Here is a 55,402-nt window from a genome sequence, read left to right as displayed (position 1 = left end):
GCTCGTTGGGTCCCGGATACTCCGTCGCCTTCTCGAGCCGGGCCCGCACGTATGGCCGGGGCGGTCGTCCCCCGGCAGTGGCCCGTGGCTGGACCGAAGACGAACGCCGGGGGACGCCACTCATCCAGCGTGTGGCGCGACGCGATCTGGCCCCAGCCCAACGACGCGCCGCCTCCCCGCACGCTCTCCAGGCAATACCCGCACCAGTGCTCCCGCAAACCAGAAAACGATGCAGACTCTATCGGTTCGTCGCCTGGTCGGGGAACGCCTCCTCTGCGGTGGCGTGGAGCGGGAGCACGCGGGCGACGTTGGTGCGCTCGAGGAGCTCGCGCACGGCTGGCCTGGCCTTCACGATCCGCAGGTCCCCGCCTGCCTGCCGTGCGGCCCGGCAGGCGGTGACGAGCGCGCCGAGGCCGGTGGAGTCCATGGTCGGGACCCCTGCGAGGTCCAGCACAATCCGCGGCTCGCCTTCGGCGACCGCGCGGTCGACGGCCTCGGCGAGCTGTCCCGCGCTGTTGAGGTTGACCCGGCCCGAGAGGGCGATCTCGCGGTAGCCGGGGCGATCGGCGCTGGTGATCTCCATGGTGCTCCCTCTCCGGTTCCGTGAACAATCAGGTTCGAAACCCTACTGCCCGCAGGGTGCCCCGCTCCAGAACCCACGGACTGATCTAGCCTCTGCCGAAGTGGTGTACGGTTGCCTGCTGTCACACCCGAGGTCGACCAGGAAGGGAGAATGCCGAGTGGGCGCCGACTACGACGAGCTCCGCCCCGATGTCAGGGAGTCCCAGGAGGACTCGCTCGAGGCGGCCAGGTCCGCCAACGCCCCGGATGCGCGCAGCGTCGTCCGCGACCTCGACGGCGACGACCTAGACGGAGGAGACGTACCGGGCGGGGAGATCCTCGACGCGGAGCTCACCGTCCGCCTCGTCCCGCAAGGGGAGGACGAGTTCGTCTGCCAGTCCTGCTACCTTGTCCGCCACCGCTCCCAGATCGCCCGGGTGCACGGCGGCGCTGAGTACTGCGCCGACTGCGAGGCCTGAAGCGCCCGCACGCGGATCAGGCCACGACCTCGAGCCCGGGCAGGCAGCCCTGCTGCGGGTACGCCTCGGCGCGGCTGGCTGCCGGCTTGCCGAGCAGGTCCTCGATCGAGGTCTGCCCTTCGAGGACCGGCTGCGCTTCGCTGGTCTCCATAGGTGTCAGACTAGGCGCCGGAGGCGAATGAGTGCGGGAGCCTCGCCGACCAAGGCCGGCTCAGACCAGCCCGGCGACGAGCACGGCGTCCGGCTGCGTCGCCTCTCCAGCATCCCTTCGGGCCCGAGCCGCGGTGCTCAGCCCGGAAACATGCCTGCCGGCGGGGCGGTGCATGGGAGGGGTTCGCCGGGGTTGGTCTTGGCCTTGGCGTACCGGAAGGGGCCGGTGTCGGCCATGAGGGCGGGCATGTGGTGGTCGGCGTGGTCGCGCCACCACACGCTCATGCCGAGGGCGGGGTCGAGGCGGAGTTGCTCCCAGGCGCGCCAGAGGGCTTCGAGGCGCATGATGGCCTCCTCGTGCCGCCACCATTCGGGGTCCCAGAACGGGGGGGTGCCGCGGTCGGAGAGGGTGCGGCGGTAGGCGCTGGCGAGGAATTCGCGCACGAACTCGTCAACGTTCCGGTAATAGGTAGTCGGCTCTGGCTCGGTGGCCTGCTCTTCGGTGGGGTCGGCGTCCCACGCCTCCTCGGCCATCAGCCCTCCCCGACGCTGCGTTTCGCCTCGGCCGCCACCGCTGCCGCGACGTCGCCCATGGCGGTCTCGAGGTTGTTCTGGCCGGCAGGGTTGTGGGCGAGGATGGAGGCCTTGACCGCTTGGGCGTGGGGGCCGGCCATCCAGGGCACGGTGCGCACGAGGGCCGGGCGGGCCCCGGAGGCGAAGACCAGGGCGCGGCCTTTGGGGAGGGCGGCGAGGTCGGCGACGTCGAGGGTGCGCTGGCGCTGGACCTGATAGGACACCGACTGCGACCCCGATCCTGATCCGGTGGTGGTGGAGGAGCGGATGCGCTCGTGCTCGCCGACGAGGCGGGAGAGGTCCTCGAGGAAGCCGGTCTCGGAGACGCCTCCCCCGTAGACCTTGACGTTGGCGGCGGAGAAGAGCTTCCGCCACCCGGACTCTCCCCAGACGTCCACGGCCTGGGACTTGGACTGCAGGATCGTCATCAGGATGATCCCGCGGGAGCCGTAGTGGCTGTACAGGTCGGGCAGGCGCTGCCAGCGGCACACGTTCGCTGCCTCGTCCAGGACCCCCATCAAAGGGGTGGCCAGGCGGCCGCCCGGGGAGGCGACGGCGAGCTCCTCGGCGGCCTCGACGACGGCGACCGTCAGCGCGGTCACGAGCGGGCCTGCGGAGCCGGAGCCTTCCTTGGAGAGGCTGTAGAGGGTGCCGGCGGAGCGGACGAACCGGGCCGGGTCGAAGGCGGGACGGCGGTCGTCGGGGCCGCCCCTGGTGACCCATTGGGTGACCTGGCGGTTGGTCAGGCATTCGGCCATCTGCTGGGCGGTGCCGTAGATGCCGCCGCGCTGCTTGTCGGGGGCGGCGATGACCCCGTCGACGGCGTCGGCGATGAGCTCGTGCCCGTGGCGGGCGAGGATCCTGACGGGCTCGTCCTCGGTGGGGCGGGTGAGCCACCGGTAGACCTCGGTGATCGGGCGGTTGCCGAGGGCGGCGGCGAGCAGCAGCCCGGCCAGGAGCTTCCGCCCGGCGGGGTCGAAGTAGGCGTCGGTCTTCGCGCCGGGGTCGCGGGAGCCGGCGGCGAAGTGCTCGGCGAGCTGGGCTGCCCTGACCTCGTCGGTGACGTAGGAGAGCGGGTCCCAGAACCAGGCCGGGTCCTCGGCGGCGATGCCCTGCGGGTCGAACACCCACACCGGCCCACGGGCCGCGCGCACGCCGCGGGTGGCGTCCAGGACGTCGCGCTTGTTGGAGGTGGCCAGGCAGGCCCCGGGGGCCTCGAGCATGGCCGGGATGACGTAGGAGGTGGACTTGCCGGTGCGGGGCCCGGCGACCATGACCATCATGTCCTCGAACGACCCGTACAGCGGCGCCCCGGTGAGCAGGTGCCGGCCCAGCGGGACCCCCACCACCGGCGCCGCGCCGCCGTCGGAAGCGCCGGGGTGGCCTGTGCCGGGATGTGCGGTGACGCCGAGACGCTTCGCGGTGGCGGCTGCGGCCTTCCTCGTCAGCGGGGCGATGTCCCGCCCGGTCCCCATGAAGCCCGCAAGGTCGTCGACCCGGCTCCTGCCACGCCGCCGGATATGGAGGCGGACGAGGACCCAGGCGGCCAGCAGCGCCTCAATGACCGCGAGGGCGATGAGGATCCCGGTCGTCGTCCCGGTCCACCCGACCCTGCTCTGGAGGAGGGCGCGGAGGCGGTCGGGGACGGCGGCCGGGAGGGCGCCGGCGGTCCCGTCGAGGAGGTGGGAGAGGGTGATGGCGGCCCAGAGGTCCGCGGCGGCCAGGCCCACCACCAGCATCGCCCCCACGAGGACCCAGGGCCCGGCGGGGGCGGGGTCCCTGACCCGGTTGTTCGCAGGGTTCGTCAGCCCGCCGGTCATCGGACCGCGCTCCTCTCCCCCGCCGCTGCCCCGGCGACCTCATGCTGGGGCTGGGGGTGGGGGTGTCGGCGGGAGCGCTCGTCGGTGACGTGGAGGCGCTTCTCGGCCTCGGTCAGGGTCATCTGCACCGGGATCCCGACCCGGCCGGGCACCTTGAGCAGGATCTTCCCGGCCCCCGGTGGCGGGAGCGGGTTCCCCTCGCCGTCGAGGCGCGGCTTCCAGTTCGGGGGCGCGTTGAAGCCGTTCACTATTGATTTCTCCTGCCCGTTCAGCGGCACCACGTTCGCATCCAGCCACCCCAGGTCGTCCATGGACAGCGCCATCAGGCCCAGCACCCCCGAGCGCTGGGCGAACCCGCGCGCGGTCTCCCGGTCCTGGGAGTTGGGCAGGGAGAAGGCGTCCTTGGGGGAATGGGTGATCTTCAGCTCGCTCACCCCCAGGCCCCTGTTCGTCCTGCCGATGCGGTCTGCGCGGTCGACGATGCCCTCGCAGGCGCGCATCGGGAACCAGAACTCGTCCTGCAACGCCAGGTACCCGCCCCAGCGGACCTTGGGCTCGTACGCCTCCCCCGCTGCGGCGGCTGCCTCGGCCTGGGCGCGCTCGTGCCGGGCGAGCTCCCAGTGGGCGTCGATGGCGCCGAATCCGATCGACCAGGTCGCCAGCATCGCCGCGGAGAGCAGGCGGCGGTTGGAGGCGGGGATGGCCGAGGTGTCGAAGCAGAACCCGCCGGGGTTGCCGACCTCGAGCCGCACGCTCGCCCGGCCCCCCACCAGCTGGGCGAGGTCGCCGTTCAGGACCGACCACACCGAGGCGCGCAGGTCGTTGTACTGCCGCCGGAACTCCGGGTCCTCCCCCTCCCCGCGGCCCATGAGGGCCTCCGGGGGCGGGGCGTCGAACGCGGCCAGCAGGTCCCCCATCCACGGCCGGTGGACCCGGTCGATGACCGAGCGCACCATCAGGGACAGGACGGTGTCCTGGACGTCGGTCAGGGGCCGGCCGCGGTTGACCTGGACGATGAGCGCGACGAGGTCCACGGCGGCGCGGACGGCCTGGGCGCGCAGGTCCTCTCCGACCTTCCCGCCGAGCTTGGCGGCGGCGTCGCCGAGGGCGCCGAGGTCCAGGGGGTTGATCCGGTCCCTGGACTTGGGGCCGATGCTGACCGTGGTCCCGCCGAGGGCGTTCACGGCGGCGACGTGCTCGCCCTTGAGCGGGTCGAACACGGCCGGGGCGATCCCGCGGGCGGCCATCCCGTACATGAGGCGCTGGGCGACGCTGGACTTGCCGTTGCCGTTGAGCCCGAACAGCATCATCGACGGGCTCGAGATCAGCCCGGCGTCGTACCAGGTCTTCATGTCCCCGGCCACGGCCGACCCGACCGCCATGTCCCGCCCCAGCGGGGTGCCCACGGCGGGGCGGGTGGTGCCGGCGGCGAAGGGGTAGATCCCGCACAGCTGCACGCTCGCCGCATACCAGAACGGCGGCTGCGGCACCGACCCCCACCGTCCCCCGCCCAGCCCCGTCATCCCCTTCGCCGTGACCCGGTGGGACTGCCTGGGCGTCCTGTGTCTGGTTGTCTTGGGCATCAGAGGACCCCTTCCATCCACAGCGGCTTCAGCGTGTGCTTCCACGGGAGCACCCCGAACGGCAGGGTCGTGTGGAAGGCGGCCGAGCCGGCGTGCTCGACGAACCGGTAGGAGAGGATCACCGAGTTCATCAGCGACTTCACCTGGGTCAGCGCATCCCGGTAGGCCTTCTCCGTCGGGGCGAACGTCACCGTCACCATCAGCGCGAACGCCGACAGGCGTGCCCCCTTGGCCAGCTGCTCCTCGGTCTTCTCCGCCACGTCCCGGGCGGCCCGGTCGAACCCGGTCGCCCGGCCGCGGCGGGTGTCGATGCGCCACTGGGCGTTCTTGACCATGGCATCGACCGTGCGCGCGCCCTGGCCCGGGTCCACCGGCCGGTAGATCAGGGCCACCCGCTTGCGCAGGAACTTCGCGTTCGGGGCGAAGACCCGCTGTCAAGCCCCGTGTTTGATGGAGTACTTTTTAGTTGGTTTTCGTGGGTTCTGGCTGTTGGGCTGGTGCGGCATGGGCCGCTTCGTATTCGGCGGGGGGGACGTGGCCGAGCTCGCCGTGGAGGCGCCGGTGGTTGTACCAGTCGACCCATTCGGCCACGGCGATCTCGAGGTGGTTGATGTCGCGCCAGGGGCCTCTGTTGCGGACCAGCTCGGCCTTGAACAGGGAGTTCAGGGCCTCGGCCATGGCATTGTCGTAGCTGTCCCCACGCGAGCCGACGGAGGCGACCGCGTCGGCCTCGGCGAGGCGCTCGGTGTAGCGGATGGCCCGGTACTGGACCCCGCGGTCGGAGTGGTGGACCAGACCGGCCAGGTCGGCCCCGTCCCTGGTGCGGGCCCAGATGCCCATCTGCAGGGCGTCGAGGGCTAGTTCGGTGTAGAGGCTGGTGGAGACCTGCCAGCCCACGATCCGGCGGGCGAAGACGTCCAGGACGAACGCCGCGTAGACCCAGCCGGCGAAGGTGCGCACATACGTTATGTCCGCGACCCAGAGCCGGTTCGGCGCCTCCGCGGTGAACCGGCGCTCGACCAGGTCGGCGGGGCGGGCCGTCTCGGGGGCCGGACGTGTCGTGCGCGGGCCCTTGGCGCGGCTGATCCCGCGCAGGCCCTCGGCGCGCATGAGCCGCTCGACGGTGCAGCGCGCCACCGGGATGCCCTCACGGTTCAGGGCAGCATGGACCTTGCGGACCCCGTAGACGCCGTAGTTCTCCTCATGCACGGTGCGGATCTTCTCGGCCAGCCCGGCATCCCTCAGCGCCCTCGCGGAGGGCTGGCGGGTGCGGTGGGCGTAGTAGGTGCTCGGGGCGATCTGCAGGACGCGGCAGATCGGCTCGACCCCGTGCTCGTCGCGGTGCTCCTCGACGAAGGCGCACATCACCTCGACGGGCGGTCGAGCTCCGCCGCGAAGAAAGCCGAGGCCTGCTTCAGGATCGTGTTCGCCCGGCGCAGCTCGCGGTTCTCCCGCTCGAGCTCGGCGATCCGGGCAGCGTCAGTGCTGGTCGTCCCCGGTCGCAGCCCCTCGTCGACCTCCGTCTCGCGCACCCACGTCCGCAGCGCCTCGGGATGGATCCCCAGCTGTTCCCCGATCCGCTTGTACGCCCCGACCCTGGTCGCGGGATCGGCGCGGGCCTCCAAGGCCATGCGCGTCGCGCGCTCCTTCAGTTCGGCCGGGTACTTCCGCGGTGCTGACATGAGAGAAATCCTTCCGGGTCATCGATCTCTCCATCAAACCCGGTGCGGATCACGCTCGAACGACCGCGCCGTGATGTGCGCCCCCGGGGGAACGGTCATCATCAGCGTCATCGACGCCGCCCCGTCGTGGAAGACCACCCGCCCGGCCGAGTCGTCGAAGAACCCCGGCCCCGCCTGCGAGAACGGGCGGGCGTTCCCATGGCCGGCGAGCCCGTCGAGGGCGAGCTCGGCGTCCCGGGTGGGCTGGTACGCCAGCTGCGCCGCCTGGGACAGCTCGGCCTCCACCAGGGGCTTGGCGTTGCCGGCCCCGGCGGCCTGCAGGGACGCGGACTGGTGCGGCATCCGCGCCGCGACCTCCGCCACCGCCGTCTCGAGGTCCCGGTCGCCGCCGAGCTCGGCGACGTCGTACACGAGCGTCGCGTACACGTTCACCGTCGCGGCCCGGGCCGGGAGGGTCCCGGCGGCGGCGCCGAGGACGTCCTTGGCGAAGGCCGGGGCGTCCGGGGCCACCGTGTCGCGCATCGCCTGGACCATGGCCGCGGAGGACTCCGAGGCGGAGTCGACCACGATGGTCGCCCCGGCCAGTCCGTCCTCCACGGAGTGCTCGCTGAGCCAGCCGCCGAAGTTCGCCACCTGGGCGTCCACGGTCGACGTCTCCTGCATCGCAGCCCCGTCCGGGGAGCAGCCGAACACCGCCGCGAGCTGGCCGACGCTCTTGTGGTGCAGGAGGGTGAACGGCCGGTCGATCCCGTCCCTTCCCGACACGGCGTCCACGTCCAGCAGGGCCCCGGGCAGCCGCTCGGCGAACTCGGCCGGGAGCGTGCCCATGGCCCCGGTGACGTAGAAGGCCTCCCCGCTGGCGCGCCGCCGCGCGAGGGAGAAGCCGTTCGTCGCCCGCTCGAGGAGGGTCAAGCCGCCGAAGCGGACGAAGCCCAGCAGCACGATCGCGGCCGTCAAACCGAGGACGCCCAGCATCCCTGCCGTGTTGCCCTTGACCACGAACAGCATCGCCAGGATCAGGCCCGCACCGGAGGCGATGACCCCGCCCAGGCTCAGGCCGAACAGCCCCGGGGAGCTGGGCTTGAGCCAGTTCCCGAACCGCTCCGGTGTCTCGTTCGTGCTCATCCCAGCCGTCCCCTCTCCTCCGCCCGCCGCGCAGGCCGACGCCCAGTCCTGTTCAATCCGGCAGTCCTTTCCGTGCCGGTGGCGGTCCGCCCGCGGACCGCATGGAATCCGGGGGTCATCCGCCGACCACCCCCGTCCCGTCGGAGTCCTGTGCGCCCTGCGCCACGGACCCTCCGAGCGAATTCACACCGGCCTTGAAGCCGTCCCCGGCACCACCGGCGGAGCCCGGCGCCCCACCGCTGGAAGCGGGCTCGCCGGCCTCCCCTGCCGCACCGGCTGCGCCGGAGGAGCCCTGCGCTCCCGACGCCCCTGTGGCGCCCCCGGTTTCACCGCCCGTGGAGCCGGCGCCCGTCCCGCCGGCGGGGGATCTGCCTTCGGTGGCGACCGTGGTGCCGCCTGCCGTGCCGATGTCTGCCGAGGCCGTCGTCGTCGCGGCGGTGCTGCCCCCGCCGGTCGCCACGGCGGCGCCCACCGCGACGCCGGCGGCGACCAGGGAACCGCCCGCGGCCAGGGCCGCCGAGCCTCCCGAGGCCGCCCCGAGTGCGCTGGTGGCCGGGGCGATCAGCCGCATCACGGCCGGCAGGGCCACGACGGCCAGCACGAGCAGGATCATGCCGTTGATGACCGCGCCGATGCCGTCGGATCCGCCCTTGAGCTTCCACGCGAACGCGTACACGATCGCCGCGATCGGCTTGTACACCAGGAACGCGACCATCCAGCCCGTGACCTTGGAGAACATCTGCTCCCCGCCCCGGATCATCGACGCCGCGGCCGTCACCGGCCACACCGCCACCAGCAGCGGCAGGACCGCGGCGCGGATGAGCATGATCACCCACTGGCACAGCGTCGCGATGAACCCGAAGATCCCCGCCAGGACCGCGATCCCCGGCGCCAGGGCGGCCACCGCCGCGCCCGAGGTGTACGACCAGGCACTGGAGTCCACGCCCGCCTGGTCGAGGATCCAGGCCGCGAACGAGTCGCCCGCCGGGATCAGGACCTGCACCAGGGCCGTTCCCATCGTCGTCAGGAACACCGTGAACAGCGACTGCGCGGCCTGCTTCGCCCGGTCCCCGCGCATGTGCAGCATCGTCCAGATGCAGGCGATCATGATCCCCACGATCGCCAGCACCACGCTGATCCCGCTCAGCGCGGACGTCAGCCACGTCGCTGAGACCCCGCCCAGGTCGACTCCGAGGCCGGCGCCCAGCCAGGAGGTCAGGAACGACTTGATGATGCCGTCCCACGCGCCCATCATCGCCTTGCCGAGGTCTTGGACCCCGGAGCTGACCGCCCCGGCTACCGCGTCGTTGGCGGCCTGCTTTGCGCAGTCGCCGTAGCTCAGCGGGTTCCACCCGATGCAGTCGGCCATCAGGACGCTCCCCAGGAGGTGAATGATCCAGCGGCTACGGTTGTCGGGGACCCGGCGAAGAAGTTCCCGTTGTCCAGCAGCTTCACCTTCCAATCGGCGTCCGCCCACCGCAGGGTTGTGGGCATGCCGATGTAGCCGTCAGAGCCACCAGGGGCTTTGAGGACCACGGTGATCTGGGCTTCATCCGAGGAGAACGAGTCGACCTTGTAACCGGCGAAAGCGAGCGGCGCCTGTGGAGTCCTTGGGGCGGATATCTGGGCCAGAATGGCCGTCTTCCCCGGAGAGTCGACGATGTACTGGTCGGTGACGCTTCTCAGATCGGGGCTCGTGCTGAACGAGGCGAGAATCGTCGTCATCGCCAGAGCGGCGCCGAGCGGGGAACGGGCGAAGCAGACACCGAGCCCGTCCCGGTGCTGGGTGGGGCCGTAGGTGTCCGAGACCGGCCATGTCCAGCCTTTGGAGGCCTCCCACCGCAGATCGCTGGGCGGGGCCGGCTTGTTCGAGGTTTCATCGGTCGGGGCGCTGCATCCGGCAGGTGCCGAGGGCGTGGTCTCGGGGACCGCCTGCCCGCTCCCTCCGGATGATTGGGGGGATGACTGGGTGGGCGTGACGGCGACGAGCACCGCCATGACCACGATGACGGCGGCGACGAGCCCGGCGGCCCAGAGGGTGAGCTTCTGGTTCGGCTTCTTCATGCGGGTCCTCTCACATCCCGATGAAGATCGGGGCGATGACACCGGCCAGGCCCAGGCCCATTGCCCCGGTGAGCCACCAGCCGGCCTTCTGCATGAACTGGTGGCCCTGCCCGTGCTGGTTGGAGAAGAAGAGGCCGATGAACAGGATCAGCAGGGCGATGACGGCCAGACCTCCGCCGATGCCCATGGCCCAGGCCCTGATGGTGTCGAGCCCGTCCTGGACACCGGGAGGGAGGGGCTTCGCCTCGGTCGGGGCGTACAGGGCGAGAGCGGTCAGAGCGGTCATGGGATGTCTCCTTCTCGGGTGGGCGGCAGGGCGGCGCGCAGGCGCGCCAGGTCCTTGGGGGGAATGTCGTCGGGGCCGGCCTGGGCAGGCCTCATGGCGAGCAGGGCGGGCACCCAGGGGGCATGCACGAGCGGCGCTGCGCCGGCGAGCACCCGCAGCTCGTTCCGGATGACCCTGTGCGGCCGCCCGGGGGCTGCCGGGACGATGAGCACGCACGCGACAGCGGCCGCGTGGGCGGCGAGGATGCGCTTGGCCGCGTCGATCCCGGCCACGCTCGCCCTGGCGACCAGCACGACAGGGGTGCCATCGTCTGGCATCTCGGGTCCGCCGTCGGTGCCGCCGAGGACGTGCGCCCAGGTCGTTGCCCCGGCTCCGCCGTGGGCGGCGACGAACACCGTCCGAAGACCCGCGGATGGCTCATCGCGGTCCGCCGCCGCGGTCTGCTCGGCGGGGAGGCGGGCGGCTGCGTCTGCTGCGGCGGTGAGCCAGGGGTTCGTGCGGTCCTGGACCGTGGTCTCCTCGGCCATCGTCCCTCCTCTGCTCATAGTCCGCGGGCGACCTGGGCCGCGGCGGCCAGCCAGGCCCGCCGGGTCGCGGGGCGGAGTGTCTCGTAGCCGATGTGGCCGTCGACGAGGGCCGGGTCGTGCGGGACCTGCACGACGGCGCGGGTGAGCCGGGCGTAGCCGTCGGCCATGTGCTGGAGGTCGGCCCTGGTGGCGGTGGGGTCGGCCTGGGTGATGACGGCCACGGCTTCGCGGGCGAGCTTCGCGGAGGCCTCGTCGCGCTCGGCGAGGGCCTCCAGGAGCAGGGCTCCGGCCTCGGCGTGGTCGGCGCGGGTCGTGGTGGCGACGACGATCTGGTCTGCGTGGTCGATCATCCTCAGCCACATCGGGTCGGACTCGTCGTTGCCGGAGTCGATGAGCACGAGGCGGTAGTACTTGGAGGCCACCGAGTGGATGGCATCGACGTCGGCGGGGGTGATGCGCTGCTCGTGGGCCAGTGCCACCGGCTTGGAGCGCAGCACGTCGAAGCGGTCGCGGCTCTGGTGGTGGACGAAGTGCGCCAGGTCGGCGGACTGGGCGGAGGCTGCCAGGAGCCGGTCGGTCTCGGGCAGGAGGTCGAGCAGGGTCGCCTCGTGCGGGCCCTGCTCGGTGCGCCAGCCCAGGGTGCCGCGGGTCTGGTTGTTGTCCCAGGCGAGCACGCCGGCCCCGCCGTAGCGGGCGAAGACCGCGGCGAGCATGATCGTCGATGGGGTCTTGCCGGCCCCGCCCTTGCCGTTGACGATCGCGATCGTGCGGGGCCCGGGCCAGTGCCGGCTCACGGCCTGCTCGTCGGCCCGCTCTGCGCGCTCGGCCTCGCTCGGGGCCATCCGGATCCCCGTCCGGGCCAGCACGCCGCGCAGGCCCCGGGTCGCGGGCTTCTCCGCCTGCTCCTGGCGCAGGAACGACTCCCGCGCCTTCCTCCGCGATCCGGCCGCGGCGGAATCCACCGGCGCACTGGCATCGGGCACCTCAGCGATCTCGGCTGGACCGGTGCCCTGGGCGCGGGCGGGTTCGGCGGATCCGTCCGGGGAGACGACGAGGACCGTGGATCCGCTCTCGTCCATCGTCGTCATCCTCACGGGACGTCCGAGCGCGGCCGCGACGGCGATCACCCGCTGCATCAGCGCCGCCCGCAGCGCCGGAAGGCTGGCCCCTGCCACGGCCTCGGTGCGGGCGTCGATCGTGAGCTCGCCCGTGCTGTCTGTGTTCAACACCGCCGTGATGACAGGTGTGTCCTCCACGAGGGCGTGGTCGATGGGCATGCGTTCTCCTTCTCTCTCCTGGCTCACTTCTTCCCGGGACGGCGATCCGGGCGACCTTCCACGGGCTCAAGGCCCCAGCCCTGACGAGCTGCACGTCGTACTCCCCCGCGTCGGTGGGGACGAGCACGTGGCAGCCGTAGCCGTCAGTCGCGTCGGCGACGATCCGGCCCGGGCCGGTCACCGCGCGGGCGGGGACCTGGGACGTGTCGGTGCCCGTGTACGCCTCGAGCGCGCCCGGAGTCAGCAGCGGGCGCAGGTCCCCGATCCACGCCTCCGCCCCCACCCCGGGGCGGGCGTACAGGGCCATCGCCCTCGCCGCTGCGCCCACGGCGTCGGCCTTGCTGGCCTCGTCCCAGAGGATGCCGAGCGCCGTCGGGGAGGACGCGCCGGGCGCCTGCGGCTCCCCGCCGGCGCTCAGCGTCGCCGTCCGCGTCTGCGTCGGGCTCGGGGAAGACCCGGTCGAGGCATGCCCCATCGAGGCGCACCCGGCGCAGCCGAGCACCACGGCGAAGGCCGCCAGCATCGGCTTCACAGTCTGTCCCTTCACTCGGTCGCCGGCCCGTTCGTTCCGGCAGTGGGCACGTACAGGAACAGGCTCGGGGCCGAGTCCTGGACCGTGCGGGTGTAGTAGGCGTGGTCATCGGGGGCTGGGCTGCCGTTGTAGCCCTCCTCGACGTAGCTCCCGTCGGGGTTGACGGCCTTGACGACCGCCACATGCCCCCACGTGCCGTCCGCTCCCCCGACGCCTGGGGCGTACCAGACGACAGCTCCGACCCGAGGGGCCTTCCCCGTCGGCCATCCCTTGGCCTGCCACCCGTCACGCCACGTCACCGCACTGCCCAGCAGCACCCCGTCCCCGCGGAAGCCGGCATTGGTGAGCCTGAACGGCGCCCCGGCGGAACCGAGCTCCTGGTTCACCCGCCACAGCGCGAAGTCCACACACTCCCGGGTGAACATCCCCAACGGCGAGACGGCACCGACCGGCCCGTGCCCCCAAGGCAGATCATCTCCCGAACCCGCGGCAGACCCGCAGGCCCCTGTCCCGCCGACCGAGACTGGGCTGAGCCCCTCCAGCGCGGCCACGACGGCGACCGCCGGCGACCAGAACGGCTCGTAGTGGAACGGGTCGGCATTGCCCTGGACCCGGTGGGCCGCGACCGAGGGCTCCAGCTGCTCCCACCCCTGGACCCGCAGAAGCGCCCTGAAGAAGTTCCCCGCCGACGTCCCCGGGCTCATCCGGTCCGCGTAGGAGCCCCACGCGCCGTTCGCCCGCTGCTGGAACAGCCCACGAGAGTCCGGGCCCGCACTGTCGCCATAGTCGACCACCCGCAGACCGGACTCCCCCATCGCCGTCATCACCCCGATCGCCAGCCCCCGCGCAGAGAGACCAAGCGCCCTCCCGGCCGAGATAATCGCCGTGGCGTTCTGCAGCTGCACACCCGAATAGCCGGCCACTGCCGAGGGGACACCCGAGGACGAACGAACGGAAGCGTTGGGGACAGCTGCGGCTGCGCAGCCGGCGGCAGCCGCCGAGGAAGAACCGGCTCCGGCGCCTGCGAAGAGCACCACGACGAGAAGCGGCACGGCCAGGATCACTGCGGCACCTAGCCACAAGTCGCCTCTAACCTCGCTCATCCAACCCCCGAACCATGTCAGGCCAGCTGCCGCATCCAGCGACCACCGGTGAGAAGCTAGGCTGTCACTGAAACAGTGTTTCAGTGACAGCCTAGCGGAGGTTTACAGATGTGTCACACGCTGTATGAGGTGCTTCGGGGATGAGGGATCAGGAGCCGGGCTTGCGGTGCTTGTCCAAGAGTCTGGCAAGCTCATTGAGGGCCTCGGGAGAGACCTCTCCGACGATGCGGGCAGCAATGCCTTGGACTTCGGCGGCCTTCATCGCCAACATCAGTTCCACCTTGGCTTGGAGGTCCGGGGGAAGCTGGGACTCCCGCTCGAGCAGGTAGCTCGCCGGTACGCCGAAAAAGTCGGCCAGTGCCTCGAGGAGCTGAGGGTCCCATTTGTTGTCCGCCGAGCCCGCCCGGAGCCGGTACCAGCGGACGCGTGTGAGACGGACGCCCCGCTCGGCCATTGCCTTCTCGATTTTGGGGAACAGCAGGGCACCGCCGCTTCGCTGCTCTTCGAGGTCGGTCAGAAGCTTCAGCTTCGATGCCAGCACTTCCCGGTCAGTCAGGGGTTGGCTGCTCAAACGACCTCCCCCCGGCGTGAGTCTTTTCCCTCGATCATATTGTCAGCAGTCCCAGAATCGACCCGATAACCAAGGGCCCCGCGATTGTTCCTGCGAACACCTGGTTGACACTGTGGTCGCCGAGGTGCACTCTCGACCATCCGATCAGGGGCGGGAGGGCCAGCAGCCAGAACAGGCCAGGCCCGAACATGAGGATGAGCACTGCGACGGCTCCGCTCAACGCGGTCGCATGGCCGGAAACCTTCCAGAACGGACTTACGGCCATCATGAAGACCATCCCGGCGACAAATGACAGCAGGACCGCGAAGACCAGAGCCGGAGCACCAAGCGCCGCGAGGATCACGACCCCCAGGATCGTGGAACCGAGGGTGGCCAGCAGAACAGGAAGGCGTTGACGTTTGTCCCCTACGTGGTGATCGCTCAGGCGGCCTCTCCTTGCCAGCAGGACCACGGCGAGCCAGGGCATCAGGCACATGAAAAGCGCTGCAATGGCACCTGACAGAATCCCCAGCCACCCCGTCGAGCTGTGAATGCCGGCGACGATCAGCAGGAAGCTGACTACCGCGGGCGGTTGGAAGACCTCGGTGCAGAAACGGGCCAGACTACGGGTGTGCTTCATCAGGCCTGACCTCCTTGGGTATCGCGATTGCCATCTGGTCATACGGGAAGCGCTGCTCCAGGTCCACCAGCAAGGCGAGCTGGGCTGCGGTCAGGGAAACAACGGAAGCCATTGTGCCGTCCCTGAGCTGAATCATGGTGTCGTACACCTCTCCTCTGGGATCGGCGGCCAGGAGGCCCGATACAAAAGCCGTGGCGGCTGACCGCCGGCAAGACGTCCGAGGGGTACAGATCGCCTTTGCCCGCGCATTCACCAGCCGAAGGGGCAGCTCTGCCCGTCGGACTAGAGTCGTCACCGGAGGGATGCATAGCCCGACAACAATGGCGGCGATGCCCGAGTAAAGAAGCGGCGAGAACAGCGGATAGAGACTCTGGGCGACAGCGGACTCACGCCCGAACCGAGGCACGACGGACATGTATACGAGTTCGACGAGCGAGGCCATCGAGATCAAGATGCCGCCAGCGGAGAACCACCAGAACCAACCCAGGGGCCGTGGGGCCGAGGTCCGGGCGAGCCGGATGATGTCGACCGCCAGCCAGAGGACCCCGGCCATGTAGACGTTGGCGTAGGCCCAGATGCCCGGTTCGTGCACGTATTCCGGGATGAACAGGCCAGTTGTCGGCCCGCGCGGGGACGCGGCGAAAAACACCGCCATGACGAGCATCTGCACCAGGAGTGGGATGGGATTGCGCCTCGTACTCGGACGGCTCAAGACGAGGCAGATCGCCCGGCGCAGGAACCACATCGAGACGAGGAAGAGTAGGTTTCGGATCAGGTGGAGCAGGTTCGTTCCGCCTAGCCATGAGTCCACCACACTCTCTGGGATTGCGAATCCAACAGTGAACAGTGCCACGAAGCCGAGCAGGGCTGAGACGAGAGCAGGACTGGGCATCCGCCGATCCTGGATCAGAGCTCCGACCCGGAGAAGCAGAACAAGGCCCAAAAGGACCGGGAAGGCCGTTCGCGCAAGCTCGATCATCCGAACACCGCACTGAACCGGGCCGCCTCTGAGTCGGGCCTATGGAGGATTCGGCCCAAGAGGAATGCGATGTCCTCTGCCGCCTGCTCGACCTTATTCGTCCTGGCAGCGTTGCCCAGGACTTCCAGGGTGCGAGCATACACGCGATCCCGGCCCCACAGATTCATCCCCGTCTGCTGACCAGCATTGCACCAGTAATGACCTAGCAGGATATGGCCGAACTCGTGGAAGATGCAGTGCGCCCGGTACACGTGCGGATCCCGTTTACGGTAGAAGATCAAGCCCTGATCGGGCTGGTCCACCCAGAGCGCGGTGAGGCTGCCCCAACCCTTCTCTTCGAGGCCCTCGAAGATCAGCGGTTTGCCGTAGATTTGAGCGACCCGCTCAGCGATCTCCTGAAGGCTTGAGCCGGATCCAAGATCAAGGGCAGCGACGATCTCTGCCGGAGACTCCGGCCGGAGCTCTTGGACCGGAGCGGTCATAGCTAACCTCCCATGCAGCAGTGGATCACTGTACCAGTGGTCGTCCGGTCTCCCGTCTTCGTCCTCCCCGGACGGACGTGAGGACATGCGGCGCATCCTGGGATAGGGTCGTACTGAAACACTGATTCAGTTAAATCGTCTTCTAGTGAAGATGGTCAAACATGAGGGGTGGCGACATGGCCCAGCGAGACAAGGACTATGCCGAAGGATTGCAAAGAGCTTCACACCGAACACTGATCGGACGCAGCCCTTACGAACGCAGTGTGGTTGACCACCTGACTCCGACAAGCGGCCTTGGGGCCTTTCTCAAGGGGGATTCGAAGGAACAGCAAAGGATTCCGGCCACGGGGCTTGGCTCTTGGCTGGGGAAGACATCGTTGCGACACGCCGACGACGCGTCCCACTTAACGCAATCCGATTGGGATTAGCTGGGTCTCAGCAACCACCAGGAGGAGGAAGCCATGGCACGTCCATACAAGGGCGATCGTCACGTCGTCACAGCAAAGATCCCTCGAGCCGATGCCGACAAGCTGCAGAAGGTCGTTGAACTGACTGCAGAGACACGATCTGACATCGTCGCACGCCTCCTCCACGAGCACCTTAAGTCAATTGACATCGATGCGTTGGAGCGTCACCAGGAGGCGCTGCCTATCGCGCGGGCCTCTTAAAGACTGAGGGCCCGCCTCTCGGCGGGCCCTCGTATAAGTCTCCCATCACCGCTTTGCTTTGGCCGGCGACCGGTGATGGATCCGAAACCCTCCCTCTCGGGTGGGTCCCTTTTGCATACCTCCCGGGAAGGAGTCTGCCCTCTTATGGTAGCCGACGCTGCCCTGTTGTCACCTACCCCCGCAACGCCCAAGCGGCGTGTCGAGCCCCACACACACGCACAGGCCTGGTTGTTGGCACCGTTGATCGCCGGTCAGCCGGCATATCGTTCGGGGCGCTGGACCCGTGGGAAGTTCGGGTACCCAGGCTCACCTATCGGGATTTCAGGAAGCCTACCGAAGGCGCCGGCGGCGGTGCTCGTTCACGGAGCGGACGGGTCAGTGGCGACCCTGTGCCTGGACTTGGACACCTCAAGCGCAGCCCAGCAGGTCGTTGACGGCGACACCGAGCGGCTGGGGGCGCTGCTGGCGTCCTGCGGGCTGCGCTGGGTGGAGGACGTCTCCCCCAGTGGGGGCCGGCACCTGTACGTGCCTCTGGCGGAGCGAATGGACGGTGCCGCGGCCCGGGAGCTGGTTGAGGCGCTGGCCCGGCTGGCCCCGAGCCTGGACGCGAGCCCGCACCGCAACTCCTCCACTGGGTGCATCCGCGTTCCGGGCTCGGTCCACAAGCGCGGAGGCCACCAGGAACTGGTGACACCGCTGTCGGTGGCGTACGAGGTGCTGCGTCGCCGCAACGCCCCTGACGCGATCGAGCGGCTGCGCCGGGCACTGGCCCCGGAGCTGCGCCGCAACCGCCAGGAGGCCGCCCGACGTGCCCGGGGCGACGTCGCGCGCCGCCAGCCTCAGGCCCACGGCGCACTCCCTGCCGCCGTGGCGCACCCAAGTGGCGGGTGGCAATCCCCGCTGCGGGCGATCGCCGAAACGGGTCTGTACGACACGGCACGCTACCGGTCGGCCTCAGAGGCCCGAATGGCGGTCCTGAACCACCTCGCCGCGTGCGGATGGACCCTTCCCCAGGTCTGCGGCGAGCTCACGGGCCAGTTCCCAGGCCTGGCGGCTCTGTATCAGTCCCGCTCCCAGCTCGAGCGGCTCCTGGAGCGCGAATGGGCCAAGGCGATCGAATTCACCGCCAACAGCGCAGGGAAGAGAGGTACCCGTAAAAGCGACACAAGCCACACTGAACCCACCGGGGGGGCAAAAGCTTCGGCCCCGTCGATCCACCAGCTGGTCAACGATTTGGAGAACGTCCTCTACGCGGTGCTCGATGCAAGGTTCCAATCCCTGGGCAGGGAGGGAATTGGGCTGAGGTTCCTGCTTCGTGGAGTGCTGGCGTACATGCGGACGATGGAGACCAATGTCCTGGACGTTGGCTGCCGGACCTTTGCTCTGGCCTTGGGTCAGCACCACGGCACGGTGGCGAGGCTCCTGCGCCGGCTCTCCGAGCTCTCCGACGGCATGGTCACCAAGATCGCCGACGCCCGCCACCGCAACGCCGACGTCTATCTGGTCGAACTCCCGGAGCAGCACAGCCAGACTGCCCGGGACCTGACCTGGCGCCAGGGCAAGATCCACGCCATCAGACCCGTCTTCCGTGCCCTCGGGCCCGCCGCAGCCCTGGCCTACGAGGCCATCGAACGCTCCCGCCACTCCCCCATCACCGCCGAGATCGTCCGCGACGCCCGCATCGCCCGTACCACCGCCGAGATCGCCCTGGCCGAGATGGCCGGCTACCAGATGATCTACCGCGACCAGGAGGGCCGTTGGCACGTCACAGCCACCACCAGCCTGGCCCAGCTCGCCCACCGACTCGGCGCCGACGCCGACGTCGCCGCCCAGATCACCCTCCACCGGCTCCAACGCGCGGTCTGGCACGCCTGGCTCGACCGCCACAACCCCTCTGGGCAGCTTGCCGAGGCCGACCTCTACGACCCCGAGACCGACGAGCACTGGGTCCCCCCAGATGATGCCGTTTCCACGGCTCTTTGGCACGTAGCCGCGTGACGAAGACAAGCGGATGCAAGCATGACGACGCAGCGAGACCACCAGCTCAGGAATGGAGGACTTGAGCATCGTCTCGTGACCTCTTGGCTTGTTCATCGCGCAGCGGGTTCACAGTGCCTGAAGACAGCTTGCACTTCGGAAATTGACGGTTTCCCGGGCATTACTGTCATTGCTTGCGTAGATGGCCGACCTCGACTCCCCTACTGCAACCGGCGGTCGTGTCGACATGAATCTGTGGCTGGAACGTTGGGCAGGAAGCGTTCCTGACCTGGCCCTAGCTCACGCTGTCTTGACTGTGCACAGAGCTGTCGAACGACATGATCGGTGAGATGGACAGCCGGGCACGGGAGACCGCGGCTGACTCCCTCCCTTTCCTCATCGGTGCAGTAAATGCTGTCATTGAGGGTAGTCCTGCCCTGCGGTGGTTACTGTCATTGCGGGTGATGCCCGTAAAGGGAGCAATGACTGCAAGACCGGTGGCGCCCCCGGCCGTGGCGCTGTTTGGCTTTGATTGAGGGCATCGGTGGCAATGACGGTAATGCTGGCGTCGGTCTCAATGAGGGCTTTGACAGTAGACGAGACGTCGCGTGTGGTTCCGCGGGTTCGAGCTAGGTTTGCTGGCTTTACTGTCATTGCCGGTGATGCTGCTAATCGGAGCAATGACTGCAAGACCGGTGGGCCCCCCGGCCGTGGCGCTGTTTGGCTTTGATTGAGCGCATCGGTGGCAATGACGGTAATGCTGGCGTCGGTCTCAATGAGGGCTTTGACAGTAGACGAGACGTCGCGTGTGGTTCCGCGGGTTCGAGCTAGGTTTGCTGGCTTTACTGTCATTGCCGGTGATGCTGCTAATCGGAGCAATGACTGCAACATCGGGCGTGCGGTGTCTTGGCCCCCGTCCTTGGTTGGCTTTGATTGAGGGCATCGGTGGCAATGACGGTAATGCTGGCGTCAGTCTCAATGAGGGCTTTGACAGTAGACGAGACGTCGCGTGTGGTTCCGCGGGGTTCGAGCTAGCTTTGCTGGCTTTACTGTCATTGAATGCAGTAAGGCGCTTGGCTGATCACTGTCTTTGCTGGTGATGCTGCTAATGGAGGCATTGACCGCGACACGGGCAAGGATGTCCGAACCTCAACGCCATCCTTGGCTAGGCTTGGGGTCAAAGACGGCAATGACAGCGACAGCCTCAATGGTTGCTTTGACAGTAAAGAAGGCTTTGCATGGAACATGCTATCGACCGCGCCGCTCTGGACAGGACGATCGCGCTGATCAACGGCAAGGGTGGAGTCTTGAAGACGACTCTTACCTCGAATGTGGGAGGCCTCCTGGCTGCCAGCGGATACCGGGTGCTGGTTGTGGACATGGATCCTCAAGGCAACCTCGGAATCGACCTTGGCTACGCAAGGACTCCCATCGACGACCAGGGAAGGGCCCTCGCTGCCGCTTTGATGTTTGGCTCGCCCATCGAGCCGTTAGAGACCCAGCGGGAGAACCTCTTCGTTGTTCCAGGTGGGGCGCATCTGGACAAGGCTGCAGCAGGACTGTTTGCTCAGGGACAGAAGGATCCGAGCGGCGCCAAGCTGTCGCTTGCGAGAGGCCTGTCTTCGATTGCGGCAGATTTTGAGATGATCCTCATCGACTGTCCGCCTGGCAACGAATCCCTTCAGATTGCCGCCCTTGGCGCAGCTGCTTGGGCGGTCGTGCCCACCCACACGGACAAAGCCAGCCGCGAGGGCTTGGTCAGCGTCGCAGAGCGTCTGGACACAGTTACAGACATCAACCCCGAGCTAGACCTTCTGGGTGTGGTCCTGACCGCCACTACAACGGGGGCGACTGCTGTGCGTCGTGACGCACGCGAGAAGATCGCCGAGGCATTCGGGACCGGAGAAGTGCTCTTTGATTCCAGTGTCCGTTTTGCTGAGGCGACTGCTACGGCGATGCGCGAGCGCGGTCTGCTCGCCCACGAGCTCGAAAAGTCCGTCAAGGACGGTCCCAAGTGGTACGAGGTAGTGCGGGGGGCTGCCTCGGCAATTGCCGGACCGCGTTCGGCCGGGGGAGTGGCCGAAGATCTTCACCGAGTCGCGCAGGAACTCGTCGCACGTTTGTCCACTGCCGAAACGCGGAAGGTTAGCGCATGAGCGAGAATCGGCCTGCCCTCAGCCTCCCGCCGAGGGACCCCAGCAAGGTGAGGAACCTGCTGCGCAGCAATCGCCCCACAATCGTCCCCGATCCGCCGGCCGCTGCCCCTGAAATCGAGGATGACCGTCGGTCCGTCGCCGGGCGCGAGGTCGATGAAGTGCGCGAGGAGGGCTCAGCACCCAAGAGCCGACGTGCTCAAGTCACCTTCTACATGGACGCGGAGTTCAGGGACCGGGCTCGGGCTGCGTATCGGGCCACAGCCGGGATCGAAGGCGATGACTCTTGGTCCGAGTTCATCGAACTTGCGGTCCTAAATGAGGTGACCCGCCGCGAGCGGCTCCACAACGCAGGCGAGAAGTACGAGGGGAGCTCTCGACGCCTCAAGGCCGGCCGGAAGATTGTCGACTGACGGCAAAGCGGTCAATGACAGTAATGCCTTCATAGAAGAGTGACTCAAGAGCATCATGTGTGTGGGGCCCAGCCTGACTAAGGGGCTGGGCCCCTTGCATGTCGCGTCGCCTCCAGTTATCCGAGCGATCTGACCTTCGACGACGAGACAGAGCGCCGCGCTCGGGCCTCGTGTGGTGAGGCTCGCTTCTTCGGATCAGCCGTAGAGGGCAGACAGAACAGAGCTTTTGTCAACCACCCGCCCTAGAATTGGGAACACATATATGAGTTGTGAGAAAAGCTATCAAACAGACATTCGGATTAGGGGTTGCCGCCAGTGGCCTTGGTGTTGAACCCCGCTCCGCGTGGACGCGCAGCCGCTGCATCTGCCGCTCGCACCGCAGGCCGTGCCAGCCGGATTCCCGAGCCCGGCCCAGGATTACTACGAGGGCCCGATCGACCTGACCGAGCAGCTCGTGAAGGACAAGGCGGCAACCTTCATCGTCCGGGTCGTGGGGGACTCGATGGAGGGAGCGGGGATCAGCGACGGTGACGAACTCCTCGTCGACAGGTCGCTGGAGCCCCGGCACGGGGACGTCATCGTCGCGGTGCTCGACGGCGAGCTGACCGTCAAACGACTCTGGCTCACCGCGCAGGGCGTGGTCCTGCACGCCGAGAACCAAAAGTACCCCGACATCCACATCGCCGAACTGGCTGATTTCCGAGTCTGGGGGGTCGCAACCTACGGGATCCATCACCTCCGGGATGGCCGTCGTGCCGGCTGAGCCGATGCACGAACTCGTCGCCCACGTGGACGTCAACTCGGCGTACGCGTCGTTCGAGCGGGTCTTCGACCCCTCCCTGGAAGGCCAGCCCCTTGTTGTCCTCTCGAACAACGACGGATGCGTCGTCACGGCATCGAAGGAGGCCAAGGCCCTCGGGGTGGAAGTGGGGGAGCCGTGGTTCAAACTCGCGCCCCTGGCGCCGACCATCGGGCTGATCGCCAAGAGCAGCAACTACGAGCTCTGCGGGGACCTGAGCCGACGGGTCATGGAGGTCATCGCCCGTTTCGGGCCCTGGTTGGAGGTCTACTTTCAGTTGCCTGAAACGTGTTGTTGCACCCTGACGGCCAAGTTGAGGCAGCAGACTTCGGGAGCAGTCCCGAGGAGGTCAAGGATGGCGGCCATTGAAATGCCTGGAGGCACTCTCAGAGTGCCTCCGAGATGTCGCTGTTGCTGCCCTCTGATCTCTGAGGTCGACCCTAGATCCAAGCTGGGTCGCCCCCGCACGCCCGTTTCGAGATCCGCCAGAGCGTCAGCTTCGTGCCGCAGGTCGTAGCCGAGCTCATCGCCCCGAGCGGGCGTTTGGACGGGCAAGCTCTTGGCTCTGTTGCCTCGTCCTCTTGGCTCTGTTGCCCCGTCGCCCGGAGCGCGGCCAGCATTGCCCCGTGCCGCGCACTAATTAAAGCCCAACCCGGTTCAATAGGGGCGGCGCAGCATGGGAGGCGCGCCTGACGAGCCGCGGAGAAAGTCGAAGTCGAAGCCCTCGTCGGCTTGGAGTACGTGGTCTATGTAGAGCCGGCGAAAACCTCGCGACGTCGTGTCCTCCGCTGGGCTCCATTCGCGCCGCCGCAGTTCGAGCTCGTCATCGGTCAACTCCACGTCGAGCCTTCGGTTTGCGACATCGAGATGGATGATGTCTCCGTTGCGGATCAAGGACAGTGGTCCACCCACTGCTGCTTCTGGAGTTATCTGGAGCACGACCGTGCCGAAGGCAGTGCCGCTCATTCTCCCGTCCGAGATGCGGATGATGTCGGTGACGCCTTGCTCGAGCAGCTTGCGCGGGATCTTGATGTTGCCAAGCTCTGGTGCCCCTGGGTAAGACCTCGGGCCGATGCCGCGCAGCACGAGGACCGAGTCTGCGTCGACTTCGAGTTCATCGCTGTCCAACCGGGCATCAAGATCTTCGATCGATTCGAAGACTACCGCCTTGCCGCGATGGTCGAGCAGGCGCGGATCCGCTGCCGTCGCTTTGATGATCGCGCCTCGGGGCGCGAGGTTGCCGCGCAGCACTGCCAGTGCCGGCGCGGTACTGAATGGCCGGTCGGGTGTTGCGATGATGTTGGGGTCCCAGATACGTGCCGACGCGATCTCTTCTCCGATCGTCCGGCCGGACACAGTGGGAGCGCTTGTGTCGAGGAGTTCTCCCATCGCCTTCATGAGCGCGGCCTGCCCGCCCGCGTTGTAGAAGTCCTCCATGAGGTACTCGCCTGACGGCTTGACGTTCGCCAGCAGCGGCACGTCTCGGCTGTGCTTTTCCATATCGTCGATGGTGAACGGCACCCCGAGCCTGCCGGCGATCGCGACGAGGTGGGCGGTTGTATTCGTCCCCCCGCCCATGGCGGCGTTCGTCCGGGCTCCGTTGTAGAAGGCGGCGGGCGTGAGGATGTCGGCGATGCCGATCCGGTCTCGGACCAGCTCGACGATCCGTCGTCCCGTGCGTTGGGCGGCGGCCTTCTTGCGGGCATCGACTGCAGGGATATTCGCGGTCCCCATCAGCGATAGCCCCATCGCCTCGAGCACTGCGCCCATTGTGCAGGCGGTACCCATGGTGTTGCAGGTGCCGACGCTCCGTGAAATCCCGTATTCGGCCTGGTCGAGGTCCGAGGCGTCGAGATCGCCCATCCGTGCTTGGTCGTTCAGGCGGTAGACATCGGTGCCCGAGGCGAGCACTTGGGCGCGCCAGTTGCCGCTGAGCATGGGTCCGGCATGGATCATCATGGTCGGCAGGCCGGTGCTCGCCGCTCCCATGACGTAGGCGGGCGCGGTGTTGTCGCATCCGGTCAGCAGGACCAGCCCATCGATGGGGTTGCTGCGGGCGAGTTCCTCGAGCTCCATGCTCATGAGGTTGCGGTACATCATGCCGCTCGGCCGCATGATCGAGTCTCCGATTGACATCGTGGGGAAGACGAGGGGGAATCCGCCGGACTCCAGGACCCCCCGCACCGCCCACTCGGCCAATTCGGTGAGCCCGGAGTTGCAAGGAACCAGATCGGATGCGGAGTTTGCGATGCCGATGACGGGGCGCCCGTCGAACATCTCGCCCAGATGGCCGCCGGCCTTGAGGTTCGCCCGATGGTTGAAGCCGGCAGTCCCCTCGCCCGCGAACCACACTCGGCTGCGGAGGCCGCATTCACCGCAGGCGCCTTTGGCTTCCTGCGCGATCGAATTCTCCTTCACAGCGGCATCATCCCAATTCCATTGGCGAGTTCAGGTGCCGGCGCCGTTTCTTGCGTGCCGCGGATGTATTGGCGTGAGTCATCGACCTCGTTCAGGCGGTACACGGTGTACTTCTTGATCTCGATGATGCGCCGCTCGCCGATTGCGTCGACGGCCCACAGGAGCTCCATCGGCCGGTGGAGCTCGATGACGTGTCCGTGGAACCGGACGACGCCTCCGAACTGGGCTTGGATCTCATCCCCACACCTGAGTTCTTCACACGAGTAGACCCTGGCTGTGCCGTGGGACATAGTGAGTCTCCTTACAAGAATGATGGAAAAGGCATTCGCCTTGAGCGGCGCCGCGACTTCGCGGCGGGCTGCAACGGCCTTGCTCCGGTCAGGACGTCGTGGTCCGCCGGATCGCCGGCGAGAAGGGGAAGCCCGGCGGGAGCCGTCGCGCCTGTCGGGTTGACGGCTCCCGCCGGCACTTCGGCCCTCGGTGCGCTCATCCCTCTGGAAGCCTTGCGATCGCCTCGGAAGCCCCTCCTTCCTGTGTTTGTCCCAGGAAGGAGGGGCCGGTTCTCCCCGGCGGGATCGTGGAGCTTCGGGATCGCCAAGGCTCGTCAGGCGTCCAACAACGAACCGCGATGGGCGGGCTAGGGTGTGCGCGCTATCCGCGAGCCGATTACGTAGACGATCTCCTCGGCACTCTCGATGACGTGCCGCCGTATCTCGTCTACGATCTCGGTTTCGTCGCCGTTTTCGATGACTGACACCAGGCGGGTGTGCAGTTCCTTGTCCCGGGCAGGATCATGCCGGGCCGCGTAGTCCGTCATGATCGCCATCTGGATGCGCGCTGCGATCAGCGGCCAGATGCGCGTGAGCAGGGGGCTGTCCGATGCCTCGTACATGACGCGGTGGAGCTCGAGATGGGCGAGGTCGGCCTCCACCTCGTCGCCGGCGTCCAGGGCCTCGATGTGGTCGTTCAGGGCCTGGCGAAGCGCCGCCAGTCCGTGCCCGTCTTCCTGCTTCGCTATGCGAAGGGCCGCCTGGGACTCCAGTGCGAACCGGATCTCGGCGACGTCGAGGATCTCCTCTGGACTGAGTTCGGCCACGCTCACGCCCTTGTAGGGAACCTGCACGAGGATGCCCTCGTGGATGAGCTGTCCCATCGCCTCGCGCAGGGTGGGGCGAGTGATGTTCAGGGCAGCGCACAGTTCGATCTCCTTGAGGCGCTGTCCCGGCACGAGCTCTCCCCTCAGGAACGCGCGTCTGAGGAGTTCCGTGGTCTCATTGCGCCGGGTCGTCGATTGCACCGCGGGCAGCTTGAGCCCTGTGCCGTTCGACCCCCGCGAGCCATTGGTACGGCCCCGATCGGCGCCAGTCATCTTTCCCAGCCTTTCTAGAGGGCGGACGGAACCGCGAGGGCGACTCCCGCGTCGCGCAGGAGCCCTGCGAGTGTCTCGGATTCGGCCTCGGTGAGATCGTGGAAGGGCGCCCGGACGGGACCTGTCTTGGCGCCGGTCAGCCTTGCTCCCGCCTTGACCGATGCGGCGTAGTTGAAGTGGTCGAGATATTCGCAGATGGGCCAGATCTTAGCCCACAGTGCCCGGCCCGCCGCCAGGTCCTGCTTGACGGCCAGCGTCTCCCATAGTTCGACCGCGAGGTCCGGGAAGATGTTGACCGCGCCCCATACGGCGCCCTTGGCTCCGCTGGCTAGCCCGAAGAAGGTCAGGGTGTCCCAGCCGTTGAACGTGGTGATGGCGTCGGAGTACTTCACGAGCAGCTCGGTGAGGCCCGGGCCGTCCCCGGAGGTGTCCTTGATGTACTTGACCCCGGGGATGTTGCCGAGGCTGGCCAGTTCGCTGGGGGAGAGCTGGACCCCGGAGACGCCGGGGAGGTTGTAGTACATGATCGGGAGCTGACCGGCCTCCCAGACTGCGGTGAGGAAGTCCTTGAGCTCGTCGAGGTTCGGTGCGTCGTAGAAGGGCGGGACCACGATCACGGCGTCGGCTCCTGCGCGTGCGGCGTGCTCGGTGAGCTCGATGGCTTCCTTGGTCGTGAGTCCGCTGGTTCCGGCGACGACGGGGACGCGGCCTGCGGCGGCCCTGACTGAGATCTCCACGGCCTCCTTTCGCTCCTCCACGGACATCGAGGCGAATTCGCCAGTGCTGCCGTTGACAACGAGCCCGTGCACGCCGGCCTCGATCTGCCGGTTGATGAGGTCGGTGAACGCCTCCGCGTCGATCTGGGTCCCGTCCTCGGTGAACGGCGTGATGAGTGCGACCATGAGGCCCTTGAGTTCATTTGACATGTGCTTTTTTCTTTCCTTTTTACTTTCAGCGGGATGGAAATCTGGCCGTTTCGGGCTTCAGCCGAAGCGCACGGCGTCGACGAACTGCCTCAGCTCTTCGACCTCGCACTGTTCGAAGGCCTCCTTGGGGGTGGCGTTGACCTTGACCTTGCCGTGGGAGAAGAACATGACGCGGTCCGCGGCCTTGGCGGCGAAGGCCATGTCATGGGTTACCAGGGCGATCGCGAGGCCCTCCTCGTCTTTCAGGCGAGTCAGGACGCCGAGCACCTCGGCGGCGACGGGCGGGTCGAGGGCTGAGGTGATCTCGTCGCACAGCAGGAGCTTCGGGCGCATCATGAGTGCGCGGGCGATGGCGACCCGCTGGCGCTGGCCGCCGGAGAGCTGCGACACCTGCGCGTCGCAGTAGGAGCCCATGCCGACCTCGCCCAGGGCGGTGATGGCCCGCTCTCTGGCCTCGGCCCTGCCCATGTTCAGCACCTTGCGGGGCGCGAGTGTCAGGTTCGACATCACGTCCATGTGGGGCCAGAGGGTGTAGCTCTGGAAGATCATCCCCACCTGGGACGCTCCCTGCTCCCACTCCGGGGTCCTCTCGCCGTTGCGGCGGACCAGCCGTCCGTTCAGGCACACGTCCCCGGCTTCGGGCTCGGTGAGGCCGGCCACGGCCCTGAGCAGAGTGGACTTGCCGGAACCGCTGCGGCCGATGATGACGACGACCTCGCCGGCGTCGATGTCAAAATCGACATCGTCCAGCACTGCCTCATCGCGGAAGGTCTTGCACAGCCCCCGGGCCGAGAGGAGATGGTTTTGGCCGGCGATCTGGGCCTGGCACTCGACTTCTTGTTCTTCCTTGGTCACGGTCATCGTCACACCTCTCGAATGGTCGAACCGTCGGATTGGACAAGGTCCTTCTTGGCCGCGGGCAGGGGCAGGGAGGGCAGGAGCGTCCTGCGCTTCAGGTCTGCGGCCTTGCCCTTGGGGCCCTCCATGCCCCGGCGCTCGAGGTGGCTGGTCAGCAGCGACACCGGGAAGGCGATGGCGAAGTAGATCACGGCCGTGGCGGTGAAGAGCTCCAGGGCCCGGTAGGACTGGGTGGCGATCGAGTTCGCCTGGAAGGTCAGGTCGGAGACCGCGATGGTGGAGACCAGGGCGGTGTCCTTGAACATCGAGATGTTCAGGGACAGGATCACCGGGATCTGCTGGCGCAGGGCCTGGGGAAGGATGATGTGCCTCAGCTGCTGGAGTTTGGAGAGGCGCAGCATCTGGGCTGCCTCGATCTGCTCGGCCGGGACCGCCTGGAAGCCGCTCCGGTAGGCCTCTGCCATGAAGGCCGTGAGGTTCGCGGTGAGTGCGATCGCTGCGGACACGAAGCCGGGGAGGGCGAGGCCGGTCAGGGCGGGCATGGCGTAGAAGATCCAGAACAGCTGGACCAGCATGGGCGTGCCGCGGAAGATCTCGATGTATCCCTGCGCAGCCCACCGCAGTGGCTCGACCTTGGCCATGCGGGCCAGCGCGAGCGGGACGGCGAGGATCATCGCGCAGACGATCACGACGACCGCGAGCTCGAGTGTTGTCACCAGTCCTTGGAGGAGCGCTGGCATGGAGTGCCAGATCAAGGACCAGTCGAAGTTGTATCCGTTCACAGGAATGACCCTTCTTGTTCGGCTACTTCTTGAGGTAGTCGCCGAGGTCGTTGCCGGGCCGGTAGTCGACCTTCTGGTAAGCGCGCGTCAGCTCGCCGTTGATCTGGGCGTTGTAGATCGCGAGGTTGACGAGCTGCATGGAGCGGGGGTCGGTGCTGTCTGGCATGCCGTACGCCGCACCGCCCTCGTAGATCGAAGGGCTCGGGAGGATGATCTTGTAGTCCGGGTGGGACGCGACCTGCGCCTGCGCCGTGCCGGAGTCGGTGAACTCGGCAGCGACACGATGGGCGTCGAGCGCCTGGAATGCGTTGGTCCAGTCGCCCACTTCCAGGACCGGGGTGCCGGTGGCCTTGATCGCGGCGTCCTCGGCGGAGCCGGATGCGCTGACGACCTGCTGCTTCGAGTCGATCAGCTGCTGCGACGAGGTCCACGGGGAGTCAGCCTTGACGACGTAGACGGCCGGGTACTCGTAGACCGAGTTGGTGAACTGGATCGCCTTGGCCCGCTCGAGGGTGGAGTTGAGGTTGGCGGCAACGTCGTATCGTCCTGCCTGCAGGCCGGCCACGATGTTGCCCCACGAGGCCGCAACCGGAGTCAGCTTGACCCCCAGCTGCTTGGCCAGGTCTTCAAGTGGGATCAGGTTCGGGCCGCCGAGGTTGCCGTTTGAGTCCTGGACGGTCATCGGCGCCGAGATGGCGACCCCGACCCTGAGCTCGCCCTGGCTCTGGACCTTCTTGATCCAAGATCCCTGGTCTGCGGTGGCGGCAGCGCTGCCTCCTCGCAGCATGCTGCCCAGGTATCCCGCAACCAGCGCGATCAGGAGGACCCCGATCACGGCGAGAGTGATTCTTCCTGACTTTGTCATGTTGGTTGTCCAATCGGACGGAGGTGCCAAGCACCTAGACTGTGGTCCGGATTGTAGATTGATTGACAATCCGTGGGTGATTTACAGATTATTCCGGTACACGCTGTGACGTCAACCACTTTCGGAAGACGGCAGCGGATCGAGACGAAACCCATCCCATCCCCGCCCTGACGGGGGACATCTCTAGGGAGGCCATGGATGTCTGAGGGCACCAACAACGGACTTCCATCGGCGGCAAGCGCGGCCGCAGATCATCGCAGGATCCCCGTCGTGGAGGCGATCGCGACGGTCTTCCGCCGTTTCGCCGACCTCGGCTCGGCCAGGCAGTGCTGCTCTCGCTGCGCGAAGACGGACTCCTGCTCCCACGCGGTCCCGCGCAGGCCCAGCGGATCACCTTGACGTGAGAGCGCGGGGCGCGAAGAGGTCATGGCGTGTCCTTCATCGTTGAGGGTGGGTGTGGGGGTTGGATGGGATGGCAGGGAAAGACTTTGCCTCAGCCGAGAGCGGCTGCGGCAAGCGGGGTGACCCGGTGGAGCCCGGCGAGGTCGCCTGAGAGGGCCTCCCCGGCGGCGATCGCCACGGCCCGCCGCCAGCTTGCGCGGCGGGCGGTTTCCCAGGGCGTCGGGAGGAGGCGTTCGCCGTCCGGCCCGACGAATCGGACTTCGGCCGGTGCGGCCGTATCCGGGCATGGCACGACGGCGGTGAGCCCGCCGTCGTCGGTCAGGATCCGCAGCCGCAGGCTGGCGGGGGCGGCATCGGTGACGAGCACGTCGAGGACCGCGGCCGTGAGGTCTGTGCCGGAGGGAACCTCGAGGACCGCCTCGGCGAGACGGGCCAGCTCGCGCAGGGGAGCGCCGTCGTCGTCGGTGCACTGCGGCGGCGAGGATGCCTGGATTGGCCGCGAAGTCCCACGCGAGCACGACGCGCGGCGCGGCCTTGCCCACGGCGGATCCGGCGCCGTCGTGCGTGGCAGGCGAGCTGACGACGACAGCGCTCGCCCCGCCGTCGAACGCTTCGGCGACGCTCTCGGCCCACCCGGGCGAGCCGGCGATGGCAGCGATCTGCGCGGGGCAGGGCTCGCCCCGATCACGCCGAGAGTGATTCTTCCTGACTTTGTCATGTTGGTTGTCCCATCGGGGAGGTGCCTTGCACCTAGACTGTGGTCGGGATTGTAGATTGATTGACAATCCGTGGGCGATTGACAGATTATTTCGGTACACGCTGTGACGTCAACCACTTTCGACAGACGGCCAGCGGATCGAGACGAAACCCATCCCAATCCCCGGCCTGACGGGGCACATCTCTAGGGAGGCCATGGATGTCTGAGGGCACCATCAACGGACTTCAATTCATCGGCGGCAAGCGTCGCCGCGGATCATCGCAGGATCCCCTCACGGTGATCGACCCCTCCAACGGCCGAGTGCTCGCCGAGGACGACAACGCCTCACCGGCCGAGGTCGACGAGGCGGTGGACTCGGCGAAGGCGGCCTTCACCGGATGGTCTCGCGCCACTCCCGCCGAACGCTCGGCCGCCCTGTGGGCTCTGGCCGGCGAGCTCGAGACGATCTCGGACGAACTCATCGCCACGGAGAGTGCCGAGGCAGGCAAGCCGGTGCGCCTGGCCACCGAGTTCGACATCCCCGGCTCGATCGACAACGTCAAGTACTACGCTGGCCTCGCCCGCAACCTCGAGGGCAAGGCCGCAGGCAACTACTCCGGCGAGCACATCTCGAGCATCCGGCGCGAACCCCTCGGAGTCATCGGCTCCATCGCCCCCTGGAACTACCCGCTCCAAGTCGCCATGTGGAAGGTGCTCCCCGCAATCGCGGCGGGCAACACCATCGTGCTCAAGCCCTCCGAGCTCACCCCCGGCACCACCCTCATGCTGGCCGAAGCGGCCCAGCGCGCCGGCATCCCGGACGGTGTCATCAACGTCGTGACCGGCACGGGTGAACACGTAGGAGACGCCCTGGTCGGCCACAAGGACGTCGCCATGGTCTCGTTCACAGGCTCGACGGCGGTTGGCCGCCGGGTCGCCGCCCGCGCCGCATCGGACGTCAAGCGCGTCCACCTCGAACTCGGCGGCAAGGCGCCCTTCGTCGTCTTCGACGACGCAGACCTCGCCGCCGCAGCCCGGGGGGCAATGGCCGCCTCACTGGTGAACACCGGCCAGGACTGCACCGCCGCCACACGCGCCTACGTCCAACGCCCGCTCTACGACGCCTTCGTCGAGGCAGTGGCGGAGCACATGCGCGAGGCGAAGCTCGGCCCCACGAGCGACCCGGCGACCGATCTCGGGCCGCTCATCTCGATGCGCCACCGCGAACGCGTGCAGGGCTTCGTCGAGCGGGCCCGCCGCGACGGGGCGAAGATCGTCGTCGGCGGAGCCATCGGCGACGGCGAGCTCTCTGCCGGCTCGTACTACCAGCCGACGCTGATCACCAACGCGGACCAGAAGTCCGAAATCGTCCAGAGCGAAGTCTTCGGCCCCGTGCTGACCGTGCTCCCGTTCGACGATGACGAGGAGGGCCTGGAGCTGGCGAACGACACGCCCTACGGCCTCTCGGCCTCGGCATGGACCTCGGACATCCACCGCGCCCAGACCGCCGCCGACCTCATCCAGGCTGGCTGCGTGTGGATCAACGACCACGTCAGCATCATCAGCGAGATGCCCCACGGCGGCTACAAGCTCTCTGGCTTCGGCAAGGACATGTCCACCTATTCCTTCGAGGAGTACACCCAGATCAAACACGTCATGTCCTCCACCGTCCGCGGGTCGCACCGCGCATGGAACGACGTCATCGTGGCTCCGAAGGGGCGGCAGTGAGAATCCTCCTGGTCGGCAGCACCGGAACCATCGGATCCGCCGTCCAACAGGCTCTCACCGAAAGGGGGCATGAGGTCCTCGGCGCCAGCCGCAGCAGCACCGAGCGGCCCGTCGAGATCAGCGACCCGGAGAGCATCGCCCGGCTGATCCAGAACACCGGTCCAGTCGAGGCCATCGCCTGCGCGGCGGGGCACGCCGCCTACGGCCGCGTCACCGAACTGACCGGGGACCAGTACCGCGCGAGCTTCGAGAGCAAATCCATGGGCCAGATCCGGCTCGTGCTCGAAGGCCTCGGTGTCCTGGCCCGGGGAGGGTCCTTCACGCTGATCTCAGGCGTGCTCGGAACCCACCCCGTCGTGACCAGCTCGGCCGCAGCCGCCGCCAACGGCGCGGTCGAAGCGTTCGCCCGGGCGGCCGCCCTCGAAATCGCACCCGCCCGGATCAACGTCGTGAGCCCGACCGTCCTCAGCGAATCCTGGGAGAAGGCCGGACACATGTTCCCCGGGGTGGAGCCGGTTCCAGCCCGACGGGTCGCCAATGCCTACGTCAGGTCCATCGAAGGCGCCGAGACCGGACAGGTCTACCAGCTCTTCTGAGCACCAATCGAAATGACCCCAGTGTGGCGTCGCGCGGGGCGCAAGCCTCGGCCCGCGCGACGCCACCGGAATCGTGAGAAGGCACATCAGTGAACGACCAATTCTTGCTCGAGGCCGGCGGCTTCCAGGGAACGTACCAGCGCATGTCAGAGCCCGAAGCAGCCCGCCTCGCCGCGGAACTGTGGTCCGTGGAAGGGGCAGCGACCCGACTGGCGACGGAGAAGGACGACACCTTCGTCCTGACCACAGCCGAGGGGACCCGCTACGTGCTGAAGGTTTCCAACCCCACCGAACTCCTCGGCGAGCTCGACTTCGAGGTCGAACTCCACCGCCATGTCTGGGAATCCCAGCGAGCCGTGGAAGTACCCGAGCTCCTCGTTTCCTCCGAAGGCATGGTCCTCGTCCCGCTCATCGACTCCGCAGGCCAGAGCAGGCGGGCCCGGATGATGACATTCATCGAGGGCATACCCCTGGACTCGACCGGATCGAGCCCCACGGAGCGCGAGCGCGTCGGAGAGGCACTCGCGCGAATGCGGCACGCGACAGCCAGCTTCGAGCATCCATTCGACGACCGCGTCTACGTCTGGGACGTGAAGAACCTGCCCCGTCTGGCCCCGCTTCTGGAGATTGTTGCCGACCCCGGCCAACGCCGCCTGCTCGAGCTCGGCCTCGAACGCTTCATGCGCATCGCCCCGCTCCTCGACGGGCTTCGGTCCCAAGTGCTCCACAACGACTTCAGCAAGTCCAACATCATCGTCGACCACTCCGACCCGCGATTCGTCCGGGCCATCATCGACTTCGGAGATTCGGTGCGCACCTCCATCGCCGTCGACGTCGCCACCGCGCTCCTGAACCAGCTCCCACGGGAATTCCCGGAGACGGACGACCTAGACCTTCTCGCCGAAGGAAAGGACCTGCTTCGCGGCTATCTGCGGGAAGCCGACCTGACCGAGGAAGAGCTGCGGATCATCCCGTTCCTCGTCCTCGGCCGCGTCGTGTCCCGGGCGCTGATCACACTGAACGGCGCCGCCGCCTCGCCGCACAATGCGGAATACATCCTCCGCAACACAGAGCAGGGATGGGCGCAGCTGCGATGGTTCCTGCGCCAGCCCGAAGAAGCCCTGTCCGCCGCACTGCTGCAGAACTGACCGCAGAAATGGGAAAGGAAGCAATCGATATGACCACCGTCAAGCCGCGGGGCAAGATGGTCAACGCGTTCAACCCCGACGCACCTTCCGAGCTCTCGGAACGAGAGCGCCAGATGGTAGAAGACCGACACCACGTCCTCGCCCCCTCCTACCGCCTCTTCTACCAGGAACCCGTCCACATCGTGCGGGGGCTGGGAACCCGCCTCTGGGACGGCGACGGCACCGAGTTCCTCGACGCCTACAACAACGTCGTGTCCGTCGGCCATGGCCGACCCGAGGTGATCGGAGCCGTGGAGAGGCAGATGCGCCAGCTCTGCACCCACACCCGCTACCTCCACGAAGGCATCCTGGGGTACGCCAACGACCTCCTCGGGACCCTGCGCGAGACCATGCCCGAGGCGCAGCTGATGTTCACCTGCACCGGCTCGGAGGCCAACGACCTCGCGGTGCGCATCGCGAAGTACCACACCGGCCATGAAGGAGTCATCGTCACCTCCGAGGCCTACCACGGCAACTCGGACCTGACAGCAGGCTTCTCCCCCTCGCTCGGAGACCGCTCACCGCTCGGCACCTGGGTCCGCCAGATCCCCGCCCCCGACTCGTACAGGATCCGGGCCGATGACATCGCGCCGATGATGCTCCAGCAGGTGCGCTCCCAGATCGAGGACCTCCAGCGCCGCGGCAACGGCCTGGCCGCCTTCATCGTCGACTCGATCTTCGCATCCGACGGGATCTTCGCCGACCCGACCGACTTCCTCAAGCCCGTCGCCGACCTCGTGCATGAGGCTGGCGGGCTGTTCATCGCCGACGAGGTCCAATGCGGCTTCGCCCGCACCGGCTCCCACATGTGGGGCCATGCCCGCCACCATGTGCAGCCCGACCTGATGACCATGGGCAAGCCGATGGGGAATGGATACCCCGTCGCGGGCGTGGCAGCCCGACCGGAGGTTGTCGCGGAGTTCGGCTACGACCAGCGCTACTTCAACACTTTTGGAGGGAACACCGTGGCCATGGCGGCCGCGCAGGCGACCCTCGACGTCATCCTCGGCGAGGAACTGCAGGCCAACTCCCAGCGCGTCGGCGCGCTCATCCAAGCAGGCCTGAACGACCTCGCAGCCGAGTACGAGCAACTGGGCGACGTCCGCGGATCCGGCCTGTACATCGCCGCAGAATGCGTCACAGACCCCGAAACGAAGGCCCCCGACGCCCAGACGGCCGCCGCAATCGTCAACGGCATGCGCAAGCGGCGCGTGCTCATCTCGGCAACCGGCCCGAACGCCAACGTGCTCAAGATCCGTCCGCCCCTGGTCTTCTCCGAGCAGGACGTCGACTGGCTGCTGAGCTGCCTCGAGCAGACACTCCGCGAGGACCTCCTGGCCCTCGTCGCCACCCGTTAGATCCCGAACCACGAGCCCTGCACCTCAAACGAGAGCCACACACCTCGACAAGGAGTATGCGATGCGCTGGAACAAGACGATCACCGTAGTCGACTGCCATGCCGAAGGAGAATCCGGCCGAGTCGTCGTCGGCGGGGTCCCCCATATCCCCGGCGAGACGGTCTTCGACAAGAGGCTGTACCTCCAGAACCGCCAGGACGACCTGCGCCGCATGATCCTGTTCGAACCGAGAGGGGCTGCCCACCACAACGCGAATGTCATCGTCGCATCGAACAACCCCGCCGCGCAGATGGGCTACATCATCCTCGAGTCCATGGAATACCCCGCCATGTCGGGTTCGAACACCATGTGCGTGGCCACCGTCCTCCTGGAAACAGGGATCCTTCCCATGTCCGAGCCCACCACGGAACTCGTCCTCGAGTCGCCCGCCGGACTCATCGCGGTGACCTGCGAGTGCAAGGACGGCAAAGTCGAACGCGTCCGCTTCGTCAACCAGCCGGCCTTCTGCTACCACCTCGGCAAAGAGGTCAACGTCCCGGGCATCGGCAACCTCACCGTCGACATCGTCTACGGCGGGATGACCTACGTCATGGTCGAGGCAGAGCAGCTCGGCTACGCCTTGGAGCCCTCAGAGGCACGCATCCTCTGCGAGGTGGGCCAGACCATCAAACGGGCCGCCGCCGAACAGATCGACGTCGTGCACCCGGAGAACCCCGACATCCCAGGGATCACCCAGATCGAGTTCACAGGCCCCCTCAGGCGCGAGGGCGACTCCCTGCGGGCCCGCAACACCGTGGTCGTATCACCTGGCCGCGTCGACCGATCACCGTGCGGGACAGGCACATCGGCCCGCCTCGCGCAGCTGCACGCCAAGGGACTGATCGAGCCCGGAGAGACCTTCATCCACGAATCCATCATCGGCACAACCTTCGAGAGTTCCATCGTCGACACCACCCACGTCGGCGATTATCCGGCCGTGATCCCGGCAGTTGCTGGACAGGCGTGGATCACCGGCATCTACCAGATGGGAATGGACCCCAGCGACCCGTTCCCGCGAGGCTTCACGCTGGCCGACACATGGCTGCGTCAAATCGACAATCTGGAACCGGTCAGGACGGCAGCAGAGTAGCAACCGTCAAGAGCGCGCGGAACGCCGCAACCTCAGGCGTTCCGCGCGCTGCCCCGATACCCCAGCCCGCAAGCATGCGACATCCCCAACCCCCTTGAGAGGGCGCCGCAGCGATCAATTACAGAGAGAGAACCACCGTGACTGAAACCCAAGACCTGACCGTGATCCCGCACTGGATCGGCGGCAAGGAGTACCCGTCCGCAGGCGAGCGGACGGCCCCCGTCTACGACCCCGCCCTCGGCGCGGAGACCAAGCGCGTCTCGCTCGCCTCGGCCCAGGACATCGAATCCGCGATCTCCTCGGCACAGAAGGCCTTCCCCACGTGGCGAGACCTTTCGATGGCCAAGCGGCAGAGGATCCTCTTCCGCATCCGGGAGCTGCTCAACGAGCGCAAGGGCGAGCTCGCCGAGATCATCACCTCCGAGCACGGCAAGGTCGTCTCCGACGCCCTCGGCGAGATCTCCCGCGGCCTGGAGGTCGTCGAGCTCGCCACCGGCTTCCCGCACCTGATCAAGGGCGAGCACTCCGAGAACGTCTCCACCGGCGTCGACGTCCACTCGCTCAAGGCCCCCCTCGGCGTCGTCGGGATCATCAGCCCGTTCAACTTCCCCGCCATGGTCCCGCTGTGGTTCCTGCCCATCGCGATCGCCGCCGGGAACACCGTCATCCTCAAGCCCAGCGAGAAGGACCCCTCCGCCGCGAACTGGCTCGCCGCCCTCTTCACCGAAGCGGGCCTCCCGGGCGGGGTCTTCAACGTCCTGCACGGGGACAAGGAGGCCGTCGACGGCCTCCTCGAGCACCCCGAGGTCAAGGCCATCTCCTTTGTCGGCTCCACCCCGATCGCCCGCTACATCTACGAGACCGCCGCTAAGAACGGCAAGCGCGTCCAGGCCCTCGGCGGGGCCAAGAACCACATGCTCGTCCTGCCCGACGCCGACCTCGACCTCACCGCCGACGCCGCCGTGAACGCAGGCTTCGGCTCCGCGGGCGAGCGCTGCATGGCCATTAGCGTCATCGTCGCCGTCGAGCCCGTCGCGGACGAGCTCATCGCCAAGATCCAAGAGCGCGTGGCGACTCTGAAGATCGGCGACGGCCGACGCAACTGCGACATGGGCCCCCTCGTCACCGCCCAGCACCGCGACAAGGTCGCCTCCTACATCGACATCGCGGAGGCCGACGGCGCGAAGGTGGTCATCGACGGCCGCGGGATCGAGGTCGACGGCGCGGCGGAGGGCTTCTGGCTCGGCCCGACACTCATCGACGACGTCCCGGTGACGTCGAAGGTGTACCAAGACGAGATCTTCGGCCCCGTGCTGTCCGTGGTCCGCGTGGGCAGCTATGAGGAGGGGCTGGAGCTGATCAACTCCGGCGCGTTCGGCAACGGCACCGCGATCTTCACCAACGACGGCGGCGCAGCCCGCCGCTTCCAGAACGAGGTCGAGGTCGGCATGATCGGGATCAACGTCCCGATCCCCGTCCCGGTCGCCTACTACTCCTTCGGCGGGTTTAAGGACTCGATCTTCGGCGGCACCAAGGCCTACGGGCTCCAGGGCTTCAACTTCTACACTCGCGAGAAGGCCGTCACCTCCCGCTGGCTCGACCCCAGCCATGGCGGCCTGAACCTGGGCTTCCCCCAGAACTGACTTTCCTCGCTTGGTGGAAAGGGCCCGGGACGTTCATTGAGGCTCCCGGGCCCTTTACAGAACGTGGCCGGGAACGGAGGCCAGGGCCAACGCGTGTCACAATATGGGCCTCACGAGCATGCCGGTCAGGGCCCAGGTCAGGAATCCTCGAGCGAGCCGAAGACCATGGGATCGAACGCTTGTTCTATCTTTTAAGGGTGAGCAAGCCGCGGCGTGATCGGGTATGGCCGCGGCCGCGAACTACGCGGCACGCGTGGCTCAGAGACAGCCTTGAGCCGGGGGATCCGCCGCGGCAAGTGTTGATCGTCGAGTGGAGGCGGCACAGCTACAAATGGACCGCGCGGATCATCTACTCCCTCGACATCGACGGTTCCGAGGGCCCCGCTGTGGTGGATCGTTGGGTTCCGGCGGAATCCCTGCGCCCGGCACGAACCGACCCCAACACGGCGTTCGGTCTGCGGTGACGGACCGAATGGGCTCATCCGATCGGAACCGCGCCCTCTCGGCCATCCGGCTTGATTTCTGATATTGACCGTTCGCGGTGGAGGGCCCTGCGGAGGGATTCCCGCTCTTCGACGAGATCGAGGAGCGCCGTCGCGTAGGCTTCCAGCCTTTTGGCGAGTTCCCGGTTCTCCGAGGCCAGCCTTGCGTTCCTGGCCTTCTCGGCATCAAGCAGGGATCGCACGCGGTCGACCTCGGGCTTGGTGCGGTTGAGCTCTCTGGCTCGGACCTGGAATTCCCGGTTGAGGTCAGGGTTGTCGTGGGTGAGCCGATGGCGCTTTACCCCGGCCACCTCGATGAGGCGGAGTCCTGTCAGCGGCCCTGGGACCCGGCCTTCGAGGAGGTCCTCCATTGCCTGTCGGAGAGCGGTCCGTGCCTGGAGTTCTGTCACTGCGGGTCCCCTTTCTCATGGTCCGTGATGATGTCTTCGAGGCTTGATCGGATTGCGCTGACCCGTTGGTGGCGGATTGCGGGCGCGAGGAGGTCGTCGGGCAGGCCCTCGAGCACGAGTTTGAGGTCGGCGATGTCGGAGTCAGTCCTGGCGATGTTCTGGCAGCTGCTTCGGCATCCGGCAAGATGCGGGGCTTCTGCATCTTTCCTGACGCACAGTGCCTTTAGCCGGTCGAAGACGCAGTGAACTCCTCGGCCGGGAAACACCTGCAGGACTGGGTCGTGGAGGAGCTTGTCCGCCTGCCGTCCTGTGCGGAGGACGCGTCCGGCGTACTTGGCCTGAGTCTCGCGGACGCGTCGTTCCAGCTCTCCTGCGGCGGGTCCGCTTACGGTGCCTTTGCTGTCGAGGTACTCTTCGAGGCCTTTGGCGCGATCGAGCCGCTCAAGCCACCGTTCGAAGGCGATCTCGTCGGGGAAGCCCGAGTCGTAGTCCCCGGCGTAGCCCTTGGTGATCCGGACGTTGACGTGGCCGTACTGGATCGCGGCCGCGACCAGCCCGCGGGGCCTGCGCACGATGTGCCAGGCCAGGGTCCTTCGGAACCGGCTGGGACTCAGACGTCCGTTCGTATCGTCGGGGATCCTGTCGGGACGCCCATAGCGGTGGCAGAAGGCGTTGACCCAGTCGACGAAGCGGACGACGTCCGTTCCGATCTGGGAGGATGTGCGTGCCGTCCCGGCCCTTGGCGCCGTTGCAGGGCCCTTGCGGCGAATCGGTTGCGGGCGGATGTTCTTCGGGAAGAGGAACGCATTGTCGTGGAGCTCTTCGAGGACCGTGACGGCGCGGGCCACGACCGGGTGCACGACCCAAGGCGTTTCGCGTTCTTCGCCCTCGGCGGCCTTGGTACCGCTTCCGTCCCTGGCGCCTTTCCACCGCGTTCCGGTGATCGTGAGGCGCCCTGTCAGCGCGTCGGAGGCTAGGCATCCGGCGCGCAGCGCGAGGACCTCGCCTGGCCTCATGCCTGAGAGGTAGGCGGTGACGATGTAGCAGGCGGTCATCAGCAGTTCGGCGTGGCGCACCGCGTCTTCAAACCGCATGTGGCCCGCGTGCCAGGGGACGCCGGCGACCTCCACGCGGCATCCGGCCAAGAGGTAGGCGTCATCGTCGATCGGAAGGCCTGACTCCTCCACGATCCGCTGATCGTAGAGGAAGTGGTTATGGCCGGTCGTGTCGGTGAGCCGTCCGAGGTACCCCCAGCGCACCTTCCTTGAGCCGTCTGGCTCGATGTGCCCGGGAAGGCCCAGACCGGCCTCGGCGAGTTCGCGCAGGGTCTGCCCGAGCCGCTCCCTGCGCTCATCCTTCATCACCGGCATGCGGCTGTCCGCCTCCCAGTGCCTGCGCTCTCTGACGACGAGGCGAAGGTACTCGCGGTAGTTCGCCACGACGTCAGTCGAGATCTCCTCGACGAAGCGGACAGCCCACCCGACGAGCGGGACCAGCGTCGCCTCCGCAATGCGAGGCGTGCGGTTGAACCAGTCGTTGAGCTCCTTCGTCCCCAGCAGGTCCCGGGCGGGGGCGTCGTTCCATGGCGGACTGTCCGGCATGGACAGGATCGGGTCCACGATGTCTCGGTGGGCCCAGAGCCTGCGCACTTCGGAGATGGCGTGCTGCTTCCTGCCGTAGGAGAGCCCACTGTCGCCCAGATCGGCCAGGAAGGCATCGAGGCGTTCAGCGTCGAGTTCGCCGAGCCCTCTCAGTCCCTCGTCGACGGCCCAGCCGACAAGGCGGTGCAGGGATGCCTTGGCGAAGCTGATAGTGCGCAATGACGGTCTGCCGCTCGCTTTGGCCGCGGTGAGGAGGCGAGGTTGGTCCTCGTTGATCAGCCTCCACAGGTAGTCCTTGAGGGCGTTGCGCCATGGTTCCTTGAAGACGCCGAAGTTGATGCTGGTCATGGCGCTGTGGTCTTCGAAGATCCCCGGGGTGAGGTCCCAGCGTTCGTCTCCGAACCTCGAGAGCGCAGCGGGGTCGGTGTCCGGGCGCAGCGGCCGGTTGGCCAGCACGGGGGTCTCCGGCCCAGGCGCCCTGTCATTGTTATCCAGGATCTCGGCGGTCATCTCAGGTCAAGGTCTCCATCCAGCAGGGCCCGGACCAGCCGGGCATCTTCTTCGGTAGCCTGCGCGGCCTGGTCTTCTGCGACAGCCTTCTGCAGGTCCATCAGGTCTTCGAGCTGGGCGGCGGCTGGCGCGTATTTCCTCTCCCATTCGTGCTCGTCCAGGCCGGGCCGGAGCTCGCGCAGCCCGATCAGGGTCAGGGCCTGGACCGGGATGTGCCGCGGCTCGGACCGCGAACAAGGGCACCCCAAGCACAGCAGGAACGACGCTTTGCACGGGGTGCCCGTGGGGGAATGCGGCGAATTGGTGTTGTCCATGCACGCGCCGGCCACCGTGTCGAGGTCCCCGGCCAGGAGCCCGCGGAGGGTCTCGGTGGTAAGTCCGAACCGTCTGGCCACAGCCTCGGGGTCGTGGAGCGCCTCCGTCCTGTCAGCCTCGGTGAGGACTCGGCGGGCGTTCTCGATGCGGATCCGGTCGACTTCTCCTTCAAGGGCCTCCTCCACGACCCCCTGATAGGAATCGAGCGTTGAGGCATCCCTCGCCAGATAGACCGATGCCAATGTCTGCGCCGACTGCGCCACCGGGCGCTGGTGCCTGTCCAGATACCAGCGCCTGATCCGGCCGGTGTCCACCCTCCGGCGTTCGCCGGATTGGTCTTCGAACCCCGGCAGCAGTATCCGGCACGCCTGAGCCGACATCCTCCGGTACCTCATCGTCGCCGCCCGGCCTCCGCTTGCCTTCGCATAGAACATGAAGAGTCCATCGTCCCCGGTGTGGCGCCGCAGGTCCTCACCGAGTTCGAGGGCGAGCTGGTAGACCCCGTGCGCAGTCGACAGGTCGTCCGCCCCCGAGCCGCTCGATTTTCCGATGAAGGCGAGATCCATCTCGGAGTGCTGCGGGCCCCTGCGGGCCTTGACGCCGCGCAGGAGGACGGCAGGCGTTTCAGCTGCGGCCGAAGCAGCAAGGTGATCCGCGGTCAGGCCGAGGACGGTCGAGAGGTTCAGCCCGGTGAGGCAGATCAGCAGGGCGACCAGGGCATGGGCATCTTCCCGGGTCGGATTCAGTTCCGCGAGCAGCGCCCCCGACCTCGGCACCGCCAGATTCCCGTCCTCAAGGCGGGGGAGGTCGCCGTGCTCGAAGATGTGGGCCAGGAGGGCTCGCTTCTCGTTTGCATCCGGGACGCGGTTGAGCTCGGGCGTGCCGTGGCGGGCGAGGAATTCCTCTGCCTCCGATCTGGCTGCGCGGATCCGAAGCGCTGCCTTCCTCACCACCTTCCTGGCAGCACGCCGAACCGCCGCGACCTCGCCATCCCCATAGGCTTCGACCTTTCCGGCTGCGATCACGGCAGGATTCGGCGCGTAGAGGGCGTCCCGGAATCCGCTGGGGAGTCCCTGCGATCCGCGTAGGACGAGCCTGAGCGAGTGGACCACCGAGACGTAGGCCCGGCCCGAAGTACTGGCAAGCCGTGCACGGTGGAGCGCCGACGGTGCCAGCTCCCCGAGGCTCTCAGGGACGGAGGGCCCGGTCATAAGGGCATTGGCGAACACCTTCAGGCTCGAGAACAGGGCCTGGGCCGACTGGGCCGTGCGCCGAGTCCCTCCCGGGCCCGTCGCACGGGCGAACCCGAGGGCAAGGTCGATGGTGATCAGCTCGGGCAGGCCGAGCCGGACGAAGCGGAAATCGCTGAACTCGCTCCCGTGCTCGGGGAAGAAGCGCACGACCGGAGCCCCATCCTCGAACCGAACCGTCTCCGGAGGCCCGTAGCCGGGCTCGGGAAGCGCGGCACGCTGGGCCACTAGGACTCCTCCGGGCCCAGGAAGCGCACCCGGGGATCGCCTCGGACCAGGTCGAATGCTGTACCCGTCTCGGGGTCGCTGGCATGGTGCGCGAGCAGGAACTGCACGTCCAGGCCGAGGAACGGCTCGAGGTAGATGCTCTTCGTCGTGGCGACGTCCCTGTGCCCGAGCATTGTCTGCACCAGCGACCAGGTGTCCCCGAACTGCTCGCGGAAGTCCTCGAACCGATCCTCCCTCGAACCCCGCTCCCAGACCAGCCTGCCCACGGCGTACCAGCGGAGGGCGAAGCTGTGCCGGAGCATGTGCGGATGGCACTTCAGGCGCTCGATGCCGCCCTTCTCCACCCGCGCGTTCGCGAGCCGGAACGTCGTGTACCAGGCCTTCTTCCCCCGCGGCAGCCCGTCCTCATTCAGCCACAGCGACAACGGCTCGAGGCCGCCGTCGGTCTCCTTGAACAGCTTCAGCCGGTCTTTCGGAGACAGGTCGCGGAGCCGGCTCCTGACCACCACGCCGGCGCGCGAGGCCCGGACCGAGCCGTCAGAGCCCACTTCGTCGACGACGAGCATGCCTGGAACCCGCTGATACAGGCCCTTGTCCTGCGCCGACCGAACGGACCCGGCCCGCTCGGTCTCCACGTAGTCCCAGATACCATCGAGAGCCGACCTCCCGATCCAGAACCTGCGCCCATGGCCGCCCTTGGCGCACCGGTCGGCCAGCCTGGCGGTGACGAACCCGCGCCCGTCCCCAGCTGGCGGGAGCTCCGGCACGACCAGCGACGCCAGCTCCTGAATTCGAAGTCCCGTGCTGTAGAGGCCGTCGACGAAGCCAGCATCGCGGCCCTGCATCCGCGGTCTCCATCTCGTCCGCTCCAAACCCTCGCGCGAAATCCCGTGCACACCAACGTCGCGCCACAGCCTGAACGCCCCCGGAGTCAGCCACTTCACGTCCGCTGAGCGCACCGACGTCGAGCTTGACCGCCGGTCACGGGTCCCAGAGCGGCCGTCCGAGGTCCGCCGTTCGGCCAGCGGCAACAGCCGCGCGGCTCCCAGACGATCGACCGCCCAGTCATGGAACGCGAGGATCCCGGCCCGATTGCCCTGCCACGTGGACCCGGCGACCCGACGGTCGTTGCTGAAGTCTGTGGTCCGCCAGAACCGGAAGTCGAACAGATCGCCCTCCACCGCGGAGTCCCACCCTTTGTTCCGGAGCGAGAGGAAGTTGATCCATGTGCACAGCGAGTACGCGTACTTCCGGTTCGTGCCCTCCGACAGATTCCTCATCCGCCCACTGGCAAAGAACGCGTTCACCGCCTCATGGGCGGCCCCGCTCCCGTGCAGGAGAAAGGGCCGGCCCGCGTCCAGACGAGGCCGACCAACGTCGGCGCGCTCGAGAAGCGGGTCATCAGGCCAGTTGTGCCCCTCCACAACGAAGTGGACCTTCCATGCCGCCCCTGAAGTGTGCATACCCCGACCGTATGAATGGCAACGCCGATCCTCCGGGCAACACGCTCAAACTGGCGAGAGAATCTATTCGATCGACGAGGCCTTCCTCGGCCTCGGCCCCCGCATGGCGGCTGGCGATCTCACAGCCCTCGGACGCGACATCCGCAACACTCTCTGGAAGCTCGTCGGTGTTCCCGTCTGTGTCGGCATTGCAACGACGAAGACCCTCGCCAAGCTGGCGAACAAGACGGCGAAGAAGATCCCCGTCTTCGACGGTGTCTGCATCTGGGAGCAGACCAGTCCCCGCTGGCGGTCGAAGCTCCTTGCCCAGCTGCCCGTCGCCGAGGTCTGGGGCATCGCAGGACGGCTCGAGAAGCGCCTGGCCGCCCTCGGTATCCTCTCGATCGCGGACCTCGCGGCCGCGGACCCGGTGATGATCAGGGACCGGTTCAACGTGGTCGTCATGCGCACCGTCCTCGAGCTGAAGGGCGTCCCGTGCATCCCCTTCGAGGAAGCCCGCCAGGGCAAGGAGCAGCTGATCTTCTCCCGCTCCTTCTCCGCCCCCGTCACCACCCGAACCGAGATGCGCCAAGTCCTCACGGCGTATGCCCAACAAGGCGCAGCCCGGCTCGAGCGCCACCATCAGGCCGCCAAGCTGATTACCGCCTTCGCAGGCACCAGCCACTACGCCCAAGAGCACTCGTTCCCCACAGTCCTCGTGCCCCTGCCTGCCCCGACCACGGACCCGGTCGTCCTCGCAAAGGCGGCCCAGCGGCTCCTTCCGCACCTCGAGGAAGGAACCCGGTACGCCAGGGCCGGGATCATGCTCACAGACCTCCGCCCCGCGACTGGCCAGCAGGCTCTGGAGCCCTTCCGTTACCGGCACGAGGAACAAGGCATCGCCACCCTCGTCGAGCAGGTCCACCGCAAGGTCGGCAAGGACCTCCTCGGTCTTGGCCACGCCGGTATCCGCCCACGACCCCACTGGCGTATGAAGCGCGAGATGCTCTCACCCCGCGCAACCACCCACTGGGACGAACTCGCCTCCGTCAGGGCCGACTGACAAGGGCCTATCCCACCGCCATCTCTAAGGCGGGAACTGTGGTGTTGTCCGGGCACCTGCGCCCGAGACAGAGGGCTGCTGCTGTCGGCCGGTGTCCATCGCCATCGGGCCGCCGAAATTTCCCGACCCCCTGCGCCCGATCCTACTCAGCGCTTACGGTGGGGTATGCCCGCCGGCTACGCGCGCGCCCTGGGCGGGGCGTTCGACCTCGCTCTGGCCAAGGCCGTGTCCGTGGTCCCGGCCCGGCCCGGGCTGCAGCTGGAGCCCAAGGTCGACGGCTTCCGCGCGGCGATCGTCGTCGAGGATGGGGGAGTGCGGGTTTGGTCCCGCAACGGAACCGACCTCACACCGAGGTTTCCCGAGCTCGAGCAGGCCGCGCGGGCCCTTATACCCGAGGGCTGTGTGGTCGACGGTGAGATCGTGATGTGGAACGAGGGGCGGCTGGACTTCGACGCGATGCAGCGCCGCATGGGCCCGGGCCCGGCTCTGGCACGCCGGCTGGCTGCCGAGCAGCCGGCCAGCTTCGTCGCCTTCGACATCCTCGCGGTGCTCGGCCGCGACGTGCGGCCGCGGCCGCTGTCAGAACGGCGCCGTCTGCTCGAGGAGCTCGCGGCCGGGTTCGACCCGCCGCTGCAGCTGTGCCCCGCCACGTTCGACCGCGCCGCAGCCCAGCAATGGTGGGAGGACCCGGGCCGGGCCGGCTTCGAGGGCATCGTCGCCAAGCCCGAGGGACCCTACCTGCCCGGACGCATCTGGTGAGTTATCTGCACCTTGTGCCGCGCGCCGCCGTCGCTCCTTGACTCGCATTCGCTAGGCATGGGAAGCAGGACGATCTGAGTCCCCTAGGCCGAAGGTGGGTGCCGGAGTGCAGGAGCGCAGTCTGAGCAAGGATGTCCGCGGAGGTCTGATCAGCGGCGAGGTGGAACTCGCGCGCGTTGGGTGCGTCGAGGTTGGGCCGGGCCCTCATGAGCCCTTCACGCTGTGGGACCCGGGGGGTGCGGTTGTCGAGCCAGTAGCCGCTTGGATCCGGTATCTGGCCGTTGGGGATTACAGCGTGCGCACCCTGCGCTCCTATTGCTTCGCCGCGCTGACGTGGTTCCGTGTGCTATGGATGCTTGATGTGCCGTGGAGCCGGGCGAGCGAGGCTGAGACGGCGGCGATGGTCGGGTGGCTGCGGGTAGCGCCCAACCCGCAGCGGCGGCGCGCAAAAGGCATGCCCGGAGGGGTCAACATCAAGACCGGGAAGCCGAATCTCCGGGCCGGGTACGGGCCGGCGACGGTCAACCTCACGCTCGCTGCCGTCCACGGGTTCTACGGTTTCCACGCCCAGTGGGCGCACGGCCCCGTCGTGAATCCGGTCCCGGCCTCTCCGCAGCGTCGCCGCGCGCTCGCGCACCGAAGCGCGGTCGAGCCGAAGCAACGCCACCGGCGGGGTCCCTACAGGCAGCGCGCCGCGCAGAGGTCGCCGCGTTCCATCTCGGACCGACTGTGGGATGAGCTATTCGAGAGGATGGGCAATGACCGGGATCGCGCCCTTCTGGCATGCTTCGTGAGTTCGGGTGCCCGGGCCGAAGAGCTCCTCGGAGCCCAGGTCGAGGATGTCGACTGGGCCAATCAGCGCCTCTCGGTAGTCTCGAAGGGAAGCAGGGAGAGGCGCTGGGTTCCGCTCTCGCCAGAGGCCAAGGCATGGTTGGTCCGCTATCTGGGCTCGCTCGACGTCTCCTCGAGCGGTCCGCTGTGGCGCACGCTCAGAGGCGCCGAGCGTCCGCTGACCTACTCCGCGGCCAGGCGTGTCCTCCAGCGCGCGAACGCGGCCCTTGGAACGAACTGGTCCCTGCACGATCTGAGGCATACGGCGTCCGTGCGCATGGTCAACAGCGGCGTGCTCACGCTGCCCGAGGTGCAGGTCGTGCTCGGGCACGCGGATCTCCGCACGACGAGCCGCTACACAATGCCGCGCGAAGAGGAGATGATCGCCAAGCTGCATGACTTCTACGCCCGTCCGGCGCAGCCCGCACGGCGGTTCGCGTCCGGGTACTCGGCAGAGGACGTCATGGCTGTCTTCGGAGCCGAGACGGGGGAGCGCGACGGTGAGTAGGGCATCAGTCTCGACCACGGCTCTCTGGAGCCGGCGTGCTGCTCCCTCAGGGCCGGACAATGCGGCGCCTGAGCGGGCGCCCAAGGCATGGGGGAAGGACGACATCGTCGAGCCCCTGGCAGCGGCAGCGAATCTTCCCGCTCCTATGGGCGACCTGAGCCGGGCGACTGTGGACCAGCTGCTCGATACCGCCTGCTCGGTGCTCCCAAGGTCGCCTATCCAGCTCGACAAGCGGCGCCGCTCGATCCGGCGTCTGGCTGAGCATCTGTCTGGGTTCGAGGGCGGGACATGGCAGGCGCGGTGGGAGGCCAGCGGGTGGGAGACCTCCGAGGAGCCGCTGGCCTCGATGAATCCCGCACCGACGGCGAGCTGGAGGATGACCAGTGGGCTGAGCTGGCTGGTCGCGATGCGTGCGGTGGTCCCCTCGGTTCGAACGCTCCGCCGCGACGTCGTGTCCGGGTGGCTTGAGAAAACGGAGCTCAGAGTACGCTAAGGCGGTTTTTGGTGGTCCTGTTGGCGTACTCTGCTGCCCGTTTTCGAGGGCCGGTTCAGGTTTGTCGGTGGCGGAGTTGGCGGTATCTGCCGGGTTTGACCTGGTTCCGCCAGGTGTAGTTGCCGGTGAGGTTGATGTGCTCCCAGCCCAGCGGTGAGAGGTACTGGAATAGCTCGGGGTCGAGGTCTGGGGTCTTCTCTCGGAGGGTGTCGATGGCTCGTTCGAGGTAGACGGTGTTCCAGTGGACGATGGCCGCGGTGAGCAGGTTCAGGCCGGAGGCGCGGTAGCGCTGGTGTTCGAAGGAGCGGTCGCGGATCTCGCCGAGGCGGTTGAAGAAGACGGCGCGGGCGAGGGCGTTTCGGGCCTCGCCCTTGTTCAGCCCTGCGGTGGTCCTGCGGCGGAGGTCCGGGTCGGAGAGCCAGTCAAGGACGAAGAGGGTTCGTTCGAGGCGGCCGAGCTCTCGCAGGGCGCGTGCGAGGCCGTTCTGGCGGGGGTAGGCGCCGAGCTTGCGGAGCATGAGGGAGGCGGTGACGGTGCCGGTCTTGATCGAGGCGGCGAGGCGGAGGATCTCGTGCCAGTGGTCGCGGATGTGCTGGGTGTCGATCTTCCCGCCGATGAGGGGCTCGAGCTCTGGGCGTGCGCGGGTGTCCTTGGGGGTGTAGAGGCGGGTGTCTGCCAGATCGCGGATTCTGGGGGCGAAGCGGTAGCCGAGGAGGTGGGTGAGGGCGAAGACATGGTCGGTGGTCGCCGTGGGTGTCGACGTAGTTGGCCTCGATCTCGGCGTCGGTGCCGTGCCGCAGCAGGCCCTCGATCATCGCCGCGACCTCGGAGCTGGAGCAGGACTTCAGCTGGGAGTAGATGCACACGTTCCGGCGTTCCACGTGCCAGTAGATCATCACCCCGGCCTCGCGACGCCGGACGCCACCCGTCTGGCCAGCTACTTTGCCCCTGGGGACACCTTCGGGAGTCCCAGGCCTTGATCACGACCGACCCCGCCTCGTTCGTGGCGCGATAAGCCTCTTCTCTCGGTTTCTGAGTCCCTCGCAGGACCGGGGTCCTCGGACGCCGCGGCCGGGCGGTGCGGCTGGGCTACCGGTGTTGGGCGGCGAGGGGGCATTGGAAGATGGAGCCGTGTCCGTGGCCGACGGCGTTGAGGTACCGGACGATGATCGCGTAGGAGGCCGGCAGGGTCGTGGCGGTGTAGGGGATGCCCTGCCGGGCGCAGTGGGCTCGGACGAGGGCCTCGGCGTGCCGCAGGGCCGGGCGGGGCATGGTGGGGAAGAGGTGGTGCTCGATCTGGCGGTTCAGGCCGCCCATGAACACGTCCATGGCCCACCCTCCTGTGATGTTGCGGGAGGCGAGGACCTGGCGTGTGAGGAAGTCGGCCTTGGAGGAGGCGGCGAAGACCTTCATGCCCTTGTGGTTGGGGGCGAACGTGGCGCCCATGTAGAGGCCGAAGACGCCCTGCTGGATCCCGACGAAGGCCGCGGCGATCCCGGGGGGCAGCAGCCAGAACGCCAGGGCAGGCACGGCGCACACCCGGGCGGCGAGGATGGAGATCTCCACCGCCCTGCGCTGGACCGGGGCGCGGCGGAACAGGAACCTGAACGAGTCCACCTGCAGGGCAAGGCCCAGGAACGGCAGGACCGGGAAGAGCAGGTAGCCCTGGTGCCGGGTGGGGAACCTGAGCCAGCGGGGCCGGGCCGCCGCGACGGCGTCGTGGAACGCGATGGTCCCGGGCCTGATGTCCGGGTCCTGGCCGATGACGTTGGGGTTGGAGTGGTGCCTGGAGTGCTTCTGCTGCCACATCGCGTAGCTGATGCCGGTGAGCCCGTTGCCGAGGATCCTGGCTGACCACTCGTTCACGCTCCACGAGGCGAAGACCTGCCGGTGCGCGGCCTCGTGGGCCAGGAACGCGAACTGGGTCATCAGGACCCCGAGCCCGACCGCGACCAGCACCTGGAACCACGAGGCCCCGATGATCGCGAACCCCGTCCACGCCCCGCCCCAGGCCAGCATCAGGATCACGAAGACGGTGATGTAGTAGCCGCGCCGCCGCTCCATCAGGCCCCGGGCCCGGACCTCCTTCTGCAGCGCCAGGTAGCTGTTGACCACCCGGTTCGGGCGGGCCGGGCGCTCGCTAGCCGAACTGGAAAGGCCCATCGTTCCCCCTGGAGAATCCGAGGCCCGGCAGCCGTGTTCCGGGGCCGGTCCCTCCCTCCCAGCATAGGCCCCATCGGTTGCGGGCAGAGGCGCCGACGAGCCGGATCCCGCCCCGCCTGGCACCCTTGGGCGCCCTTCTGCTTCCGGGGCCTTTTCCCCTGATGGGGTGGAGAATGGGAGAAGGAACCGTCCGGGCGCCACAAGGGCGCCCTTGGACGGTTCCGCAGATTAAGGAGGGGATCCTTATGGGCCCCATCGCTCTGACCGTCCTGATCGTCGTCGTCGTGGTGCTGCTGATCGCGGCGAGGATGTCGATCCGCATTGTGCGCCAGTTCGAGCAGGGCGTGCTGTTCAGGCTCGGGCGGGTCGTGGGGGTGAGGATGCCCGGATTCCAGCTGATCGTCCCGGTGGTGGACCGCCTGCCGCTGGTGAGCCTGCGGATCGTGACGATGCCGATCCAGTCCCAGGGCATCATCACCCAGGACAACGTCAGCGTCGACGTCTCCGCCGTCGCCTACTACCGGGTCGTGGACGCGGTGAAGTCCGTCGTGGCGATCGAGAACGTCGAAGCAGCGATCAACCAGATCGCCCAGACCACCCTCCGCAAGGTCGTCGGCCGGCACACCCTGGACCAGACCCTCTCGGAGACGGAGCGGATCAACGGGGACATCCGCCAGATCCTGGACGTCCTCACCGCCGACTGGGGAGTCGAAGTCACCCTCGTGGAGCTGAAGGACATCCAGCTGCCCGAGACGATGAAGCGCGCAATGGCCCGCCAGGCCGAGGCCGAGCGGGAGAAGAGGGCGAAGATCATCGCCGCCGAGGGCGAGGCGATCTCCGCCGCCGCCCTGGGCGACGCGTCGGACACCATGATGGCCCACCCGCTGGCCCTGCAGCTGCGGAACCTGCAGAGCCTGGTGGAGATCGGCGTGGACAAGAACACCACGGTCGTCTTCCCCGCCCCGCTGATGAGCACCATCGGAGAGCTCTCCGCTTTCCTGGCCCGGGAGGGCCAGTCCGCAGCGTCCGCAGCGTCCGTCAACGGCAAGGCCCCGGTCAAGGCAGCCTGACCCGCAACGCCTCAGGCAAGCCCTGGGCGCGCTATGGTCGGGTGATGGTGGCAGCTGCCGCGGAACGCGCCCTCACGTCGTACCACTGGCTCGGGATCCCGATCGCCCTGGCCGGAGCTATCCTGCTGTCCCTGGGGACCCTGTTCCAGCACCGGGGGGTCGACGACAGTGCCGGAAAGCCCGGACCCGGCCGCGGCGGGGGCATGGGAGGCGGGCGGCTGCGGCGGCTTGTCCGTCGGCCGGCCTGGCTGGCCGGGACCGGGATGCTCGCGGGTGCGGTGGTCCTGCAGCTGACGGCCCTGCGCTTCTCCCCGCTGATCGTGGTCCAGCCCATCGGTGCGTTCGCCCTGGTCGTGACCACCCTGGCCACCGCACGGACGGACCGGGCCGCGCCCGGGCGGCGCACTGTGGTCTCGGTCCTCCTGTGCGTGGCCGGCGTCGCCGCGTTCGTGGCCGTGGCCGCCGTCTCGGCCCAGGACGCGCCGATCAGCGACCGCCACCTGGCGGCCATCCTGATCCTGCTCGGGGCCGTCCTGGCCCTCCTGGGCGCCGGGTTCGCCCTCTTGCACCGCAGATGGAACGCGGCCGCCTACACCGTCGCTGCCGGGGTGCAGTTCGGTTTCGTCGCGGCACTGGCCAAGACCGTCATCGCCAGGATCCTCCAGGGCGACTTCGAATGGCTCTCCCTGACCTGCGTGGCCGGCCTCGGGGCCGCGGCCGGCTTCGGCGCCTACCTCGTCCAGAACGCCCACACGAGGGGCAGCTCGGAACTCGTCGTGGCCGGGCTGACCGTGGTGGACCCGCTGGTCGCGGTCACCATCGGCATCGCCGTCCTCGGCGAGGCGGACACGGCACCCCCGCAGGCCTTCGCCGGGTTCGTCCTCGCCGGGGCCGTGGCGGTGGCCGGGGTGATCTCCCTGGCCACCGTCCACGCCAGAGGGGTCCACGCACCGTCGCCGCGCCCGCCGGCCCCGGGGCCTTGACCCTGGCCCGGAGCGGCGGCGCAGGCTCCGAAGGGATTCCTTCGCATACCCTGCCGCCCAGCCGGGCTCAGGCGTAGCCTGAAACCGAGGGACCGGGGTCCCAGGAGCCGCAGACCGGCTCGAGTCCCGACCCTTCCGGAAGGTTGGACATCATGGCCTCTGTGCCGCTCACCCCCCAGAAGCCCCAGGCAGGGCAGGAAGGCCCGCGGACGCCTGGACCCGCACCACAGGGCGTCCCAGCGGGCGGATCCGCCCCGGCCCCCTCCACGGCCCGGGCGGGGAGGCCCCGGACGACCAGGGCCGGCATGGTGTGGGGCGCCGTCGTCGTGGCCCTGCTGGCGCTGGTGCTGCTGATCGTCTTCATCCTGCAGAACCAGCAGCCCGCCCGGGTCCTGTTCCTCGGGCTGGACGGCACCGTCGCCCTGGGCATCGCGCTGCTCATCGCCGCGGTCGGCGGAGGCGTCCTCGTCGCCGCAGCCGGTGCCGCGCGGATCATCCAGCTCAGGACCCACGCCCGCAGGGCCCGCAGGGCCGGCTCCAAGCCGTAGCCCACCCCGGCGCCACAACCCAGACCAGGAAGAGCCATGAATACCATCCCAGAGCACGCCGAAGCCCTCCTCCCCGCCGCCCCGGGAGACCTTTCGGGGCCGGGGGACCCGCTGCGGGTGACCGGGGTCGTCCTGAGCGCCCTGCCCTCGGACACCCTGACCCCCGAGGGCCCCCAGCGGTACACCGTCACAGCGTCCCTCTCCCGGCGCCCGGACCCCCTGGAGGTCGAGTCCATCCACTCCGACGCCACCCGGCGGCACCTGGAGCAGGCAGGCTTCGGCCAGGCCGGCCTGCGCCTGGCGGACCGGAGGCTGCTGATCTCCGGCACCAGCCTCCAGGAGCTCCGGAACGGCCTGGCAGCCGTGGTCGGGACCATCGTGCGCACCGCCACCCTGGCGGCCCTGGCGCAGAAGGAGCTCGCCCGCCAGTCGCGGGCGGACCTGGACGAGGCCGAGCGCGAGCGGATCCTGCGGGTGGCCGAGGCAGCCGCGGCCATCGACTTCGGCCCCTGAGGAGGCAACCATGACCGAAGACCCCAGCGGGAAGGGCCCGCAGCAGCCCGGATCCGACCAGACCCCACCCCAGCCTGCGCCCGACCGGGCCCCCGAGGCCGAGACCGAGGACGAGGACGAGGCCTGGGACAACGAGGGCGGGCACGCCCCCTCCGCCCCCCGCCAGGGCGGGACCCCGGCCGCGCGGGAGCGCACCCCTGGACGATGACGGCCATGGCGGGGCAGCGCCGTTCGAGAGGATCCTGCTGATCTACAACCCGGCGAGCCCGGCCGCGGCCGTCATGGCCCAGGAGCTGAGCGCCGAGCTGGGGGCCCGCCTGCCCGGTGTGCCGCTGGGCCTGCATCCCACCGCCTTCCCCGGCCACGGGCGGGCCCTGGCCCGGGCAGCCGAAGGCCGGCCGCTGCTGGTCTCGATCAGCGGCGACGGCGGGTACAACGAGGTCGTCAACGGCGCCATGGACGCCGGCGCGACGGCGGTCTGCGCGGTCATGGGCGCCGGCAACGCCAACGACCACCGGCGCAGCACCCGGACCCTGCCCCTCGCCGAGGCGATCGTCCGAGGCGAGGTGCGCCGCATGGACCTGCTCCGCCTCACCGTCGGGGAAGGCCCCAGGGCGTGGTCCCGCTACTCCCACTCCTATGTCGGGTTCGGGCTCACCCCGCTGATGGCCATCGGCATCGAGGCAGGCATCAAGGGACGCTTCACCGAACTCGTCTCCGTCGCCGGGTCCCTCCGGGGTCTCGCGCCCATCGAGGTCACTCGGGCGGACGGGGCCAGGGCGGTCCTGGACAGCCTGATCCTGGCCAACATCCCCCGGATCGCCAAGTACGGCCGGCTCAGCGGAGCTGGCTACCCGGACGACGGGATGTTCGAAGTCGTCATCCTGCCCCACGCCGCCAGGTGGCGCATTGGGCTCATGGCCTTCCGGGCCGTCACCGTCGGGCTCGGAGCCCGGCAGAGCGTGCCCAGCTACAGCTTCACCAGCACCGAGGCGATCCCCCTGCAGATCGACGGGGAGGTCATGGACGTCGGAGCCGGCACGCCCGTCCTCGTAGAATCAGCGCACCAGGCCCTGGCGACCCTGGGCTAGCCAGCGCTGCCTTGCACGCTCCGCCCGCGCCGGTGTCCGTCGCCATCGACGGCATCGCCGCCGGTGCCTCCCTCATCGTGCCGGCGGCACGGCGGCACTCGCTGCGGCCACCGGCTCCGGGTGCCTGCTGAGCAGGCGAGGCGGAGGAGGAGCTCCACTGGCTGCCCGTCAGTGGATGAGGCCGGAGACGAGGTTGATGGTGGTGGCCAGCACGATCGCGCCCAGGAGGTACGACAGCAGGGCCTGCCTCAGCACGGTCCCGCGGATGGCATCGGTGTTCAGGTCGGTGTCCGAGACCTGGAAGGTCATCCCGACAGTGAAGGAGAGGTAGGCGAAGTCCAGGTACCGGGGAGGCCTGTCCTCGTTGAAGTCCACCCCTGCCCTGTCCCGGTAGTAGATCGAGGCGTACCGGAGCGCGAACAGGGTGTGCACGAGGAGCCAGGGCAGGGCGATGCTGCCCAGGGCCAGGGCCACGATGGCGTCCTTGGCGTGCCCCTGGGCGCCGGAGGCCTCCAGCAGGATCAGGGCGACCCCGGCGAAGCTGGCCAGGGCCGCGGCCAGGACCAGGGCGTCGGAGAACCCCCGGCCGGGGTCCTCCCGGCGCGCGTGCGCCGCCGTGGCCCCGGCGTCGAGCCGGCCGATGACTGCCCACACCCACACCAGGTAGGTCGCCGAGGCGGCCGCCCAGCCCAGCGCGGGCGCGTACGCCCAGTTCACCCAGGCGCCCACCAGCACCGCCGCGGCCAGCCCGACCGCGAGCA

The 55,402-nt window shown here is 68.0% G+C and carries 57 protein-coding genes, 2 pseudogenes and 1 other annotated feature (2 of these 60 cut by a window edge); of the genes and pseudogenes, 24 read left to right on the top strand and 35 right to left on the bottom strand.

Annotated features, from left to right (window positions below; all coding sequences use genetic code 11):
- Positions 1-182: the start of a hypothetical protein gene (locus L0M17_RS21340; RefSeq protein WP_241056650.1), read on the bottom strand. The gene continues 226 nt to the left of window position 1, outside the view; only the first 182 of its 408 coding nucleotides appear in the window; it begins with the start codon at positions 180-182; its stop codon lies beyond the left edge, outside the window.
- Positions 183-238: 56 nt separating this feature from the next.
- Positions 239-583: an STAS domain-containing protein gene (locus L0M17_RS21335; RefSeq protein WP_241056649.1), complete on the bottom strand. Its 345-nt coding sequence runs from the start codon at positions 581-583 to the stop codon at positions 239-241.
- Between the two features lie 157 nt (positions 584-740).
- Between L0M17_RS21335 and L0M17_RS21330 the strand changes: the two genes are divergently transcribed.
- The gene (locus tag L0M17_RS21330) at positions 741-1,040 is read left to right on the top strand and encodes a DUF4193 family protein (RefSeq protein WP_241056648.1); all 300 of its coding nucleotides are present in this window, start codon (positions 741-743) and stop codon (positions 1,038-1,040) included.
- Positions 1,041-1,056: 16 nt separating this feature from the next.
- On the opposite strand, the gene L0M17_RS22485 is transcribed toward L0M17_RS21330, so the two are convergent.
- From L0M17_RS22485 to L0M17_RS21250, 17 genes and pseudogenes are all read right to left on the bottom strand, one after another.
- Positions 1,057-1,191, bottom strand: a complete 135-nt coding sequence (locus L0M17_RS22485; protein WP_255733256.1) for a hypothetical protein — start codon at positions 1,189-1,191, stop codon at positions 1,057-1,059.
- Positions 1,192-1,328: 137 nt separating this feature from the next.
- The gene (locus L0M17_RS21325; RefSeq protein WP_241056647.1) at positions 1,329-1,724 is read right to left on the bottom strand and encodes a DUF4913 domain-containing protein; all 396 of its coding nucleotides are present in this window, start codon (positions 1,722-1,724) and stop codon (positions 1,329-1,331) included.
- Complete coding sequence (locus tag L0M17_RS21320; RefSeq protein WP_241056646.1) at positions 1,724-3,583, bottom strand: type IV secretory system conjugative DNA transfer family protein; 1,860 nt, start codon at positions 3,581-3,583, stop codon at positions 1,724-1,726. Before L0M17_RS21320 ends, L0M17_RS21325 begins: the two co-directional genes overlap by 1 nt.
- Positions 3,580-5,166, bottom strand: coding sequence for a putative type IV secretion/conjugal transfer ATPase (locus tag L0M17_RS21315; protein ID WP_241056645.1), 1,587 nt, complete (start codon positions 5,164-5,166; stop codon positions 3,580-3,582). Before L0M17_RS21315 ends, L0M17_RS21320 begins: the two co-directional genes overlap by 4 nt.
- Positions 5,166-5,588: pseudogene (locus tag L0M17_RS21310) on the bottom strand (SCO6880 family protein); the annotation flags it as partial. The gene L0M17_RS21315 and the pseudogene L0M17_RS21310, both read right to left, overlap by 1 nt.
- A 40-nt stretch (positions 5,589-5,628) precedes the next feature.
- A protein-coding gene (locus L0M17_RS21305) for an IS3 family transposase (protein ID WP_241053928.1) occupies positions 5,629-6,848 on the bottom strand; the annotation gives its coding sequence in 2 pieces (ribosomal slippage) (positions 5,629-6,569 and positions 6,569-6,848; 1,221 coding nt in all).
- Positions 6,457-6,570 (bottom strand) — a sequence feature (AL1L pseudoknot). (Overlaps the previous gene by 114 nt.)
- A gap of 33 nt (positions 6,849-6,881) precedes the next feature.
- Positions 6,882-7,973: an SCO6880 family protein gene (locus L0M17_RS21300; protein ID WP_241056643.1), complete on the bottom strand. Its 1,092-nt coding sequence runs from the start codon at positions 7,971-7,973 to the stop codon at positions 6,882-6,884.
- Positions 7,974-8,088: 115 nt separating this feature from the next.
- Positions 8,089-9,342 carry a TrbL/VirB6 family protein gene (locus L0M17_RS21295; protein WP_241056642.1) on the bottom strand — a complete coding sequence of 418 codons (1,254 nt, stop codon included), beginning with the start codon at positions 9,340-9,342 and terminating at the stop codon, positions 8,089-8,091.
- Complete coding sequence (locus L0M17_RS21290) at positions 9,342-10,037, bottom strand: DUF8175 domain-containg protein (protein WP_241056641.1); 696 nt, start codon at positions 10,035-10,037, stop codon at positions 9,342-9,344. Before L0M17_RS21290 ends, L0M17_RS21295 begins: the two co-directional genes overlap by 1 nt.
- Before the next feature lie 10 nt (positions 10,038-10,047).
- Positions 10,048-10,323 (bottom strand): hypothetical protein, encoded by a 276-nt coding sequence (locus tag L0M17_RS21285; protein WP_241056640.1) that lies wholly within the window; start codon positions 10,321-10,323, stop codon positions 10,048-10,050.
- Positions 10,320-10,850, bottom strand: a complete 531-nt coding sequence (locus L0M17_RS21280) for a hypothetical protein (protein ID WP_241056638.1) — start codon at positions 10,848-10,850, stop codon at positions 10,320-10,322. The genes L0M17_RS21285 and L0M17_RS21280 overlap by 4 nt, the downstream gene beginning before the upstream one ends.
- A 14-nt stretch (positions 10,851-10,864) precedes the next feature.
- Positions 10,865-12,127 carry an AAA family ATPase gene (locus L0M17_RS21275; protein ID WP_241056637.1) on the bottom strand — a complete coding sequence of 421 codons (1,263 nt, stop codon included), beginning with the start codon at positions 12,125-12,127 and terminating at the stop codon, positions 10,865-10,867.
- A gap of 543 nt (positions 12,128-12,670) precedes the next feature.
- On the bottom strand, positions 12,671-13,762 hold the full coding sequence (locus L0M17_RS21270; protein WP_241056636.1) for a CHAP domain-containing protein: 1,092 nt from the start codon (positions 13,760-13,762) through the stop codon (positions 12,671-12,673).
- A gap of 148 nt (positions 13,763-13,910) precedes the next feature.
- The gene (locus tag L0M17_RS21265; protein WP_241056635.1) at positions 13,911-14,333 is read right to left on the bottom strand and encodes a helix-turn-helix domain-containing protein; all 423 of its coding nucleotides are present in this window, start codon (positions 14,331-14,333) and stop codon (positions 13,911-13,913) included.
- A gap of 34 nt (positions 14,334-14,367) precedes the next feature.
- A complete protein-coding gene (locus tag L0M17_RS21260) occupies positions 14,368-14,952 on the bottom strand; it encodes a phosphatase PAP2 family protein (protein ID WP_241056634.1) in 585 nt (194 codons plus the stop codon).
- Positions 14,936-15,844 (bottom strand): hypothetical protein, encoded by a 909-nt coding sequence (locus L0M17_RS21255; RefSeq protein WP_241056633.1) that lies wholly within the window; start codon positions 15,842-15,844, stop codon positions 14,936-14,938. Before L0M17_RS21255 ends, L0M17_RS21260 begins: the two co-directional genes overlap by 17 nt.
- 83 nt (positions 15,845-15,927) lie before the next feature.
- The gene (locus L0M17_RS21250; protein ID WP_241056632.1) at positions 15,928-16,500 is read right to left on the bottom strand and encodes a hypothetical protein; all 573 of its coding nucleotides are present in this window, start codon (positions 16,498-16,500) and stop codon (positions 15,928-15,930) included.
- Positions 16,501-16,874: 374 nt separating this feature from the next.
- Here L0M17_RS21250 and L0M17_RS21245 point away from each other — a divergent pair, with 374 nt between their 5' ends.
- The 6 genes from L0M17_RS21245 (at position 16,875) to L0M17_RS22480 (ending at position 22,940) form a co-directional block, all read left to right on the top strand.
- A complete protein-coding gene (locus L0M17_RS21245; protein ID WP_241056631.1) occupies positions 16,875-17,081 on the top strand; it encodes a hypothetical protein in 207 nt (68 codons plus the stop codon).
- 351 nt (positions 17,082-17,432) lie between these two features.
- Complete coding sequence (locus L0M17_RS21240) at positions 17,433-19,079, top strand: hypothetical protein (RefSeq protein WP_241056630.1); 1,647 nt, start codon at positions 17,433-17,435, stop codon at positions 19,077-19,079.
- A gap of 1,217 nt (positions 19,080-20,296) precedes the next feature.
- Positions 20,297-21,214: a ParA family protein gene (locus tag L0M17_RS21235; protein ID WP_241056628.1), complete on the top strand. Its 918-nt coding sequence runs from the start codon at positions 20,297-20,299 to the stop codon at positions 21,212-21,214.
- Positions 21,211-21,624 carry a ParB family protein gene (locus tag L0M17_RS21230; RefSeq protein WP_241056627.1) on the top strand — a complete coding sequence of 138 codons (414 nt, stop codon included), beginning with the start codon at positions 21,211-21,213 and terminating at the stop codon, positions 21,622-21,624. Before L0M17_RS21235 ends, L0M17_RS21230 begins: the two co-directional genes overlap by 4 nt.
- Before the next feature lie 343 nt (positions 21,625-21,967).
- Entirely contained in the window at positions 21,968-22,387 is a 420-nt protein-coding gene (locus L0M17_RS21225) for a LexA family protein (protein ID WP_241056626.1), read from the top strand.
- Between the two features lie 4 nt (positions 22,388-22,391).
- Complete coding sequence (locus L0M17_RS22480; protein WP_255733250.1) at positions 22,392-22,940, top strand: Y-family DNA polymerase; 549 nt, start codon at positions 22,392-22,394, stop codon at positions 22,938-22,940.
- A gap of 140 nt (positions 22,941-23,080) precedes the next feature.
- Here L0M17_RS22480 and L0M17_RS21215 read toward each other — a convergent pair whose 3' ends face one another.
- The 9 genes from L0M17_RS21215 to L0M17_RS21175 form a co-directional block, all read right to left on the bottom strand.
- Positions 23,081-24,841, bottom strand: coding sequence for a dihydroxy-acid dehydratase (locus tag L0M17_RS21215; protein WP_241056625.1), 1,761 nt, complete (start codon positions 24,839-24,841; stop codon positions 23,081-23,083).
- The gene (locus L0M17_RS21210) at positions 24,838-25,131 is read right to left on the bottom strand and encodes a hypothetical protein (RefSeq protein ID WP_241056624.1); all 294 of its coding nucleotides are present in this window, start codon (positions 25,129-25,131) and stop codon (positions 24,838-24,840) included. The genes L0M17_RS21215 and L0M17_RS21210 overlap by 4 nt, the downstream gene beginning before the upstream one ends.
- Positions 25,132-25,478: 347 nt before the next feature.
- Entirely contained in the window at positions 25,479-26,210 is a 732-nt protein-coding gene (locus L0M17_RS21205; RefSeq protein WP_241056623.1) for a GntR family transcriptional regulator, read from the bottom strand.
- Positions 26,211-26,224: 14 nt separating this feature from the next.
- Positions 26,225-27,136 carry a dihydrodipicolinate synthase family protein gene (locus tag L0M17_RS21200; RefSeq protein WP_241056622.1) on the bottom strand — a complete coding sequence of 304 codons (912 nt, stop codon included), beginning with the start codon at positions 27,134-27,136 and terminating at the stop codon, positions 26,225-26,227.
- A 57-nt stretch (positions 27,137-27,193) separates the two neighbouring features.
- Complete coding sequence (locus tag L0M17_RS21195; protein ID WP_241056621.1) at positions 27,194-27,997, bottom strand: amino acid ABC transporter ATP-binding protein; 804 nt, start codon at positions 27,995-27,997, stop codon at positions 27,194-27,196.
- A 2-nt stretch (positions 27,998-27,999) separates the two neighbouring features.
- Positions 28,000-28,776, bottom strand: coding sequence for an amino acid ABC transporter permease (locus tag L0M17_RS21190; RefSeq protein WP_241056620.1), 777 nt, complete (start codon positions 28,774-28,776; stop codon positions 28,000-28,002).
- 22 nt (positions 28,777-28,798) lie between these two features.
- A complete protein-coding gene (locus tag L0M17_RS21185) occupies positions 28,799-29,641 on the bottom strand; it encodes an ABC transporter substrate-binding protein (protein WP_241056619.1) in 843 nt (280 codons plus the stop codon).
- A 251-nt stretch (positions 29,642-29,892) separates the two neighbouring features.
- Complete coding sequence (locus tag L0M17_RS21180) at positions 29,893-30,069, bottom strand: hypothetical protein (RefSeq protein ID WP_241056618.1); 177 nt, start codon at positions 30,067-30,069, stop codon at positions 29,893-29,895.
- Between the two features lie 65 nt (positions 30,070-30,134).
- Positions 30,135-30,761 carry a hypothetical protein gene (locus L0M17_RS21175; protein ID WP_241056616.1) on the bottom strand — a complete coding sequence of 209 codons (627 nt, stop codon included), beginning with the start codon at positions 30,759-30,761 and terminating at the stop codon, positions 30,135-30,137.
- A gap of 198 nt (positions 30,762-30,959) precedes the next feature.
- Here L0M17_RS21175 and L0M17_RS21170 point away from each other — a divergent pair, with 198 nt between their 5' ends.
- The 7 genes from L0M17_RS21170 to L0M17_RS21140 all read left to right on the top strand — a co-directional run bounded on the left by L0M17_RS21170 (position 30,960) and on the right by L0M17_RS21140 (position 38,845).
- Complete coding sequence (locus L0M17_RS21170) at positions 30,960-32,468, top strand: gamma-aminobutyraldehyde dehydrogenase (RefSeq protein WP_241056615.1); 1,509 nt, start codon at positions 30,960-30,962, stop codon at positions 32,466-32,468.
- Positions 32,465-33,064 (top strand): short chain dehydrogenase, encoded by a 600-nt coding sequence (locus tag L0M17_RS21165; RefSeq protein WP_241056614.1) that lies wholly within the window; start codon positions 32,465-32,467, stop codon positions 33,062-33,064. Before L0M17_RS21170 ends, L0M17_RS21165 begins: the two co-directional genes overlap by 4 nt.
- An 89-nt stretch (positions 33,065-33,153) precedes the next feature.
- Positions 33,154-34,212, top strand: a complete 1,059-nt coding sequence (locus tag L0M17_RS21160) for a phosphotransferase (protein WP_241056613.1) — start codon at positions 33,154-33,156, stop codon at positions 34,210-34,212.
- A 29-nt stretch (positions 34,213-34,241) separates the two neighbouring features.
- Positions 34,242-35,609 carry an aspartate aminotransferase family protein gene (locus tag L0M17_RS21155; RefSeq protein WP_241056612.1) on the top strand — a complete coding sequence of 456 codons (1,368 nt, stop codon included), beginning with the start codon at positions 34,242-34,244 and terminating at the stop codon, positions 35,607-35,609.
- A 61-nt stretch (positions 35,610-35,670) separates the two neighbouring features.
- The gene (locus L0M17_RS21150; RefSeq protein WP_241056611.1) at positions 35,671-36,738 is read left to right on the top strand and encodes a proline racemase family protein; all 1,068 of its coding nucleotides are present in this window, start codon (positions 35,671-35,673) and stop codon (positions 36,736-36,738) included.
- A gap of 137 nt (positions 36,739-36,875) precedes the next feature.
- Positions 36,876-38,381, top strand: coding sequence for a CoA-acylating methylmalonate-semialdehyde dehydrogenase (locus tag L0M17_RS21145; RefSeq protein WP_308196923.1), 1,506 nt, complete (start codon positions 36,876-36,878; stop codon positions 38,379-38,381).
- Between the two features lie 296 nt (positions 38,382-38,677).
- On the top strand, positions 38,678-38,845 hold the full coding sequence (locus tag L0M17_RS21140) for a hypothetical protein (protein WP_241056610.1): 168 nt from the start codon (positions 38,678-38,680) through the stop codon (positions 38,843-38,845).
- A 14-nt stretch (positions 38,846-38,859) separates the two neighbouring features.
- Here L0M17_RS21140 and L0M17_RS21135 read toward each other — a convergent pair whose 3' ends face one another.
- From L0M17_RS21135 to L0M17_RS21120, 4 genes are read right to left on the bottom strand one after another with little or no spacing between them, the layout of a single operon-like run.
- On the bottom strand, positions 38,860-39,273 hold the full coding sequence (locus L0M17_RS21135) for a hypothetical protein (RefSeq protein ID WP_241056609.1): 414 nt from the start codon (positions 39,271-39,273) through the stop codon (positions 38,860-38,862).
- Positions 39,270-41,384, bottom strand: coding sequence for a site-specific integrase (locus tag L0M17_RS21130; RefSeq protein WP_241056607.1), 2,115 nt, complete (start codon positions 41,382-41,384; stop codon positions 39,270-39,272). The genes L0M17_RS21135 and L0M17_RS21130 overlap by 4 nt, the downstream gene beginning before the upstream one ends.
- Positions 41,381-43,177 (bottom strand): hypothetical protein, encoded by a 1,797-nt coding sequence (locus L0M17_RS21125; RefSeq protein WP_241056606.1) that lies wholly within the window; start codon positions 43,175-43,177, stop codon positions 41,381-41,383. The genes L0M17_RS21130 and L0M17_RS21125 overlap by 4 nt, the downstream gene beginning before the upstream one ends.
- A complete protein-coding gene (locus L0M17_RS21120) occupies positions 43,177-44,640 on the bottom strand; it encodes a site-specific integrase (protein WP_241056605.1) in 1,464 nt (487 codons plus the stop codon). Before L0M17_RS21120 ends, L0M17_RS21125 begins: the two co-directional genes overlap by 1 nt.
- On the opposite strand from L0M17_RS21120, the gene L0M17_RS21115 reads away from it, so the two are divergent.
- The 4 genes from L0M17_RS21115 to L0M17_RS21100 all read left to right on the top strand — a co-directional run bounded on the left by L0M17_RS21115 (position 44,633) and on the right by L0M17_RS21100 (position 48,273).
- Positions 44,633-45,682, top strand: coding sequence for a DinB/UmuC family translesion DNA polymerase (locus L0M17_RS21115; protein WP_443729167.1), 1,050 nt, complete (start codon positions 44,633-44,635; stop codon positions 45,680-45,682). The two genes, L0M17_RS21120 and L0M17_RS21115, sit on opposite strands and share 8 nt — an antisense overlap.
- A gap of 165 nt (positions 45,683-45,847) precedes the next feature.
- Positions 45,848-46,441: an ATP-dependent DNA ligase gene (locus L0M17_RS21110; RefSeq protein ID WP_241056603.1), complete on the top strand. Its 594-nt coding sequence runs from the start codon at positions 45,848-45,850 to the stop codon at positions 46,439-46,441.
- 106 nt (positions 46,442-46,547) lie between these two features.
- Positions 46,548-47,780: a tyrosine-type recombinase/integrase gene (locus tag L0M17_RS22815; protein ID WP_241056602.1), complete on the top strand. Its 1,233-nt coding sequence runs from the start codon at positions 46,548-46,550 to the stop codon at positions 47,778-47,780.
- Positions 47,773-48,273, top strand: a complete 501-nt coding sequence (locus L0M17_RS21100; RefSeq protein WP_241056601.1) for a hypothetical protein — start codon at positions 47,773-47,775, stop codon at positions 48,271-48,273. The genes L0M17_RS22815 and L0M17_RS21100 overlap by 8 nt, the downstream gene beginning before the upstream one ends.
- A 55-nt stretch (positions 48,274-48,328) precedes the next feature.
- Here the strand turns inward: L0M17_RS21100 and L0M17_RS21095 are convergent.
- Together L0M17_RS21095 and L0M17_RS21090 are read right to left on the bottom strand one after the other, a co-directional pair.
- Positions 48,329-49,220: pseudogene (locus L0M17_RS21095) on the bottom strand (Tn3 family transposase); the annotation flags it as partial.
- 142 nt (positions 49,221-49,362) lie between these two features.
- Positions 49,363-50,436 (bottom strand): fatty acid desaturase family protein, encoded by a 1,074-nt coding sequence (locus tag L0M17_RS21090; RefSeq protein WP_241056599.1) that lies wholly within the window; start codon positions 50,434-50,436, stop codon positions 49,363-49,365.
- 245 nt (positions 50,437-50,681) lie between these two features.
- Here L0M17_RS21090 and L0M17_RS21085 point away from each other — a divergent pair, with 245 nt between their 5' ends.
- From L0M17_RS21085 to L0M17_RS21060, 6 genes are all read left to right on the top strand, one after another.
- Entirely contained in the window at positions 50,682-51,506 is an 825-nt protein-coding gene (locus tag L0M17_RS21085) for a slipin family protein (RefSeq protein WP_241056598.1), read from the top strand.
- Positions 51,507-51,550: 44 nt separating this feature from the next.
- Positions 51,551-52,489 carry a multidrug DMT transporter permease gene (locus L0M17_RS21080; protein WP_241056597.1) on the top strand — a complete coding sequence of 313 codons (939 nt, stop codon included), beginning with the start codon at positions 51,551-51,553 and terminating at the stop codon, positions 52,487-52,489.
- Between the two features lie 152 nt (positions 52,490-52,641).
- A complete protein-coding gene (locus L0M17_RS21075; protein WP_241056596.1) occupies positions 52,642-53,037 on the top strand; it encodes a lipopolysaccharide assembly protein LapA domain-containing protein in 396 nt (131 codons plus the stop codon).
- 36 nt (positions 53,038-53,073) lie between these two features.
- Complete coding sequence (locus tag L0M17_RS21070) at positions 53,074-53,550, top strand: hypothetical protein (RefSeq protein ID WP_241056595.1); 477 nt, start codon at positions 53,074-53,076, stop codon at positions 53,548-53,550.
- A 10-nt stretch (positions 53,551-53,560) separates the two neighbouring features.
- The gene (locus tag L0M17_RS21065) at positions 53,561-53,758 is read left to right on the top strand and encodes a hypothetical protein (RefSeq protein ID WP_241056594.1); all 198 of its coding nucleotides are present in this window, start codon (positions 53,561-53,563) and stop codon (positions 53,756-53,758) included.
- Positions 53,748-54,641, top strand: a complete 894-nt coding sequence (locus tag L0M17_RS21060; protein WP_255733289.1) for a diacylglycerol/lipid kinase family protein — start codon at positions 53,748-53,750, stop codon at positions 54,639-54,641. Before L0M17_RS21065 ends, L0M17_RS21060 begins: the two co-directional genes overlap by 11 nt.
- Positions 54,642-54,809: 168 nt before the next feature.
- On the opposite strand, the gene L0M17_RS21055 is transcribed toward L0M17_RS21060, so the two are convergent.
- Positions 54,810-55,402, bottom strand: partial view of a DUF1345 domain-containing protein gene (locus L0M17_RS21055; RefSeq protein WP_241056592.1) — the 3' portion only. It continues 82 nt past the right edge of the window; the window shows 593 of its 675 coding nt (coding positions 83-675); the start codon falls outside the window, past its right edge; the stop codon is at positions 54,810-54,812.

The organism is Sinomonas terrae, from assembly GCF_022539255.1.
In the GTDB taxonomy this organism is placed as follows: domain Bacteria; phylum Actinomycetota; class Actinomycetes; order Actinomycetales; family Micrococcaceae; genus Sinomonas; species Sinomonas terrae.
Note: the sequence above shows the minus strand (reverse complement) of the source record. Positions and strands in the feature narration are given on the sequence as shown.

What these genes read in the sequence shown, in the direction of transcription:
- L0M17_RS21250 (WP_241056632.1), bottom strand. Translation starts at nt 16,500, where the DNA reads ATGTCCTCACGTCCGTCCGGGGAGGACGAAGACGGGAGACCGGACGAC.
- L0M17_RS21080 (WP_241056597.1), top strand. Translation starts at nt 51,551, where the DNA reads ATGGTGGCAGCTGCCGCGGAACGCGCCCTCACGTCGTACCACTGGCTC.
- L0M17_RS21120 (WP_241056605.1), bottom strand. Translation starts at nt 44,640, where the DNA reads ATGCACACTTCAGGGGCGGCATGGAAGGTCCACTTCGTTGTGGAGGGG.
- L0M17_RS21260 (WP_241056634.1), bottom strand. Translation starts at nt 14,952, where the DNA reads ATGAAGCACACCCGTAGTCTGGCCCGTTTCTGCACCGAGGTCTTCCAA.
- L0M17_RS21235 (WP_241056628.1), top strand. Translation starts at nt 20,297, where the DNA reads ATGGAACATGCTATCGACCGCGCCGCTCTGGACAGGACGATCGCGCTG.
- L0M17_RS21180 (WP_241056618.1), bottom strand. Translation starts at nt 30,069, where the DNA reads ATGACCTCTTCGCGCCCCGCGCTCTCACGTCAAGGTGATCCGCTGGGC.
- L0M17_RS21295 (WP_241056642.1), bottom strand. Translation starts at nt 9,342, where the DNA reads ATGGCCGACTGCATCGGGTGGAACCCGCTGAGCTACGGCGACTGCGCA.
- L0M17_RS21185 (WP_241056619.1), bottom strand. Translation starts at nt 29,641, where the DNA reads ATGACAAAGTCAGGAAGAATCACTCTCGCCGTGATCGGGGTCCTCCTG.
- L0M17_RS21075 (WP_241056596.1), top strand. Translation starts at nt 52,642, where the DNA reads ATGGCCTCTGTGCCGCTCACCCCCCAGAAGCCCCAGGCAGGGCAGGAA.
- L0M17_RS21195 (WP_241056621.1), bottom strand. Translation starts at nt 27,997, where the DNA reads ATGACCGTGACCAAGGAAGAACAAGAAGTCGAGTGCCAGGCCCAGATC.
- L0M17_RS21290 (WP_241056641.1), bottom strand. Translation starts at nt 10,037, where the DNA reads ATGAAGAAGCCGAACCAGAAGCTCACCCTCTGGGCCGCCGGGCTCGTC.
- L0M17_RS21090 (WP_241056599.1), bottom strand. Translation starts at nt 50,436, where the DNA reads ATGGGCCTTTCCAGTTCGGCTAGCGAGCGCCCGGCCCGCCCGAACCGG.
- L0M17_RS21335 (WP_241056649.1), bottom strand. Translation starts at nt 583, where the DNA reads ATGGAGATCACCAGCGCCGATCGCCCCGGCTACCGCGAGATCGCCCTC.
- L0M17_RS21255 (WP_241056633.1), bottom strand. Translation starts at nt 15,844, where the DNA reads ATGCCCAGTCCTGCTCTCGTCTCAGCCCTGCTCGGCTTCGTGGCACTG.
- L0M17_RS21280 (WP_241056638.1), bottom strand. Translation starts at nt 10,850, where the DNA reads ATGGCCGAGGAGACCACGGTCCAGGACCGCACGAACCCCTGGCTCACC.
- L0M17_RS21230 (WP_241056627.1), top strand. Translation starts at nt 21,211, where the DNA reads ATGAGCGAGAATCGGCCTGCCCTCAGCCTCCCGCCGAGGGACCCCAGC.
- L0M17_RS21275 (WP_241056637.1), bottom strand. Translation starts at nt 12,127, where the DNA reads ATGCCCATCGACCACGCCCTCGTGGAGGACACACCTGTCATCACGGCG.
- L0M17_RS21300 (WP_241056643.1), bottom strand. Translation starts at nt 7,973, where the DNA reads ATGAGCACGAACGAGACACCGGAGCGGTTCGGGAACTGGCTCAAGCCC.
- L0M17_RS21110 (WP_241056603.1), top strand. Translation starts at nt 45,848, where the DNA reads ATGCCCGCCGGCTACGCGCGCGCCCTGGGCGGGGCGTTCGACCTCGCT.
- L0M17_RS22485 (WP_255733256.1), bottom strand. Translation starts at nt 1,191, where the DNA reads ATGGAGACCAGCGAAGCGCAGCCGGTCCTCGAAGGGCAGACCTCGATC.
- L0M17_RS21270 (WP_241056636.1), bottom strand. Translation starts at nt 13,762, where the DNA reads ATGAGCGAGGTTAGAGGCGACTTGTGGCTAGGTGCCGCAGTGATCCTG.
- L0M17_RS21155 (WP_241056612.1), top strand. Translation starts at nt 34,242, where the DNA reads ATGACCACCGTCAAGCCGCGGGGCAAGATGGTCAACGCGTTCAACCCC.
- L0M17_RS21070 (WP_241056595.1), top strand. Translation starts at nt 53,074, where the DNA reads ATGAATACCATCCCAGAGCACGCCGAAGCCCTCCTCCCCGCCGCCCCG.
- L0M17_RS21285 (WP_241056640.1), bottom strand. Translation starts at nt 10,323, where the DNA reads ATGACCGCTCTGACCGCTCTCGCCCTGTACGCCCCGACCGAGGCGAAG.
- L0M17_RS21130 (WP_241056607.1), bottom strand. Translation starts at nt 41,384, where the DNA reads ATGACCGCCGAGATCCTGGATAACAATGACAGGGCGCCTGGGCCGGAG.
- L0M17_RS21175 (WP_241056616.1), bottom strand. Translation starts at nt 30,761, where the DNA reads ATGACAAAGTCAGGAAGAATCACTCTCGGCGTGATCGGGGCGAGCCCT.
- L0M17_RS21205 (WP_241056623.1), bottom strand. Translation starts at nt 26,210, where the DNA reads ATGACTGGCGCCGATCGGGGCCGTACCAATGGCTCGCGGGGGTCGAAC.
- L0M17_RS21065 (WP_241056594.1), top strand. Translation starts at nt 53,561, where the DNA reads ATGACCGAAGACCCCAGCGGGAAGGGCCCGCAGCAGCCCGGATCCGAC.
- L0M17_RS21085 (WP_241056598.1), top strand. Translation starts at nt 50,682, where the DNA reads ATGGGCCCCATCGCTCTGACCGTCCTGATCGTCGTCGTCGTGGTGCTG.
- L0M17_RS21210 (WP_241056624.1), bottom strand. Translation starts at nt 25,131, where the DNA reads ATGTCCCACGGCACAGCCAGGGTCTACTCGTGTGAAGAACTCAGGTGT.
- L0M17_RS21150 (WP_241056611.1), top strand. Translation starts at nt 35,671, where the DNA reads ATGCGCTGGAACAAGACGATCACCGTAGTCGACTGCCATGCCGAAGGA.
- L0M17_RS21170 (WP_241056615.1), top strand. Translation starts at nt 30,960, where the DNA reads ATGTCTGAGGGCACCATCAACGGACTTCAATTCATCGGCGGCAAGCGT.
- L0M17_RS21315 (WP_241056645.1), bottom strand. Translation starts at nt 5,166, where the DNA reads ATGCCCAAGACAACCAGACACAGGACGCCCAGGCAGTCCCACCGGGTC.
- L0M17_RS21320 (WP_241056646.1), bottom strand. Translation starts at nt 3,583, where the DNA reads ATGACCGGCGGGCTGACGAACCCTGCGAACAACCGGGTCAGGGACCCC.
- L0M17_RS21200 (WP_241056622.1), bottom strand. Translation starts at nt 27,136, where the DNA reads ATGTCAAATGAACTCAAGGGCCTCATGGTCGCACTCATCACGCCGTTC.
- L0M17_RS21325 (WP_241056647.1), bottom strand. Translation starts at nt 1,724, where the DNA reads ATGGCCGAGGAGGCGTGGGACGCCGACCCCACCGAAGAGCAGGCCACC.
- L0M17_RS22480 (WP_255733250.1), top strand. Translation starts at nt 22,392, where the DNA reads ATGCACGAACTCGTCGCCCACGTGGACGTCAACTCGGCGTACGCGTCG.
- L0M17_RS21245 (WP_241056631.1), top strand. Translation starts at nt 16,875, where the DNA reads ATGGCACGTCCATACAAGGGCGATCGTCACGTCGTCACAGCAAAGATC.